Source organism: Candidatus Hodarchaeum mangrovi, from assembly GCF_975850365.1.
On sequence record NZ_CDLCQJ010000059.1, the window covers coordinates 1 to 57671 of the forward strand.

Here is a 57671-nt window from a genome sequence, read left to right on the forward strand (position 1 = left end):
AATTTTATTTTTCGCTTCTTTGAGAGTTTCACTTTGATATTAACTATCAAAATTCTTTCATCAAGGTAATAAAGGTAATTTTAGTCATTTCTAATGTTCTGAAGAATTCTAATAAGTCGCTTGAAGTCCACTCGACACAGGTATAGACAATCTTGACGTTTTGGGACTTGAATTCCGTAAAAAGTTTGTTTCCAAGTTTTTTTCCCACTCCTTTTGCTGTATGATCTGGATGTACCCCTAAAATTTCAATCCAACCTCCATTCTCAATACCAAAGAGCCAAGGGTGCACAGTCCCGATCATAAATCCTACTACTTGCCCTTGAATTTCAGCGACAAGGCTAATACTATTATTCTTCAAATAATGCTTAATTTCAGACTTCCACATTGTTGGCCTAAAAACGCCTGTGATTCTTTTATCCATTTGAATAATTGGATCGATATCTGATTCCTTCATTTTTCTAATCTTAATAACATCATTCGTACCCATAATTAACCATCTCAAGATGTCTTTCTTTGATTCATTGATTCAATCAGAATTTTCTTTTAATTTTGATACGCGGATAATTTTAACCTTAGAATCAATCCAATTCTTCGGTAGATAAACACGACCAGTATTGCCACTCTGTTTCACTACTCTATCGATCATTTCAAACCCTTTAACGATAAACTCTGCATATAACTCTTCTACTGGTTCGCTCACGTTTTTCACCATATTTTTTATAGGTTTCAACTGTTTTTCAGGGATTTTAGTGATTATTTAGCCCTCCGAGATCTTATTGCTTTATAATTAGTATTACTATATATATAGATTGTGGCTGATGAGGATATACATTGTGATACCACTTATAAAGAAAATATAATAATTCGCTCAGAAAGAGTTTCAAGCACAAAAAAACTGAAGAATAGGAATATTCATATTTAACATTTTAAGAATGAGATTGAAAAACATGACCTCTGGAAAAATAGAAATAATTTTTCATGCAACCTTTAGTGAAATCACGAAAACCCGAAAAATCATGGAACCTATTAATGATGATTGTACCTTTGGAGAAATTTTAGAAATCTTAACAAGAAAATATGGGAATGACTTTAATAATGTGATAAATCCACAAACAGGAAAAATTGCTAATGATATTTTAGTAATGATAAATGGAAAAGGTATCAGAGAAATTAATGAAAAAATTAGTCATGGAGATGTCTTGATCTTCACACTTCCTGTTGGTGGTGGTTAATTAGGTGGTGTTGTTATGAATGAAGTTAGATGCTTAAATTGTTTGAAAAGATTTCCAATTGAACAAAATACTGAACTGGCTAAATGTCCCCAGTGTAATACCCAGTACCGGATCTCTTGGCCAAAACCAGACCAACCTAAGATTCGTGGGCTCGCAAAATAATCATTAGAGGCGTTTATAATGGTTTGGAATAGAAAGATTGCTCATATTGATTTAACTTCAAAGTCAATTAATATCAAATCTGTCCCTAAATCGCTCCGAACACAATTCCTTGGAGGAAGAGGCATCAATATGTATTATTTATATTCTCTCCTTCCTGCTGGAGTTAACGCATTAGGACCTGATAATGTTTTACTCATTGGTACTGGATTGTTAACTGGAATTCCTGCACTTGGTGCTGGAAGATGCGATATCGCAGCAAAATCTCCTCTAACTGGAGCTATAGGGGATTCAAACATAGGTGGATTCTTTGCTCCAGAATTAAGGTTTGCTGGATTTGACCATTTGATAATTACTGGAAAAGCAACAAATCCTAGTTATATCTGGATAACTAATGGAGTAGTAGAAATCCGAGACGCTATTCACCTATGGGGAAAGGATACTTTTGAAACTCAAAACCTCATTCGATCAGATCATAATGATGAACAAATTAAGAGTTTGGTTATTGGAGAAGCAGGAGAAAATCTTGTTCGTTATGCAAACGTAAGAACAGGAATGAAGAATGCTGCTGGTCGTACTGGAATGGGATGTATTATGGGTTCAAAAAACTTGAAGGCAATAGCGACTCGTGGAACATTGGACTTAGAATTTACTTTTCCTGATCAGCTACTCGATTATTGTTCAGATATGAACAATATGATCACAGGATCTCGCTGGGCTAGGGCACAATCAAAATGGGGGACACTCATCATCTATAGTAATACCAACACCACTGGATTGATACGAACACGGAACTTTCAGCTTAATCGACTTGAAAACGGTGAAAATTTAGAACCTGAAGTGATGGATGAATATACAATTGGGATGTCAGGATGTTACGGATGTAGTGTTCATTGTCGTCATCGATATATGTTAAAAGAAGGACCTTATGCTCCTATTTTTGGGGAAGGACCGGAATATACTTCACTTGGCGCCTTTGGAACAATGGTTGACTGTAAAAAGATGGAAACTATTCTAATTGCTAATCATCTTGTGAACAAATATGGTATTGATACTTTGGAAATTGGGGGAATTATTGCCTGGATTATGGAACTCTATGAAAAAAATATTTTATCTGAAAAGATGATTGATGGATTGGATCTGTCCTGGGGAAACGAAGAAGTAATCTATGAACTTATTAAGAGAATTAGCAGAAGAGAAGGTTTTTTAGGAAATATGCTTGCTGATGGATTCTTACATTCCATTGAAAAAATTGGAAAGCAATCAGAATATTATGCCATGCAAATTAAAGGTATGAGTAATTTGCATTCTGATGAACGTCCTACACCGAGTTTAGCATTAGGAATAGCAACATCAACACGAGGTGCGGATCATTTAAGAAGTAGACCTGCAATTGATCTGTATGGACTCCCAGAGGAACTCTTAGAAGAGATATATGGAGCACCTATGTCTTCAGATTACACCTCATATGAAGGAAAAAGTCATATGGTATGGTGGCAAGAATTATTATATGCAGTAACTGATTCAATTGGAACATGTAAGTTTCAAACAGTTTTTTGTGCAGTACATGCACCCAAATTCGAAGAATTTTCTAAGCTCATTGATCTAGCTACTGGTTTGAAGATTTCAAAACCCTCGCTTTTGGAAATTGGCGAAAGGATAGTAACAATTGAACGAATGTTTAATAATCGAGAAGGGTTTACTAGAAAAGATGATAAATTGCCAGAACGTTTCTTTAAAGAACCAACACCGTTAGGTTTTCCAATAGTTAAAGGGAAAAAGATCGAAAAAGAAAAATTTACTAAAATGCTTGATGAATATTATCACTTGCATGGATGGAATATCAATGGTATTCCTAGCAAGGAAACTCTTAGGAAGCTTGGAATAGAAAATAATCAACAAATAAAGGTATAAATTGGAGAAGTTAGTATGAAGAAATTTCTATTTGTCAATCCTGAGAAGTGTTCTGGATGTCGTATATGTGAAATAGTTTGTTCACTTCATCATGAGAAAGTGTGTAATCCCGTACATGCAAGAATACAAGTTATCAAATGGGAAAGCTCTGGCTTATATATACCCATGGTATGTCAACAGTGCGAAGATCCAATTTGTGAAATAGTTTGTCCGATGAACGCGGTACATAGAGACGAAAAGACTGGAGCAATACTTATTGATCATGAATTATGTGTTGGATGTAAGCTATGTGTAACCCATTGTCCTTTTGGTGGGGTAATATTAGGCATAGACGGACAAATTAAGAAATGTGATCTTTGTGATGGAGATCCAATATGCGTAAAGAATTGCGAACCAAATGCACTCCAATTTATTGATGCAACAACAATTAACTTCTTAAAACGTAAAGCTGCTGCCCAAAAATTTTCAGATCTAATGCAGAAATTGTTATCAGCGACTTAGGATTTTTCAGGACTCATTATCAAAGCAGATTCAATTATTTCTGTAATATCATTAACCTGAAGTGGAACAGCATTTCTTTTTGCAGTGATTCTAAAATTCATTTGACATAATGGACAGGCTGTTGTTAATATGTCGATGTTCAATGGTATAAAATCTTCATTTAGTCTGGTTGAAGCAGAATCTAGACTGATATTATGATTATAATTCCATAATCCTCCTCCACCTCCACAACAACGTGCCTGGGATTTATTGAGACTCATTTCTATTATTTTGAGATTCGGGATCGATTTCAATATATTCCGGGGTGAATCATAAACACCACAGTGCCTACCAAGTGAACATGGATCGTGGTATGTGATTTTATTGTTTATTGGATTAAAATCAAATTGTTTATGGTTTATTTTTTCTTCAATAAACTGGGATGAGTGAAGAATTTCACATGGAAGATGTATGTTCGCTATCTCTGGGTAAAGTTTTGTGAATGTATAATAGCATCCTGAGCATGGAGTGATTAATGTTTTAATACCAATTTTTCTAATTATTTTGGCTACATCTTGAGCCACTTTTTCTGCTTCTTTCCATAATCCTGAAGAAAATAACACATAACCACAACATCCTTCATTCCTTTCTAAATTTGTAAAATCAGCCTTCAATTTTTTTAACAAATTATAAAAGGCTAGAGCTGTTTGAGGGGTACGATAAGATACCATACATCCCGTCCAATAGAGAATTTCAGGTTTATCAGGCAATTTTCGCTTAGGGACATTCTTCAACCAGGCAAAACGTTTTTCAAAGGATGTTCCTGCTGGATCTCCCGTAGCTTTGATATTTTCTGCAATGGTATGAAACACTTCTGGAGCTAATCGCTTTTCAGCAATAATTTGCCTCATACAAGTAATTGCCTTGTGAAGATCTACTTGTTCAAAACACTCGCTAAAACAGTTACCACACTTACTACAGGCATAAATTACGTCAATTATTTTTTGGGAAAGCTCTAGATCTCCTTTAATCAAGCCTCTAATTAAGAGGAACCTTCCTTTTGCAGACCATGTTTCAATTCCCTTGTAAAAAGGAGTAATAGTGCAATATCCTCCACAGATATCATTTTGCATACATTTGGTTAAATTTGATTCTGACAACATCAATTGTAAAGCCAAAGAAATGTTATTGTAGGTACTCTGTATATTCTTATTCATCTTATATATTAGAGAATCTCTAAGAATCCTTAGTTCCTCTGATCTCAGATTAATTTCAGGTTTAATGACATCATCTATGAGGATTTTTACTTTATTATTTTCACTACGAGTTTTAATATTACTTGCATTTCTACTTATCAAGGTAATATTTTGATTTTTGGCCCACTCAGAGAATTTAAGAGAATTTCCTACTTGATCAATCCTCACGACAATGTCAGGTAAAGAGATGGCCCCTCTAGAATATATTTTCTTGAATGAATATACATATCTATCCTCGATATCAGTTAAAACTTGCCAATTTTCAAAAAATTCCCTTAGTTGTGCAGTAGTTTCATTCGTTGATTTCATTATAATTACTCAACATTTATTTACTTTAGATACACATTTAACATGATTTTTTAATGTTAAGGATTAAAGGTTATTGATTTTCTACATTTCTAGCACGGTTATCGAAGCGAAATATTATTCCGTGTTATGCCCACTCAATATGGCTATTTATATGAAATTTTTAGTCGATAAATGTCGTTAACGAAGGATTTGAGGATAGAATTATATATAAACTATACTCAAATTTTAATTGTAGTATTTCAATTAAACTTTTTCATGACACTAGCGTTCTATTTTCAAGTCCATTCAGAATTAAATGAGTCAGAACTAGAGTTTGGTGTCAATGTTAATCATTGATTATGCTAATTATTCAACAGTTAATTTAGCTAATGATATGGTGATGAAAAATTGAGCAATGATTTAATTTTGGTTGAAAAAAAGGATTACATCGGGAAAATAATTTTTAACAACGGTTCGTTAAATATTTTAAATATTGCAATGATGGAAAAGATCAATAAGACCCTAGATGATTTTTTAACAGATACTACTCTCAAAGTGATTGTAATTACTCACCAAGGAAAATCATTTTCAGCAGGAGTAGATGTAGGTGAACATATGGGAGATTTAGCTAAGAAAATGCTAAATGTCTTTCATGGAATATTTAAAAGATTAAATCGAGTTAAAATTCCTACAGTTGCATGTGTTGGAGGAGCTGCTTTAGGTGGGGGTTGTGAAATAGCTGCGTTTTGCGACATTGTATTAGCTTCTGATAGAGCTAAGTTTGGAAATCCTGAAATAAAAGTAGGTGTGTTTCCACCAGTATCCGCAGTTATTTTTCCTATGATCCTTGGTGAAAAAAAGGCATATGAACTTATTTTACAAGGGGAAATTATAAATGCTGAAGAAGCACATAGAATAGGTCTTGTAAATCATGTTTTCCCCTTAGAATCATTTGAAAAAGAAGTATCAGCATTCCTAGAAAGATTTAGTAAATTAAGTAGAGTTGTATTGCAATACACTAAAACAGCTACCAAATTAAATATGGATTTTAATTTTGATGAGAAATTAGATAAAGTTGAAGATCTTTATCTTAATCAGCTAATGAAGACATTTGATGCAAATGAAGGATTAAAAGCCTTTGTTGAAAAACGTCCTCCCAACTGGGAGAATCGATAACAATATTTATAGAAATAAATGTCACAGGAAGTTGTGAATAGATATGAAAGCTGCTGTTTTTGAAAAAATAAAAGAACCATTAAGAATTATAGAAGATTATAGTTCACCAAATATCAATGGGATACTAGGACATGTTATTGTTGACATCACAGCTTGTGGTGTTTGTCACACCGATTTAGGGTTTCTTGACCATGGAGTTCCAACAGGTAAATCTCCACCTTTAATTCTCGGACATGAAATGTCAGGAGTGGTTAAAGAAACAAGTGATGATGTTACATCATTTAAACAAGGAGATCATGTTTTAATTCCTGCCGTAATATCTTGTGGAACTTGCTTTTATTGTCGAACTGGGCGTGAGAATATTTGTTCAAATCAAATTTTCTTTGGAAGTAATGTTGATGGTGGTTTTGCAGAACAGATAATGGTTCCAGCAAAAGATATTTTTCATCTTCCGAAAGAAATCCCTTTAGAGGAAGGTTGTATTATCGCTGATGCTATTTCCACTCCATACCATGCAGTAAAAAATCGTGGACAGGTTAAAGCTGGAGATTGGGTTGTTGTGATTGGATGTGGTGGGATTGGATTGAATATTGTACAAAATATCCGTGTCGCAGGTGGTTTAGCAATAGCTGTAGATATTGTACCGGAAAAACTTGAAATCGCAAAAAAATTAGGTGCGGTTGAAACAATATCTGCAAAAGACTTGGATGATCGTGCTGTAGTTGGAGCCATTAGAAAAATAACAGGTGGAGGAGCAGACATCGCATTTGAGGCAATTGGCAACCCAGCAACTTTTACACAAGCATTCAACAGCTTAAAGACAGGTGGTAGATTAGTTGCTGTTGGATATTCTCCGAAACGATGGGATGGATTTGATATCGGTCGTGTAATGTTTCGTGAAATGGAACTAGTAGGGAGTCTGGGATGTCGAACAGTAGATTACCCACGCATTATTGAACTAGTTAGAAATAAGAACCTCGTGGTTGAACCGCTTGTAACAGCAAAATACCCACTAAAAGAAATAAACAAAGCATTTGATGTTATGCGTCGTGGTGAAGGTGTTCGTACAATAATTCTATGTAATTCTTGAAATTAATCATCAAGGAATTTGGAATGAACTATAATGTCACAAGTTGGGATTATCGGTATTGGTCATAGTAAGTTTGGAAGACGCGATGACGTTACCGTTCAAGAATTAGCTTTTGAACCGTTTAAGGAAGCACTAACTGATGCAGGTATAAATCGCAAGGATATAGAAGCTACAATTATTGGAGGAAGTCCTGTTTATATGACACAACGAAGTATTGCTGGACCTGTTACGGAATATTTGGGTTTAAATCCCCAACCAGTTTGGCTTACTGAAGCTGCATGTAGTAGTTCTGCTGTTGCCCTCCGTACAGCATATGCCTTGATAAAATCGAATATGCATGATATAATTTTAGTACTCGGGGTTCAAAAGATGTTAGAAAACCCAACATCTGAAATTCTTAAAATTATGGGACGTACAGGAGATGTGCAATGGGAAGCTCCTTATGGAACAACTTTTGCTAGCTATTATGGGATGTATGCTCAAAGTCACATGGCTAAGTATGGAACAACTTCAGAGCAGCTTGCTGCTGTTGCTGTAAAAAATCATTATTATGGTTCGATGAACCCGTTGGCAATGTTTCAAAAAGAAATTTCAATAAAACAAGTATTAGAGTCGAGAATTATTGCCTCACCTCTTCATATATTTGACTGTTGTGCCAATGCAGATGGTTCTGCAGCACTTATTATAGCAAATGAAGAAAAAGCTAAACAATTATCTGATACACCAATTTGGGTCACAGGTCTTGGTGCAGCTACTGCTCCCTTCTCATTATTGACACGACCAGAATTAGCTACTTTATCCAGTGCAGTAAACGCCTCTAAACAAGCATATGATCAAGCTAAGGTATCTGCGAAAAAAATAGATGTTGCAGAGGTTCATGATTGCTTTACTATTGCTGAGATTATGGCATATGAGGATTTAGGGTTTACAGAGAGAGGTAAAGGGGGAGAATTCGTAGATGAAGCTTATATAGGTGGTCAAATTCCTGTAAATGTTGATGGAGGTTTGAAAGCTAAAGGCCATCCTGTAGGTGCCACTGGATGTTCACAAGTTGTTGGAATCGTTAAACAACTTCGTGGAGAAGCAGGAAAATGCCAAGTTGATAATGCAGAGATTGGTTTAACACATAATGTTGGTGGTCATGGCCAATATTGCGTTGTACATATTTTTTCGAGGTGAATTCCAAGTTGAAGCAATTTGGTTACAGAGATTACATTTCTCAATCTAAAATGGGTTCCCGCTTTTTATCTGCATTAAGAGAAGGAAGACTTGAAGGGACTCATTGTTCTCAATGTGATATTCGTTATTATCCTCCTAGAGCTAATTGTAAAGAATGTCTATCCGATGAAAACATAAATTATATAGATTATTCAGGTGAGGGAAAGATATTATCATTTTCAGAAGTTCATGTACCACCTGCAGGATTTGAACGATTCGCACCTTATACGGTATGTGTTATTGATTTAAAAGAAGGAGGGCGATTAGTTGCATGGATTAACCAAGAGGGTGAACCTCTTAAAATCGGAGAAGATGTTAGAGTAAAACCAGAGGTTATTGAGGAAGATCGTGTCACTTATCGAGTTATAAGGGCTACCCAATCTAAAGAGATAACTAAAATAACTACAACAGAAATAGAGCCTAAATTTAGATTTAAAAAACTTCAAGGAAAAGTAGCGATTATTACAGGAGGAGGAAAAGGGATTGGTCGGGAAATTGCACTGGAATATGCACGAGAGGGTGCTAAAACTATAGTAGCAGCAAGAACACTCTCAGATATTGAAGCTGTTGTAGCAGAAATAAAAGAATTCGGAGGGGAAGCTTTTGCTGTAACATGTGATGTAGCTGATGCAGAAAATGTTCAACAATTAATAAACATTACAATAGAAAAATTCCAACAGATAGATATCTTAGTTAATAACGCAGGAATTTCTAGAAGTGCTTTAATAAACAAAATGACAGATGATATATGGAATTCGGTTATTAATATCAATTTGACTGGAACTTTTAATTGTATTCGAGCTATTGCTCCATATTTTATGAACAAAAGACCTTTTGGAGGCAAAATTATCAATTTTACATCAACTGCTGCAAAATATGGAAATCTAGGTCAAGCAGCGTATGCAGCTTCGAAATGGGGAATTATTGCTTTATCAAAGACTGCAGCACGAGAACTAGCTCGCTATAAAGTGAATGTAAATTGTATTATGCCAGGATATATCGAAACTGCTATGACTGCAGATACTCCTTTAGTCTATAAGGAAGAAACAATAGCTCAAATCCCACAGATGAGAATTGGATTTCCGATAGACATTGCCAAAGTCGCTCTTTTTTTAGCGAGTTCTGATTCCGATTATATGACAGGATCAGTGGTACAAGTTGATGGTGGCTTGAGGATGTAGAATCAAAGTCATAGAATTTTTATGCATGAGTGATTTGTGTGGGATATATTGTGATTCAGCTTAAAGAAGGATAAAAATTATGAAAAATCATGATCTTTGGAAAGATGAATTATTTGGAACTGAACCTCCTTGTACAACTTATGAACTTCGTCCATTAATTGACCCAACAACTGGGAAGGTGGTCGAGGGACTCTATTCTGCTTGGATAATACTTAACAATCCAGCTCAACTGAATTCATATACTACTCAAATGGTTAAAGGAGTAATTGCCGGTTTTTCGAGAGCTTCTATGGACCGAAGTGTTGTGAGTGTAGTATTCACAGGAGCAGGAGATAGAGCTTTCTGCACAGGTGGAAATACAAAGGAATATGCGGAATATTATGCTGGAAGGCCCAGTGAATACGGCTTTTATATGGATCTTTTTAATGGGATGGTTGATGCTATTTTAAACTGTAAAAAACCAGTAATTTGCCGTTCACAAGGTATAAGAGTAGCAGGAGGACAGGAAATCGGAATGGCTACCGATTTAACTATTTCTGCTGATACAGCTGTTTATGGACAGGCTGGACCTAGACATGGTTCTGCTCCAGATGGAGGGTCAACTGATTTTCTTCCATGGATGCTATCAATAGAAGATGCTATGTGGAATTGTATTTCCTGTGAATTATGGAGTGCTTACAAAATGAAACGATTAGGGATGATATCAAAAGTTGTCCCAGTCCTAAAGAAAGGTGAAGAATTTATCAGAAATCCTACCGTTCACACTGAAAAGTATGTTTTGGATGGAGAGATAATTTATGGGGAATTTCTTGTTGGTCAAGCTTTTAAAGAAGCTCGGGAACTCATGAAAAGTTGCACTACTGATTTTTCACTATTAGATAAATCGATTGATGAAATTATATGGTCATTCACAAACCTTTTCCCAGGGTGTTTGATGAAATCTATTGATGGTATTCGAATGAAAAAGAAATTCTTCTGGGATCAAACAAAACTTGCTAATCGTCATTGGTTATCTGTAAATATGACCACAGAGGCATTACTTGGTTTTAGAGCGTTTAACGAAAGAAAAGAGACTGGAAAAGATGTCATTGATTTTATAAAGTATCGACAACTCTTAGCAGATGCTCATCAATTTGATCAAGATTTAATTGAAGCTGTCCTTCCCAAACCAAAAGAAAGGAGTAACGAATAATTAGAGGAGTTTGTGATTGTTTTGAGATTTAATAATGTTTATGTTCCTTCTGGATGTTACTGGAGTAGTCCTTTTGTACGATGGCAAGGTAGTATGGCACATTTAAACTCTATTCCTTTGGCTGCAGAAACAACTAAACGAGCTTTACAAAAATGTAACATCTTGCCCTCCAGTTTAGATGCAATTCATCTTGGGATAACAATACCACAAAAAAACGGTTTTTATGGCCAAACATGGCTTAGTGGATTAATAGGGGCTCCAAATATTTCTGGACCTATGATTAGCCAAGCATGTGCAACCTCAGCTCGGGTAATGGCAACAGCTGCTTCTGAAATTGAATCAAACCAAGTAAAAAATCATACGATATTAGCTGTGACTTGTGATCGAACTAGTAACGGCCCTCATCTCTTATATCCTAATCCATATGCACCTGGTGGAAAAGCTGATTTTGAAAATTGGGTTTGGGATAATTTCAACTATGATCCTTATGCAAAAAATGCTATGATTCAAACTGCTGAAAATGTCGCTAAAGAAGAAGCTATCACTAGAGAAATGCAAGAAGAGGCTACATTATTACGATATACTCAATATAATAAAGCTTTAGAGAATAATGCAGAATTTCTTCGAAGGTTCATGGATATACCAATGGAGATTAAAATTGGAAAGAAAACAGCAATTCTTGAGGGCGATGAAGGAGTTTATACAACTTCTGCAGAAGGTCTGGCAAATTTAAGCCCTGTGATTAAAGATGGTACAGTTACATTTGGTACTCAAACTCATCCCGCTGATGGAAACTGTGGTATGATATTAACTACACAGGAAAATGCTCAAACATTAAGTCTTGACAAAGATTTTGAAATTCAAGTTCTATCTTTTGGCCAAGCTCGTAGTGAGAAGGGATTCATGCCTACAGCACCTGTTCCAGCTGCGAATAGAGCATTGGAATCAGCTCACCTATCTATATCTGATATTACCTCATTTAAGCTTCATAATCCATTTGCAGTGAACGACATTTATTTCAGTCAAAAAATGGATATTTCAATAGAATCTGTAAATAATTATGGTTCAAGTCTTGTCTGGGGCCATCCTCAAGCCCCTACAGGTATGCGCCTTTTAATTGAACTAATTGAAGAACTTAAATTGAAGAATGGAGGCAATGGCCTATTTGCAGGATGTTCTGCAGGTGATTCTGCAGCTTCTATTGTGATCAAAGTCAGTAAGAATTAAAAAAATTACTAATCAGAACTCTAATTAGTTTTTTTCATTTGAAATTTGTTAAATTCAACTATCATTTATTGATCTGTTGAATTTAAGAAGTAAGAATCGCTATTCTATCTAAACAATCGGGGCTCTGGAGGAGTTTTTGAATAATCATAGAACCCAATACCCGATTTTCGTCCAAAATGCTTTGCTCGAACCATTTTTCTTAATAATGTAGGCGCCCGATATTTAGAATCCTGAAATTCGGAATGCATATAATCAGCAATGAACAGTGTTGTATCCAGCCCAACGAAATCCAAAAGGGTTAATGGACCCATTGGATGGTTAAGTCCTAAAGTAATAGCTTTGTCAAGGTCTTCCACAGAAGCTACACCTTCTTGTATAGTGAAAACTGCCTCTAAAAGGAAGGGTAATAATAGTCTATTGACTGCAAATCCGGGAGCTTCATTTACTAAAACTGTTTCCTTTCCTAATTTTTTAGATAGCTGATCAATGAGCCGATAAGTTTCATCTGAAGTTTCATAACCCTTGATAATTTCTACAAGACGCATTATTGGAACAGGATTAAAGAAGTGCATACCAATAAATTTATCTGGACGTTTTGTTGCAGAAGCCATGTCAGTAATGGAAATTGAAGAAGTATTTGAGGCAAAAATGACATTAGGATCACAAATCTGATCGATTTCGCTATAAACTTTGCATTTCAAATCCCGATTTTCTATGATCGCTTCGATAATGACATCAACACCGTTAAGTGCCTCCTTCATATCAGTAGTGCCGTGAATCCTCCCTAGAATTTCATTCATTTGGTCTTGAGTTATTTTCCCTTTTTTTACTTCACGTGATAGATTTTTATTAATCATAGCCATTCCGTTGTCTACAAAACGGTCTTCAATATCTCGCATGGAGACTTGAAATCCAGCTTGAGCACATACATGAGCAATTCCATTCCCCATAAGCCCAGCTCCGAGCACACATATTTTTTTTACATCTTCAATTTTCATTTTGTAACAACTTCCTCTTAATCTAAATACTTTGCTTGAAAACTCAACGAAAAAAGATATTCTGTGTTTCAGTTATTAATTTTGATTAAGTATTAAACCTTTCTCGCAATAGCCGATGTATTATTTTTCCTGAACCTGTTCGTGGCATTTCGTCATATTTAATGAATAGTACCTTTTTAGGCACCTTGAAACCTGGCATATTATTTTTACAATAGCTTCGGATTTCTTCTGCCAAACCATCAGAAGGTGCCCTATCTGCAGTCAAAATACAGATTGCAGTTACCGCTTCACCCCATTTATAATCCTTAAGTCCGACAACAGCACTCTCAATCACAGCTGGATGAGTTGTAATAACCTTTTCGACTTCAGAGGGAAAAACATGTTCACCACCTGTTATAATCATATTTGCTTTACGATCAACTAAGTAGTAGAATCCATCTTTATCGATTTTGGCCATATCTCCAGCACTAAAAAATCCATTATCCATACTTTCAACAGTTTTTTCTGGTAGTTGATGATAATCTGTAAATTGCATTGGACTACGAGAAAATAGTTCTCCAATTTCACCATTAGCTACAGGTTTACGTGTATTTGGATCTAATATTCTAATAATATCCGAACCAATACATTCTTTACCAATAGATCCAGCCTTGGTAAATTGATCCTCTGGCCGTAAAATTGTAACTAAACCGGCTTCAGTTGATCCATATGCCTCAAAGAGTCGGACACCCTTGAAAAGATTCATCACACCTTTTTTCATTTCAATAGTGGCTGGAGCAGAAGAAGTTAATAATGTTTGAATAGAACTAAGGTCATATTTTGATTTAATTTCTTCAGAGAGTCCTAAAATTAGATTATAATGAGTTGGTATCATAGAGGTAAATGTGATTTTTTCACGATCAAATATTCCAAGAAGTTCTTCGGGATCAAACCTAATCTCAAGATGTACATAAACACTAGCTCCAATGTAAGTAAAAACAAATGCATAGAAAGTTGAATTCACATGTGATAATGGCATAAGGACAAGACCATAGTCTAGAGGAGAAAAAGAAAACTCAGCAGCATTAATTAAAAAGAAAGAAATATAAGATTGGTGCGATCTTACAACTCCTTTAGGTTTACCAGTTGTTCCGCTTGTATAAAGCAATATCCAAGTATCTTCAGGATCTACCTCAATTGAGGGATAATCGTTCTCTCCTTGGCTGATAATTTCTTCAAAATACCTCCAATTATCCTTAATACTAATATCACCAATTAAAACATGATGTAGTTTATCAAGCCCATAATTAACAATAAGATCCCAACTTTCGATTGTAATGTCATAATAGGTCTGTTCAACCATTACCATCTTTGCTTCGGCATTACGGACAATCCAGTAAAGATCTTCAGGGAGAAGTCGAAAATTCAAAGGTACTACTATAAATCCAGCTTTTGCTGCAGCTCCATAAATTTCCATGAATTCTATACAATTATTCAATAAAACAGCAATTTTATCTCCTTTTTTCAAACCCATTTTAAGTAGTCCGTTAGCAAGCTTGTTAGTTCTAATATCATATTCGCTATTTGTTAAAGAGCGATTTCTATCCTTAATAGCTAGTTTGTCAGGATATTTAATTGCATTTGCCCGAATAATTTCTCCTAAATGTAACCACGACATTCAAATCAATCCTAATATCTATAATTTACCGTAAGAGCTAAAATAAGCATTTTAACTCTGATTGATATCAAATTTACATTCCATTCAGTGTCTAGCTTTCATAATGTAAATATCAGATGATGATAACAAGTCGATTTCATTTATAATGAAAACTGATATACTCCGATTTTTGTCCTGCAAAACCTTAAAAAATTAATGGTAAATACTCACTATCTTTTTATAGATAATAAAATTTATTTTTGTACCAAATTTTTAATGTTAACAATATAAGCTGGAGTTTATGACAATTTACTTCCCATTCCTTTTTGTTTTAGAAAAGATGAATTTTTGAAATTCTCATAGGGTTCGAAAATTAATCCAAAATAAAATTTATCTGCCAAATCAAGTCATGGAATAGAAATGATTAATAATTTCAAATCTCATTGCTCAAAAATATATGGCAGTTTATATCCAAAGTTTTTAACTTAATATACAGGAGGATTTTGATTGAAATATAGAAAGCTAGGAAAATCAGGGTTAAAAATCTCTGAGCTTAGTCTAGGTGCTTGGTTAACATATGGAGGTTCATTAGAACAAGACCAAAGTAAACCTTGTATCTCAAAAGCTATTGAATTAGGTGTAAACTTTATTGATATTGCAGATATTTATGCCAAAGGTAAAGCAGAAGAAGTTGTAGGAAATATATTGATTGATTATAATCGCAAAGATCTCGTTATCAGTAGCAAAGTCTTTTGGCCGATGAGTAATTCACCAAATGATCGTGGTCTTTCTCGGAAACATATTATGGAATCAATTGAAGGAACATTGGATCGATTACAAACTGATTATATTGATATTTATTTTTGTCATCGGTTTGATCGGGAAACACCCCTTGAAGAGACTGTAAAGGCAATGTCAGATTTGGTGGATCAGGGTTTAGTGCACTATTGGGGTACCTCTGTTTGGACAGCAGCTCAACTAGAACGAGCTGTAGGAATCGCAAAGACTAATGGTTACCATCCACCCTCTGTAGAACAACCACGCTATAATATGCTTGATCGATATATTGAATTAGAAGTCATGGAGACTACATCCCAACATGGTATGGGAATTGTTGTTTGGTCACCTCTGGGTGGAGGATTATTAACAGGCAAATATAATAAAACTATTCCTGAAGATAGTCGGGCAGCTACCACCCAATTTGTTAAACGAGAAATAACTCCAGAAAATATTCAGAAAATAACCCAACTTCAATCTATAGCAAATGAACTTAATCTCACGATTGGACAACTAGCTCTTGCATGGATATTAAGACGACCTGAGATTAGCTCAGCAATAACTGGAGCAACTAAAGCTGAACATGTGGAAAGTAATATGCAGGCTTCTGGAATCGTTTTAGAGAATGATATATTAAATAGAATTGAAGAAGTTCTAGGTAATAAACCAGAAATGCATCCTGTTTACCGTCCACCTTGATAGACGTTTTTAAGTGATTTAGCTAAGATAAAAGGAAGAAAAGGAGTGAAAGAAAGAGGGTGAGGATTTCCTTTTTTTCGCAGAATAGTGTTGAAGATTAAGAGGCTTTGTCCTTTGATTTTTCCTTTGGAGAGGTAAATATGGGACCATTATAGTTCAGTAGTTCAATTGCAATCATTAGTTGGACTTGTGGATTATTGTTCTGTAGTTGAGAGAAAGGTTGAATTGGTGGGTGTTGTTTCATAAGATCATCCTCACAATCAATAGTGGGTTCTTTCATTTCAAATACTATGATGTTACGCAGGTATTATCTTAAGTTCATTTTTTTTGTCGGTATATATTAAGTTTTACTTGGATGAGGATCATTTTCGAGAACTTGTGAGATCTTCAATTAATTATCTTTCTAAATTATTGTCGTAACAACAATGGGAGCAGTGCTTTTATTAGATTTATTTTCCTCTACTGGAAGAGCTCGAATAAATAATGGGCCATGATAATTTAGAAATAGTATAACCTTTTGTAACTGTTCATAATTTTGAAACTCTTCTTTCATCATTCTCATCATTTAAAATTAATATAGCTAATTTATATATCAAGAACAAAATTGATCTTTATATCTTAAGGAAGATTTCATAGTTTTTGACTTAAAAACTCATAGGGAGAAAATAAAAACATAAATCCGTTCACACTCTATATATCTCTTGTTAAAATTTAATTATAGAGAATCAAGCCGATATTTTAAACGAGAATGATGAATACTAACAATTTTGTAAAGAAAATTAATCAAGTAAATGTTTCATCAAAATGAGGATCATACTTAGATAGCATATACCGCCCTATTATCATTCGCTGAATTTGGGAGGTTCCCTCATAAATTTGATACAACTTAGCGTCTCTAAAGAGTTTTTCAATGAGATATGTCTTAATGTATCCATAACCACCAAATATTTGTACCGCATCTGATGCAGTTTTCATTCCATAATCAGAGGCAAAAGCTTTCGCAATACTTGCACTAATAGTATTATCTCGTCCTTGATCGGCCTCCCAAGCAGAAAACCATGTTAACAATCTTGCAGCGTCATAGTGCATTTTCATTTCAGCGATCATAAATTGTATGGATTGAAAATCAGATAATTTACTTTCAAAGGCTTCTCTACGTTTTGAATAAGCAATAGCATATTCCATAGCTGCCCTAGCCATTCCCGTTGCAAATGCTCCTATGGTGGGGCGAGTGTGTGCAAAAGTTTTCATTGCGATAGGAAAACCATTTCCTGGCTCTCCTAATATATGGTCCTTGGGAACTCTAACGTTGTCAAGGCTAATTCGCACTGTATTTGAGGCCTTATGTCCCATTTTCGGTATTGGTTTTCCAAGACGTATCCCTTCTAGATCCATGGGTATTACCACACCTGTTATCCCTTTATGTCGCTTTGTGCCCTCAAGTCGTACAAATGTACTCATAAATGAGGCTACACCACCATTAGTGATCCACATCTTCCTTCCATTCAGTATAATATCATTATTTTCCAACCGAGCGGTTGTTGCAATCCCTGCAACATCTGATCCCATACCAGGTTCAGAAGTAGCAAATGCAATAAACTTTAACTCTTCAGTTAGAGGTTTTAAAAATCTTTCTTTTTGTTCTGCTGTTCCTCCAATTATAATAGGTTCAGCTCCTAGACAGTTATCAAATAATGAAGTTGTTATACCTGGATCAGCTGCAGCTGTCTCTTCTACTATTAAACAGTTTTCTAGGATTCCTAAACCAGGCCCTCCTACTTCTCGAGGAAAAATAGTATTCATTAATCCCTGTTCAAAAGCTTTTTGATAAATTTCGTATGGAAACTCCCCAGATTCATCATATTTACGTGAGACGGGAATGATCTCTTGAATAGCAAATTCCCTTGCTTTTTTCTGTAATGCTTTTTGTTCATCTGTTAGATTAAAGTCAACCATAGATCTTACTTCCTTAATAGTAATAGATATCAAATTTCTTATATAAAAGATTATCAGAGCTCTTTTATCTATCTAAGAATTCAAATAAAACTTTTTCCTGTTTTAGTCATTATACTCTTTTCATTAATTGCTTAAAATTTCTTCATTTCTCTTTTCGGAAGAATTGAGCTGTTTTTTTTTGATTAATCTCTATATTACTTAATTATGGCTAAATGTTTTTTCGACACTTATGATTTTTTGTAACTGAATCATGCCTCATACCGATATCTTGAAGAGAAAGGAAGCTATTTAATATATTAATAAATGAGAGCAAAATATCATTCTGTGTGAATATTAGGGCGAAATGAATTGAAACGTCTTTTCCGTGGGGTTTTAATTGTCTTCGAAGGTATAGATGGATCTGGTAAGACCACTCAGATTCAAAAACTTGTTAAATTTCTGGAGAAAAAGAATTACCCTGTAATAGTGACTCATGAACCAAACCATAACTCACCCTATTATCAATTAATTAAAGATAAAGTAAAGAAGCATCGTGAGGGAACTGCTCCCGAACAAGAGCTAGAATGGTATATATTAGATCGTAAATGGGATTTGGAGAATATAATTCTTCCTGCATTAAAAAGAAAACAGATTGTTTTGGTTGATCGCTACTTTCTTAGTAATGTTGCTTATCAAGGAGCTCTTAAAACACTGAGCTTAGAATATGTGCTTAAACAAAATGATTTTGCCATAAAGCCAGATTTATGGGTAATATTAGATGTTCCAGTCTCCTTAGGACAACAAAGACTTCGTTTACGGGAGAAAAAGAAGAATAACGATCAGTTAGAACTGGCCGAATATCAAGAAAAAGTCCGTGAAAATTATAAAAAATTGATTACAATGAACATTGGAGGAGAGGTTCTTTGGATTGATGCAAGTATTAACGAAGAAGAATTAACCAAAATATTAGGAGAAAAGTTGATAATTTTTATTGATAAGTTTATTCATAATTAATAACTTGAATAAAGCTTATTTTCTCACTAAATTACGTGCTGATAATAAATATTTTTGCAAGTGTTTAACTGTTTGCTCTTTAAACTCTTCAACTTTTTCCCTTCCTTCTGCGGCGTCGTAGATTAAACTAGCTTGTTGCTGAATTTTAATATCTTTGATGATATTTTCGATATCCTTTGCGACATCCTCGTCCATTTCAAATTCCATTTTTCTGATTCTGACTAGTAGAGCTAGCGCATCAGTGAAATTTAATTCGTAAATCATTATTAAAGCTCGAATTACTAATGATTGGGTAATCACTAGGTTTGCATTGTGTGTGGCATTCTCAATTTTCTTCAAAAAGGCCAGAGCAGTATGTACTTGCCCTTCTTCGAGATAACTTTTCGCCAACATGAAATTCCTAAAGTCTCTTAACTCCATCACGTTTTGAAGCGCATTTTCAATTCTAGATAGAGTTAATTTTATATCTGAATCTAGAACCATTAATGATCAGATTCTTTCTTTTATTAATGAATAATAAGGTTTTGGATAAGAAAAAAAAATTATTTGAATTGATTAGAAAAGGGACTAAAAATCCATTGGATATTCAATATTAATAAAAAGGGAAGATTTACTTTACCCGTTTAATAATATGATACCCAAACTTAGTTTTAACTGGAACTTGAGTCATCTGTCCCTTCTGCAGCTTAAATGCTTCTATTTCGAATTCTTTTACCATTTGACCTCGACCGAATTCCCCCAGATTTCCCCCTTTTTTCTTTGAAGGACAAGTACTATATTCACGGGCCATTTCTTCAAATAAAGCTCCACCATTAATTTTTTCGATTATTTCTTCCGCTAGACTCTTTTTTTCTACTAGTATATGTTTGGCTGTTATTTTATTTGACATTATTACACCACAATATCTGAATTTATTCACAACTTTATAATTTATTAAACTGTCATTCTGAATAAACAGGTAATAAGATTGCATAATTTTCAAAGTTCTTTGCTAGGATAGAAAATATTACTTTATTTGTCCTGTTAGTGTTGACCAATCATAACCTTGTTCTGTGATCCATGTATGATTCACAAATAAATGTATCTTATACCAACTAGTGATACCAATAATATCGTCTACACATACGAAATGTGTATTATTTGTTAACCAACTGTAAGATAGGGGATAATCTAGTGCATAGGCAGGTACATCCCAATGAGTTGAATCATTAATAACTACCCAGAATTTTATTGAAGAATGGGTCTGATAATAACTCTGCATCATGCTAGAGGAATTGTAAGAAAACGGTACATTCCCAGTAGTTACGATCTCCTTTCCCAGATAATATCGCATAGCAAAATTAGATCCTGCTTCTGGTATAACCCAAGTGGAGTGGTTATAGTCTCCTCCATGATTTTTAATGTAAATTGACATCTCTTGAAAATGAAGGTCAAAAATCTGATTGTAGTGAGCAAGAGTAGTGACATTTATGAGCATTGCAGAGAGCATTAGAGACAGAATTAGTAAAGCCTGAGGTTTTACATGAGGCTTCAACCAATAAAGTGCTATTAGAAGCAGTATGATTCCTATAAAAGTGATTAATGGAGCTCCTAGTTCAATTGTATCTGAAATCCAAGAGAAATCGAAGCTTAATATGCTATCAAAAAAATCATGAACAACAAAATTATACAAAGGTGTCAAACTTTTAACCCATGCATCAATAAAATATCTATAGGCAAGACCAAAAGTTACAATGCCTGGAAAAGTTTTCAACCAGTTATTATTCATTGAAACATAGATAAAAGGGCCCAGTAGAACAAAGGCATATAGTAAAAAGAAGAAAATAGTATCAACTTGAGTTAGATTGATCTCGAATATAGCCATAAGAAGTCCTGAATAACCAAAGGCAAGTGCAACGATTACAGCTAGAATCCTGTCTATTCGATCCTCAACTATAAATCGCCAACGATCACCGGAATATAAGTATTCAATCCCTTTGGCAGAAATAGCAAGATATGGGATTGCTAATGGAATGTAGTAGTAATTTAACTGAAATTGAGCTGGAAAAAATACAAACGGAATGGTTATTAACCAAGCGATTAATGCTGAACCTAATGCTGGATTTCTTTTGTCAGAAAAAAAGAATGCGTAAATACCTATAACAAATAATCCTCCAAAAAGAAGGATAACAAGAAGATAATCATTAAGCGCACTCCCAATGCTTTCAGGGAGTTCATAACTTGTAGCATGAGTGTATCGCCAACCAATATAATATTCAAAAAATAAAAATGTATATGTGACTGGATTAGGTTTTTCAGGATCCCCTGCAAGTTCTCCTGGCACGCGAATACTCCAAGGGTAAGTACCATCAGCAATTTTTGCGTCCAAAGTTTGTACCCAAGAAACGAATGGAAAGAAGCTGATAATAATCAAAGTAATAGCTAAACCTAAAAACATTAAATCATGTTCAAAGCCCATAAGTTCAGTTTTTTCCCTAATACGGGTTTTCAGATGCAAATTTTTTGTAAGAGAATTTTTAACTTTAGGAAAATATGTTATTCCTACAGTAAGAAGTAATGTTACTCCAACGCCAAATACAGTAATTTGCATGGCATCTCTGCTGAAAAAAGCCCCAGATATCAAAATTATGGCAAACCAAAAAGCGAACCATAATCCATAAATTCCTAAAGGAATTAAATCTAAACACTCAATTATGAATTTGAAAAATCTCCTTCTACCAATAGAAATTTCTAGTCCTAATCCCATTATGAAAAAAAATACTATAAATGCTCCAATTAGACCAAACAATCCAGAGAGTAGATCAAGTAATAATAAAAATAATGAAGTATTTGAAAAAAAATCTTCTAAAAATGTTAATGAGCTTAATAATCCTCCTCCTTCTGGTATATGTTCTTCAGTCAAAGCTAGAGCAATCGCTATAAAGGGTTCTTCTAATCGATCATAGAAAACCTTTGCGATCATTCCTCCTCCAAAACTAGCTAGCGTACTAGCAATAACTACTGAAATTAACCCAAATTTTTTTAATTTGGTTTTTAGTTCTAAATTTAACCCAAGAGTGGAGTGGCAAATGCCAATTATAATTATGTAACATGTAATACCTACTATTAAACCTATGAGTAAGCTACTCAATGGTAAAAAAGTAATTAAATAAGTAATGATAGATGTTAAGCAAAATGCGCTTATAGAAAGAATATTTTGGACACGAAAACCTTTTCCAACGTTATACTTAAATTCTGAATCATCATGTTTATAAAAACTTTTAACGTGTGGTTTTATTTCTTGGAAGAGAGTACGAAGATCATATAAGTCTACATGTCTTTCAATATAACGTATAAGTAAATAGATAACAATAGCAGGTGCAATAAGAATCCCCTGCCATGCTTTAGTAAGTAAATTTAATATATTTACAGCTGCTGCAACTATAAGCAATATATAGCCTTTTTTAGAACGTCTTTCAATGAAAACTGCATCTACAGCTCTTATACTAAGAAGCATGACTAAGGCACCCATAAAAATTACAAAAGGATCAATGTAAGCAGTTCTACTATAAAAAGTCAAAAAGTAAGCCAGAGCAACTAATAATCCTGCAATTATATGGGCAGAGCGATTTTCAGCTTGATGACTGAAGAGTAAATAGATTATGATCGCTAAACCAGCACCTCCAATAATCACAATGCCCTTAGCAGCGAATGTGGTTCGACCAAATAAAGACATAAGGAATGCTCCACACCAAAATGCAAATGGAGGTTTATCAAAAAATTTAATTACCCCGCCTTCTGCAGGATAATAAAGGGGAAGAAATAGATCAGATGGAGAAGGACCAAATGCCAACCGACTTGCAATTGCACTAAACCAGCCTTCATCCCACATATCGATACTAGAGATATATCCGATCTTTACCCAAAACGCAAGGAAACCAATCAAAAGAATAAATTTAAAAGAAGTAATTATGTGCCATAATTGCGATAAATACTTGTTTGTATTACCTGGTTCATCTTTCAGATCAGATTCTGACATAGTTGATCATTATTAATGTTCTATACTTAAGTTTAAGTCTGTTTAGTTAACTTCTATTATATCTACAAAAAATACATCTAATTGTGAAGACTATGTCATACTGGGTATATTTTCTTTTTGTCGGAGATTGGAAAAGTGGAAATAACCGAAAAATCTATATAGGTTATACAAAGCATTTAATAGGTCGACTAAGCCAGCATATCGGACTGAGTTCCATCAAGGGAGCAAAATTCACAAGAAAACAACCAATTGAACTTGCTAGAGTCGAAATATATGATATACAGAAAGAAGCTTTACAAAGAGAATGGCAACTAAAGCATAAAAGTCCTATGAACCAAAAATTCAATAAATTAAGATTGATTAATAAATTTAAAGAGAAGTACCCAAGTGAGCTGCTCAAAATTAACAATTATCTTAAAGATTATTATGAATACCTTAATCTGATAAGCAGGAATTTGTTAAATGAAGAAGCAAACCTTTTAGCAACATTAAAAAGGAATTAACTTTGATTTTATCCTATCCCTATGATTATATTGCCTATTAAATCTAATCTCAAAGCTGATAAATATTCAAATAAAATTGATCTATTATTTGCATATCAAATAATTAAATTAAAAGGGGTATAAATTGGATGTGAAACAATCTTTTGGTTAATATTAATATTATTCTTTTAATAATTACAATAATTTTTTTCCTTATCCTTATATCAAGATATTTTGAAATTATTCCTAGCCTTTTAACACAATTTATGATACGCAATCAAACTTTTGAAAATTTAACTCCCCAAGATCTAGGATTAAATGCAGTAAATGTTTCTATCCCATTATCAGAGGCAGAAACGCAAGGATGGTTTTTCCCAGGTCCTGAAGAACAGGATGCTGTTATTCTTATGGTTCCTAGCTGGGTAGAGGCAGATAACTTTTCCAAATATTTTAGAACTGCTAATTTACTCCAAAAAATCGGATTTAATGTTCTTATACCTCTTTATTATAAAATGGATGCTAATAACACTCAATCTATCAAACTCAATACCTCCACTAAGTATTTAAATCATGTTATTGAAAAAACATATGAATTTCTTATAACTTATCCTGGAATTAATAGAAGAAAGATTGGAATATATACGAACTCGTTCGGAAGCACCTTTGCTTGTTCGCTTGTCTATGATTATCCAATTAAATCCATAGTTATTGAAGATGGTCCTATATCCTTTAACGATATGTTTACGGTGAACGCTTTTGGAAAAAATAAGGCCTTATATTTTATATTTCGTGTTTTTTTCGGATTTTTTACCTTTCCTTTCTTTTGGTTGACTAAATGGCAATCAAACCATTCTCTCCGAAAAATTCGAGCAACACCTTCATTCCTCATAGCAAGTCGAGAAAATCAATTACAACCCCATAAATCAGTTTGGAAGAGTTATCAACGTCTATATAAACCAAAACAATTTTGGTTTGAGCATAGTATCTTACCGAACACCATAAAAGATGTCTGGAAAGAAGAGTACCTCCAAAAAATCAAACATTTTTATGATCGAAATCTAGCTGGATTAATACAACCTGAATTTCATTTTGATTTCGTTGGAGGAAGGAAAGATAAAGGAAAATATCCTAATGAGATCACAATCACAGTAATGCCACCTCAATTAGCTGAAATTCCGCTTCAAATCTTACTAGCTGATAATTCCAATCTTGAAGAACTTCGCATATATTTTACAGGTGCATCGAAAACTATACCAATCTCTCTTGACTTTAAACCAAAATATATGACATTACTCCCTTTTTATGCCGTGGATAAAACTGAGTTATCATCATTCAAACAGTGGAAAAAAAGAGGTTTAGAATTTGGCTTACTAGCAACAATTGATGAACTATTACGGCAGCCATTATCTCAATTAAATCCATTATTAAATCGTTATTACTATTTAAAGAGTATCTTATTATTTGAACAAGGAGAAAAGAATTTAGCTAAACAAATATTAATTACCAAGATAGATGATGATTACTGGAAACAAAAATGCTTGAACGATTCAGATAGTAGACAAATTCTTGACAAATCTAATACTCTTTTTTAATACCTATTTTTGTCATTTCATTCTCTTAAAGTTTAGGAAGACCAGAATAGCAGGAAAACTGACAAAAATCACAATAAGGGGACTCTAACATCATTAATTTACAAAAATAAATAGGAAATTTAGAATTTTTTTGATTGTTGCGATAAAAATACAAGCACTCAATATTGAAATTTCTTGCTACAGCCTCCTCAATCACTCCATCCCCAAAATATTGATAATAAGGACAAGTATCTGGGCAATGTTCTATCCATGAATGGTATTCGAGACATAAAATCAGATTTTTCCTTTTTGAAATAAGTCGTTTAAGACAAGATTTATTCATGAATAAATTCCTCAATGGATTCTATAAAGATATACAGAAGATCCCTTTAATACTCACAAAATTGCTTACCTAAATTTCGAATATATAAACTTCTAACACTATGTTCATTAGACATAAAAGAGCGTAACAATAGGTTAAAAGAATGCAGAATCTTATACAAAACCCACAGAATCTTATCTTTGAAAATCTATTTTTTTTTCTATCTTTAGGTAAATTTGACACAATTCTTACAAAAGAATATCCAAACTATGTTTATGAAGAATTTTTAATTGTTTCAGAACCATGGAAAGATCATTTATCTTATTTTGAGGAAATTATCCCAATTTTATTGGATAAAGAGCAAGAAAAACCCTTGCAAAAAGTAGAACTCTTTACAGAAATCAATTTTGTTATATATACTTCCCCTATGACGGGTTATTTAATTGGTTTAGGAATTAGATTTTTTATGGTAATAAGTAATCCCTTCTCGCTTTTAAATTTGGACCAAGAGCACAGATTACAAAAAACGATGTATCTTCTTTCCCGAGGTATATTGAATTCAAATTTTCATCAAATCTCACAACTTGAAATACATATTCCAGTGTGATAACCTGTGTTCTTCGTCACTCCTTCTTTTTTAAAAGAATTTAATAGATGTCCTCATGCTTTTTATTTACGAAGAATACAACACTTTGAATTAGGCTTCTCAAAGGAAGTTGAAATGGAAATAATAGCATATCGAAAGATAGAAGAATATACGAAAGCATTTTTCACCATCCTATTTAATCCACCTTTAAGTTACTCAGTTATCACTCATAGAGAAGAGATATCATATCTCTTAAAGGCAAGATTAACTTACAATTACTCATTAGAATCTTTGAACGAATTACTTGTTAGAAAATGTTTTAGCTTTCTCGGATGGTTAATACAAGAACTTTGGGTTATGTTACCAAAAAATAAAAGACACCAAAAATATATTCATCCAAATAAAATTTATGAACTAATATTATCAGATCGATTGAAATTAAAAGGATGCCCTTCTCTAGTATTTTTACATCCAAATAATACTTATTTGCTTGTAATTCAATCTTTTAACTCGAATCCAATCTCAAATCGTCTTATAATTTCACAAGCTGCCATCTATTCCCAAATCTTATGGCAAAATGACAAAATAAAATCGAATGATTTTCTATATATCGATTATCAGAGCAATCTAATCATTTATAGGAAATTTGTGCAAAAAGACTATCAAATTCTTTCAGATTTCCTTCAAGAATTTCATGATACCATTGAAGATGAATTATTTGATTCTCCAAACACTAATAATTGTAAAACATGTGAATTCAGGCTAATATGTGAATTAACTGGTGATAAAAATCTCAACAATAATAGACTTAATTTTAGAAGGTTTTCTTGATTTTCTTGTCTGGTACGCAGGAGAATTAAGTGGACCAGATATTATACTTATAGTATCTCATCAAGTATCTTACTATATAATTCTACAATTAATATTAATCCTATTCCCTTTCATAAAACGACTATTAAATTATTTATTTTTTCCATTTAGATGGATTCATGTCTATTTCCATATAACTGCTGCTAAAGAAATTTTAAATGAATTAGAGAAGAAAAAAGAACAAGAAGATTTGGACCCGCTTCTTGATTCAGCCAATCTACGAGCTAGCTTAATTTCGGGATTAGATATCCCTGATGAGAACCCTGGATTGCTATTATCATTAAATAGATTGGAGCATGCAAAACGTGTAGTTTTTGCTCCTAGTCGCTTTGCATTAATAGCTTTTATCGCATATCTCTTAGTTTCACCTATTCTATTATCTAACCAAATTGTTTCTACCCAGCTTGGGGCACTAATTCATTTATATTTTTTCATTGGAATTTTTAGCGTTTTGATGCCTTCTATTAATGATTATTACTTTCTCTTCCATACTCTTCTTTTAGAGATGAATATTCCTTCAAAATATTTTTATATGTCAATTATTGTCTATATAATAGTCATTTTCGATACAGTTTGGCGAACTACTGACTTTTTTCTCTCTGTTTTAATAGGAACTATCTTTTTTATTGCCTATTTAATAGGATTATTTATAATAGGGTATTTGGGTCAAATCAGGAAAGGAAAGAATTCAGCTATCTATTGGCTTCCTCTAAAAAGCTTACGAGAACTTATCTCGAAAGAATCAGAAATAGATTTCCTTTCAATCGAAGATTTGGATCTATAAATTTTCTTTTATGGAAGCAGAGAGCTTTGAGATGATCCTATCGATATGTTAAACAATTTTAATGTAACTCTAAAGGTGGTATTTACTTTTTCAATAAAAAAATGAATAGGTGAGAAATCATGCAATAAGGTTCCATAAATATTCGAATTTTCGGATTTATTTTCAATATCTGTTTTGTAGACAGTTGTTAAGATTGGTACTTTAGAATTTTCAGCAAGATATTTGAGATCAAGAAGATGTTCGAATATTCTTCTACTCCAGAATATTTTTTCTTTGTGAAAATACTTTAGAAAATTAAGTGGAGATCCAAATAACGTATCAATAATGATCAAATTAAACAAACAATTTGATTCTGTGAGTTCACGAAAATAAATTAGCTGTTCTAAAAGTGTTTCAGGACTGATAAAGGTTATGCTTTCTAACTTATCAGATGATAAGAATCTGGAAAAAATAGAGTAGCGAAGATTCCCAGAATGATCACAATAAAGAATTTTGATTTTTCTATCTTTTTTAAATGCCTGTAAAATACCTTGAAGACAAAAGCGCGACTTTCCACCCCCTGAATCTCCCCAAATAGTATGAATAAATCCAGGAATTAAACCTCCAATCTTCATATCAATAATATCAATCTCGAGAGGTATCGCATTTGTAGGATTCCAAAGTGATATTAGATTGTCAAATGACTGTAAATGTAAAGTGACCAGCTCATTCACCTATTAAATCAATAGTTGTTGAATTAAGAATTTGAATTGACTTATTTCGGGTCAATAACAGAATATTAAAAGTTTCGGATAATTTTGAAAGATAAAATTCAATTTCAGGAAGAATATGATAGTAATGGAACATATTAATACAAATCGTAAAAAAATTATACTTTTTAGAACTTTGTAAATTTCCAGATTTAATTATTTCATTCAATAATTCTTCTGAATGTACATTGAGAAAGAAAAAATGAGAGGGACTAAAATCTTGCGTTTCAAAGAGTGTATAAAATTCAGGAAGTTGAATGATTTGATAATCTATCCACAAGATTTTAGGAATTAGTAAATTTGACAGTTTAGTAAATAAATGTTTAAGAGAATCCTTATATTCTCCAATCAGTAAATAAATATGTTTTTGGGGTAATGCTTCATCCATTCAAACTATCTCAATAATTATTATCTTGATTTACTGGATTTAGAATTTCCTTTTCCTGTTGAACCACCATTTCTTGGTAAGCATAATAATAAGGAAATACAAACAAAATAAAAATTAAAACGGGCAACATGATCCATCCTGGGATTGGGTGGTTAATAGGAAGAAAATTAGAGTGAGAATCTTTCTGAAATACTCCAGATAGTTTTAATTCTATCCTAACTGCTTTGGCACTATCAAATCCATTATAATCTGGCTTAATTAAAATAAGAACTTCATTTATTGGATTAATTTCGGAACTAGATAAGGAATAATTGATAATAAGGGTATGGTCACCGATTCCATAATACCTTTGCTGATTAACTGTCACTGAATCAATTTCCAATTGGGTAAGTGTGATACGTAATGTACATAGCAATGAAAAATCAGTGGGAGGAGGTACTACAAATAAATATGAATGAATCGCTAGACTTTTCTCAAGAAATGTATATTTTTCTGGTTCAACAATAAAATATTGACTTGCTGGAAATATATCCAGAGAACTTAATTCCAACGGATTATAATAATCCATAGTAATAAGCTCAGCATTTATAATTTGAAAATTAATATTGGAAGTTCTCCAATTTATAGTAGGGTCTAATATTAAAGTTATAGAAAGCTTTAAGGAGTTTTCTGTTACACTCCCGAGAGGAAGATACAGTTGTTGAGCTAAAGAAAATTGATAGGATTCACTTTCAGATAGAGAGATTTTCTCCATCAAATAAAATGTTCTTGTTTTGAATTGACCATTAATCTTTGCTTGAAGGGTTACACTACTTATAGGTTCACCATGGTTCTGAACAGTAAAATTTAATAAAACTATTTCTCTAGATCTAGTTAAAAGTACACTACGAATATATTCTTGATCCACTGTCGAAATTTGTTCATTAATATAAAGATTATATCGATCTATTACATTCAGATTAGTTTGTTCATTCCCTAGAACAACTTGGATACCAGAACTTACTAAAAAACTAATAACAAGAAAAAAAGTAAAAATTTCGATTCTTTTCATTAAATAATTCCCTCTAAAGTTATTAATATTAAACTAGAAAGATTTAGTGCTATTAAGAATAATCCTCCCCTAAAGAAAAAGGAGTTTGTTCTTTTTTCATTCTTATTCCACTTTGATAATGAGAAATACCGCCCATTCGAGAATTCTTTCCATACATAGTGCTTGACAGGATGGTTTGAAAATATCGATGTTTTTCCAAGAGGGATACCTGGAGCTGAAAAAGCGTCTAAAATCAAGTGGGAAATCCAGCTGATGAGAGCTAACCAAATTAGAACAGAAAAATCGGATCCCTCAGTTATATAGATTAATGGAAGAAAATATAGGACTGTTAGAGGTGAATGGGAGAGAGGATGACGATATTGAGTTAATGTAAATCGTTGGCTAAGATTAATTCTCTCAAATTTTGGACTAAAACCCAGATTCATATCAAGATAATTAGGAACGAGACTAAGAAAACCCAAAGGATATGATAGTAGAAAATAGAACCATAATTCAATAGTATCATGAATAAACGTTGACAGAAAGATGTTCATTAGCGCAACAGCGAAGGTTAGATGAGTTTGGTTTTTCATGGGATTAATCTCGCCTCCTTCGTTTAAATAATCTTCCCCCTATAACTGTAATTGCGAAAATAATCCCTGAAAGACCTATTTCAAATAATGGATTGTTTGTAAAATTATTAATGAAGGATTTAAGATTTGAGGAACTTTCCTTGATATAAGAAGAACTCATTGATTCAGTTGTAGATATAAAAATAGTTAAAGAGTCTAAAACCAACTCACACTCCTGATTTATATCATCAAATACTCTAATAATAACAGAATAATACCCCTGAGCTAAATATATACCAAAAAAGTAATGAGTTCCATTGTAGGATGGATTATTAAATCTTAATTCATTAATATCAATAGTAATAGACTTAACTGCATAATCATCAATAATTTCAAACGCAAAATACCAGTACTGCTCAAAATATCTATCATTTTCTGGAATATGATTGATGGAATATGATTTGATTTGAGGAGGATAATCAGAGTTATTGAACAATCCGTGATATGCATTAACACATCCAGTTATGTCCTCAATGAAAATAGAATAGTTCCAAACTCCTGGATAAAGATCAGGGGTTTCAATCTTCCAATCAAAGTATAATCCAGAAAGCGATGAATACGTTAAAACTCCTCTGCCCTGTATTTCTGAAGTTGAATTAGATAATATTATCTTAACAGATTCAGTATTAATAGATGAATTTTGTTTAAAACCCCTTAGTTCTAATATAAATGAATTTCTACTAACAATAAAACTATCAATTTCAATGTTGGGAGCATACCAAGTTGATTTGTAAAAGAATTTTCCAGATGGTTGAGAATTATCCCATGGATACCAAACTAGAATTTCAAAGGTATAATTATTTGGAGATAAAGGCAAGTTTGATACCCAACGATTCCAAAAAGGTTCAAAAGTTAATGGATAGATTGAATCATCAATAATTAGCTTAACCTGATCCACAGGAAGTGAATAAGAGTTGATTCTTAAAAAAAATTCATAAAACGATCCTTGGTAATTTATACTAATAGTATCTAGGATAGGATCAAGTGGATTCCATTCAAGATTGTATAACCGAAGGTCATATTTGTTATTCACTGTACAGGCAAAAATGGTAATTTCCCAAATTCCTGGAGTGGGTAAGACAATTGAAGCACGATAATTTTGGTAAAAAGAACTCCAGTGAAGAATCGATATCATGCTTCCATTGATAAGAACACCAGCTTGAGCAAAGTCAGGATTAGCAACAACCTCTGCTTGGATTAAATAACCCCCAGTTTCATTTATTTTTGTTAGTGTGGGATTAAGTAGTAATTCAATTGCTTCAACAATGGAAAAAATAATTTTTTTTGTTTTGAAGTTTCTTGCTTCATCAAATGCCCAAACTTGTAATTCATAGGAACCAAAACTGAGAACTAGCGAAATTGGCTGATTATAGGTCTGATTATAGGTATGAACTCCTATAATATTCCATAGAATTGTTGTACCATTCGTAGAAAATGAAATCAAGATTTCCCCTGTATAGGATTGATTATGGGGGGAATAGACTTTAAGACTTGGAGGGATAGTATCAATACTGAAATATGCACGCTTTATCACATAATTCCCAGCAGGGTCAGATACTTTCACTGTGAGATTGTATGAGCCATCATCCAAGGTGAGTTCCATTTCGTTATAACCAATAATTTCTCCATCTAGGAACAATTCTACTATATTTTCGTCTGTTAGATATTTAATATGTACATTTTTCTCTCCATAGGTACAATTTGTTGGAGAAAGAAGAGCTAATGAAGGAGAAGTTGTATCCACTGAAAAAGAAACAAACTCGTAAGTGATCATACCATCTTGATTAAAACCAAACACATGTAGGGTATAATCACCTTGACCTAATGATCGATAAGTCGTTTTCATCCAAGTAGAATTCAAACTATCAATAGGTTCAATAAAATAAGAATAATTATTCGCATTTCCCGAGAGAGCGATCTCAATTATTGAACCATAAATTTGGTTTAGAGGGGATAAAATTATCACATTTGATGGGACTGAATGGATTATAATAATAAAAACACTACTAGTTGATTGTGAATAATAATTGGTAGAACTTAAGTTAGTTTTAACCCTAATATAATAAATTCCTGGAGTAGAAAATAGTACGGAAAAATAAAAAGCTCCACTGTCTGAAGAAGAATCAACTTGGGTATTTGTTCCATTAATTTCAAGAATAATATCCTGATTTGGAATAGGACCCGATACTTCACCAATTACTATCCCATCTATATTAGTGGATAAGTTAACATAAGTTTCACTTGGAACAGAAAGAGAAAGAAAGAGTTCTTCAAAAACTGTTATAGAAAGAGTCTTTTCATGATCATAAACGAAAGGGGCGGTAGAAATTACTTTAAGAGTCTTAATTCCGCGAGAAGAAAAGGTATAAGAATAATTATACACACCTGCAGGTTGCCAGTCTTTCCATAACTGATTTGTAATCCAAATCTGAAATTGTTCATTACAGGTTACTTTAAAATAAAAAGGGTTGTTGACATTTCCATTAGTACTTGCTTGAATTGTAATCTGAGGGATCATCCATATCTCTGAATAGTCATATTTTGTATTAAATGGACCAACAGCTCGTATGGTAATAGGTCCTTTATATAAAGTAGGTACAGACCAATTATAAGATCCAAATCCAGTTGCATTAAGTTTGATGGAACTGATTGGAGTCCATACAGATTCTCCACTTATTTGCCAAGAAAGATTCACAAGATCACTCAATCCACCAGCTAGTAAAATCACCGTCCATTTTCCTCCTACAATCTCTGAATCTATAAAGATCGATAATGGAGGTCTTACGGTGAAGCTAAGAATAGGTTTATTTATAGATGAATAGAATAATTTGACTGGATTACCATTGTACTTGAACTCAATTAAATGTAACCCAATTTGAGCAGAACCTGTTATCACATAATCAAATAAAAAAATTCCTTCTTCATTGGTAATATTTGATCCTAAGGTACTTCCTGAAGTAGTATCAGTTATGGTTATTATCTCATTGATTAGTTTTGTACCCAATTCATCAACTAATTGTCCCCATAATCGGATTGTCTGTCCCTTGACGACTTCAGATGTATTACATCCGATATTTTCAAAGTGAGGATTAGAAAAAATAGTTAGATAAAAATATTCGATATGAGAGTCATATCGTTGTGAACCTGAATATAAAACAACATAAGGAGAGATACCAAGGGGATGAGACAAGGGAATTTGATATTCGATTTCAACTCCGGGTGTACAGTTTTTCGTTTGAATAATTGATCCGTTTAAGAAAGTAAGAGAAATTTGTCCTTCACTAAGAGCCATAGCCCCAGAAAGAACAGTAACTTGAATAATAGTTAATGAATTTCTTGCTATACTAGTTTCATACGTTAAATCAAAAATTGTATTTCCTTTTACGATAAGAATGAAACTCTTTGTTGTATTCATCAAATAAGGAATTAACGAATGTGTGTGAAAAGCAAAGTGATGACTCCCAACTGTTGCATTTTGAGGAATTACGTATTCAATAGTTACAAAACCATCCTGATTGGTAGATTTATTAACAATTGAATAATCATCAGTAATATCAAATAATTCAATTCTACATTCGACAGGATGTGTGTGTATATCATCTTCAGTTGCATATATAGAAAAACGTACAGTCTCTCCTTGTCGAAATTCAGAGCTATTAGTTACATATTCAATTCGAATTTGATCCACAATATCGATATATGAAGAGACATTGGCATAAACATGATTATTACTTGGATCCAACAGCTCTGTCATAATTTGAAGATTCCCAATGGGAACAGAGCTATTTGGGTTGAAGAGATTCGTTATTGTACGTGAAGACACTAGATTCCGAGCAAATTCAAAAACTTGTGAAGTTTGATAGAAAGACCGTAATACTAACCCAAAAGGATGATCACCAAGAATAATCGTGGTAAGCTCAAGCTGATCAATATTTCGTTGAAGCATCGAGGAGTTTAACGTTTGACTCAATGTAAATCCATTACTCATTACTGTAACAGGAATTAATGGAGAAGTGGAGGGTTGTGTCATACTTTGATCGCTTCCTGTATATTCAGCTAGGATGAAATTAATCCCCAGTGGAGTAAATATAGGAAATATATAATCAAAAGAAAAATTATAAGTTGTTGGATCAGAACCCGCTATATAAGGGAGTGGTCCATAGGTATGAATGACAGGATTACCAGAGAGGTTCAAATTTCGAACAAACACATAACCATCTTTAAAGAACCAACTATAAGGAATAATAACTTCAATGGTTATAGTAAGTGATGCATTTTTATAAACAACAGAGGAATTAAGAGAAAGAGAAGTGGAAGTGGAACGATAATCACCTGGTAGATATTCCTCAAAAATAACTTCACAGTAATTCACAGAAGATAAATAATCCCCTGAACTAAAAAATTCCCCTTGAAAAAAATGAGTACCTAAAGGATTGGTAGAGTTAACCAACCATGTTAATTGCAACTCACCATCCAGTAAAATCCCCGATATGTATTCAGAAGTATTCAAATCAGTTACTCTAACTATTCCCGTTGAGACAGGATCATATTCATGATAAACCCAAATAAAAAAGATTATGACATCATTTTCTTTCACTATCCCTTGAGAAGCACTAATTGTTAATTCAGTACTAATTGATAATCCAAAAACCGAAGTAAGAGAAAAATTGGGAGTGAAGAGTGATAAGAGAAAACATCCCAATATTAAAACTCGAGATAAAATTCTCTGATTCAATCCATGCATAATATTTTTCCTCATTAGTAATCTGGATTTTAATTTAAATATTAATAATCTAAAAACTATATTAATATATAAATACTATAAATATAAATCAATAATCAAGTAAAATATCCAATTGTCAACTAGTTTGAATATTTAAAACCCCCCACTATCCTAAATCTTAAATTGAGAATAAAAAATATCAATCTTTCACAGAGATTAGTAATTATAGATTTAATAGGACATAGGAATTGAATTAATCCTTTTTACAATTTTTTTGATATATAAAGCAAGTGCTTAATCTAGTATGAATTATAATTTTAATTCAGATGTGGAAAAAAATGGCAAAAGCACAGACAATAATAGATGAAGAAGTCTTAGATGAAATTGAAGAACCAAAGAAAAGGAAAAAGACTAAAGAAGTAACGAATGAGACATTAACTTTCTTAGAATCTCTAAATGGAATTGGACCAACAACTCGAAAGCGTCTTGAAGATGCAGGTTTTGGATCCAAAGAATCGATCGCACTAGCTACTAGAGCGCAATTGACTGAGATTTCGGGGATTGCAGAGAAAACTGCAACTTTACTAATTCGAGAAGCTCGTGCTCAATTTGATCTTGGTCTAAAGAAAGGAATTAGTTATCAAGAAGCAGCAAAAAAACGAATCAAATTACATTCGGGTTCATCTGTGTTTGATGAATTGTTAGGCGGAGGATTTGAGTCTGGATCTATAACAGAATTAGCAGGGGAAAATGGTTGTGGAAAGACTCAAATTGTTCATCAGTTAGCAGTCAATTGCATTAATCAACTCAAAAAAGATGTAGTATGGATAGATACAGAAGGAACATTCCGTTTTAATCGTATTAAAGAGATGGCAGAGGATTTGGGACTAGATCATGAACATGTTTTAGAACGAATAACGATTGGACGAGCATATAATTCTGAACATCAAATGGCGCTTACTGAAGAAGCCATTACTATGACCCCGAATATTGGTTTGGTAATTGTAGACAGTTTAATGTCAAACTTCAGGAATGAATTCGCTGGAAGAGGAACATTAGCAGAACGTCAACAATTAATTGGGAAACACCTCGCATTTATCACAAAACAAGCTGAAATAATGAACTTTGTAGCTGTTGTTACTAATCAAGTTGCAGCTAAACCGGATGCTATGTTCTTTGGTGACCCCAATAGACCTGTCGGAGGCAATGTTGTTGGTCATACAGTTACAACAAGGATAATGATCCGTAAAGGGAAGGGGGAAAAGCGAACAGCAACTTTAACTAAAAATCCTGAATTACCAGATGGGAAAATTGAATTCGCAGTCATTGCTGAAGGCATCAGAGATTATAAAGGATAATTTGGAATGTGGAATGCGATCTATACAACTAGTAACAAAGATTTTAGAGGATAACTCTACCCTTTTACAAGTTGAAGTTCCTGATTCAATTGAGAAGTCTTTTATAGCTCCACAAGCTAATTTAATTTCTATTATTGCCATCCAACCCTCTGTTGACTTTAATGACGCATCAAATCATCTACTCTATATATCGAGTCTTTCAGGGGTAGAAGTAATTCGACAAGTCTTTCCTATCTTAACAAAAAAACAGAAAGAAAATGGATTGAATGGATTAATGTTACTAGTAAAGATAAAAAAACCATTTACCATTCATTCAGATAAAGCACTTCATTATTTTATAAAAGAAGCCCGCAAAGACTTCCTACGCAATAGATCTACCACATTTTCACTCTTAGAAGCATCAGGTTACAAAGCTACTCTCATAACAGGAAAAAATTTGATAGAGGTTCACTATCATGGGAAAAGAATAGCTAAAGGGGTAACAGTATTTCAAGGACATAAAGGATTTCATTCGAAATTGATTGAACCCTTTCTAAAATTGGATCGTGTGCCCTCACGGTTTATTCAAGATTATCCAGTTCAGGATCTTCCAGTTCATCATGCCATTGGAACAAGAATCGATAATGATACTATCCCCGTGGGCTTTCCAAGATTATCAAGAGGTTCAATTTTGATAAATGGTTCTTCAAATACCGAGTTAATCCTTGTTCTTCAACAATTAATCTTTTCATTATCTCAGGATCGTTTATTAGGTCAAATTTTTGTCATTGACACTAAGAATGAACTTAATGGATTGATTAACCATATTCAAGGTACACCAAACAAACCAAAACGATTACAGATTTTTAGTTTAGGTACAAATTTTTATTTGAATTTATGTGACGTAATTATTCCTATAGGACCCCATGAAAAGATTTCACAAGATAAAGCTGTTGGAAAAGCATGGAAAGCTCACTTGATATCGCAATTTATTCTCTCTTCATTAGATACATCCGAGTACTTAATTTCTCGATACTCTGTACCGCTTGAATCTCAAATCCGTAAATCAGCAAACCAAACAACTTTTACACTCAATGAAGTAAAACTTTCATTTACCAATGATAGTAATAATGAAGCAACAGAAACCATTTATACTGATATGATGTCAATTGAGGCTTTAGAGGGGATATTAGAACAATTTAGATCCTTTAAAGAGATTAATTATAGTTTTTTTAAAGATCACTACCAAAAAAAATTAACTACCTCAAAAACAATCTCGTTTTTCCAATTTGGTAGTCAACCTCAGTTAATAAAAAGAGCTACTATTTTTTTCTTACTAGATTTCCTATCAAAGACATTAGAAAACTCATGTATTGTATTAACTCACGCAGATGAATTTCTGAGTCGTCGAACATCCTATCAGCGATCACGTGAGATAGTAACATCTAACTTAATGAGAGCATGTGAAGAGATTATTTCAAAAAATATTTTGTTAATCTCGAGTTCAAGTCTCCAATCAATTAGCAGTTCCTTGGACTCATTTGAGGAGATAAATAATTTAGTCTACTTACGAATGATAAATTCACAAGATCGAGAAATGCTTATGAAAAATCATCAGTTTCTCTTCAGGACATCAACATCCATAAACACTCAACAACAATGGCTAGGGGTTATGGAAGGGGAAGGATTATTATTTCGGTTCGATGCTCCTCAAAATAACGCGTATCATTTTAAGTTACAAAGTGATATTCCTATTAACACATCACCATTTAAAATTAATCCAATTAAGCCCTGGGGATCATCAACGCTTGGTCTGCCTTCAACAAAATTCGAAAGTCTAATGAATTTATTAAATGCATTAATTCAAAGTCCGATGCCTCAAAGCCAAGTATTGAACTATCTAGGAAATTTAGGGGATCCCGAAGATGTATTAAAAACCTTTCAGGATAATGGTCTCTTTTCACGTAATTATCAAACTGGAAATCAGTTCCTTGCTATCTCAAATTATGGTCATGATTATTACAATGAACAATTAACTAAAATTGCAGAACTTCCTCCTCCTTTATCACAGAATGACATCCTTTCAGTTTCGCAAATGTTTAAACAGTTAGAAAATGAATATAATTTTCTGGAATCAGCTGCTAAAACAGAGAAGACATTGTTTAAACTTAAAGAACTAAATATAAAGGTAAAAAACCTTATTGGGAGTACCCTAAACTACTTAAGATGCCTTAAACAGCAAGCAATTCCATGGAGAAGCTTTGCAGATTACACTGACTTATGTACAATTACTGGGATTGAATATATGGACTTTCAGAGTCTTTTTGAGTTAGCAAACACCATTCTCAATAATCTGATGGTACAAATTGACAGAGAAAGGAAAAAGCTCACGGAAATAGAAATTAAAGAATCTCTAAGAACCTCTTCTCTTCAATTTCCAATGAGAAGCTTAGCAGATCATCTACCTTCAAATGAATTTATACATCTAAAAAATATCTCCAAAGAATTGAATTTGCCTGAGTACCCTACAACCGGTATTCTAGATATTTTCTATGAATTACATTTACAAAATCGATCATTATTTGATGAAGTAGAGAAGAAGGGATATTAATGGTATTAAAAGAGAGTATTTTACCCCCTTCTCTCCAATTGTTTCCTTATCAATCATTAAGAAATTACCAATCACAATTCCTTCGATTTGTAGAAAACAATCAAAAAGTAATAATTCATGCACCAGTGGGATTTGGAAAGACTATTATGGCTTTAATTTCAAGTCTTCCCCTAGTGAAGCAAGAAAATTATCAATTAATCATATTTGTCAGAACAAAAGCCCAGGTCTTTCGTGTTTTCTTAAATGAGATTTATAAAATTGCCAATTCACGGAAATATGGTTATTTAACTGCAGTTCCTCTAATCTTAAAATCGGATCTATGCCTAAAAATTGAAGAAATTCCTCAATTCCATAAAGGGATCTGTTCATCCATTCGTTGTCCACATCTTGAGCAAGCACGTTCAATTCCTGAAGAAGATTTACCAACAATAGTTGAACAAGTGACTATAACATCCCATGAAAATGATAAAATTTCTATTGAAACTTTTCAAAATGCTTTTCGTGAATTTGGTTGTCCTTATTATGTGATTAAAAGATGTATTCCTTATGCAAATATTATTGTAACTACTCAGACTTATATCCGATCTAAAAACCTTCAACCAATGTTTTCTGAGTTGTTAAATAAAAGTACATTCTCTGCTAAAATAGCAATTATAGATGAGGGTCATAATTTTTCTGCTGATATTGAAGCTGAAATTTCACTAAGTGATCTTCAACGAGCTTCTTCAATTATACCACTGAAGATTTTCGATACTCTTCAAGATCTAATATATTTTCATAAAGGAATGGTTGAAAGACCATTCGGATTGTCTGTTGCAGCAATCGATGCTTTTCTTGACCATGAAAAAAAAATAACTCTAATAGAAAAGACCCAACTATTAAAAATAAAAGATTTTATCCAATCTCGAGGAGATATATGGATTTCTGAAGAATCCAAGATAATACAATTAAACCCTTTTCCCCAATCAGTATTTGAGTTTATTAACCCTTTTTTCCAACGAATAATCCTTATGTCAGGGACCTTCCAACCAATCAAATCCTATAAACTATTATATGGAATCAATCATTATGCAAATTTATCTATTCCCTCTGATTTTCAATTTAGTTTTAATAGCATAATGTACAACAGACGATTCACCTCAAGATTTACTCAACGTTCCGCTAAAACATACGAAAATATGGTAAATGTTATTCAAAGGCTACATGAATCAAATCCATTTCATACAATAGTGTTTACAACCTCACATGAATTCAAACATAAATTAATTACTCATCTTCAACTCCCTAATTATTATGTAGAAAAGATTGATTCACCACCCCATTTCTTAGATGAACTATCAGATAAAAAACACGAATTAATACTTGGAGTGCTTGGCGGACGCTTATCTGAAGGAGTAGAAATTCTGAATCACGACAATCGAAGTCTATTAACTTTAATTATCATAGCAGGGATGCCCTATCCACGTCCTGATGCTACAAATAAATTACTACGTAACCTTTATACAAGAAAATGGGGAATTAAAATGGCGCAACACATTACTACACTACCATTGACACGGACTATATCACAAGCAATTGGTCGAGGGATCCGTTCTGAATCAGATTTTGCTGCTAGTTTAATTCTTGATTATAGAGCAATTCGTCTCCGTCCTATGCTCCCACCAACTAAGATTTTCAAAGATCTTTCTTCCTTGTACAATGCCTATGATCTTTTTTATGCTAAAATGCGCAAAATTTTCTCACTAAAGGATTAATATTAATTAATGTTTTAATAATATCTTAAGAACTGGAAGAATTTCATCTATTGTCATGATAGGAATACTGCAAAGATTGAATTTCCCAATAAGATTAAATAGAGTATATCGGACATCTAAACTATAATCTTTTAATACGCTTGGAATATATAAGACCTTAATCTCTTTATATTTTTCTTTTAAATCATTAAGAATATTAGAGGCTTCAGGTAATATTGAACTGATTGTTTCGGAGGTCAGAATAAGAATAAAATCTTTTTTTTGGTAATCAATCCTGGATACTTAGTCTTGTCTGATTTTACAATATTATAATTTTCTGAAAGGATATAGGGAATTTTTGATTCATATAAAATTGGTGATAATCTTAATTCTATTTGATCGGATTTTTGCTTTTTTCCCATGATTTGAGACTTTAGTCTTTTATTCAAGATTTCAGGGTCAAAATTAGATTTATTCTTATTTTGAATAGAAAAAAACCGCTTTTGTTCATTTGTTCCTTTTCCAATTAAGAAAAATCGTGGAATCTCAACATTTAATGTATTTAATGTTTCTATTGTGTTAGTTGCGACATCAAAGGCAATAATAATAAGGGAATGTGATGCTAAATAGTTATTAACAGTATTTGCTATACATATAGTTACTTTTCTTTCTGTAAAGGGTAATAAGTACCGTTTCAAATCTATTTCATTAAACGAGCTTATTGGATGTTCAACATATAGAACTCGTAATCCGATTTCTTGAAAAGTCTTCTGAAGAAATCTTGCATTGTAATAATTATGTGTTAAAACTAAAATACCCTCAGAATATTGGGAAATTAGTTTAAATAACACTTGGATCTTAGGATGGGGAATCTCCCTGTTTAAATGGATATATTCTCTCAATTTTTGAATTTTTAGATCATTTAAAAACACTGAAATCGCTTTTTGACCTAATTGATCATCTATTTGCTTTGACTTCAAACGAGATTCTAAATTATCAAAATAGTCTATAACACCTTTAAAACCCTGAGAGATTACCAAGTGTAGTAATGAATAGATTCGATAGAGATTTCCTGTTTGAATCATTATTTTTGTATTTCCTTCCCTCTTTAAACTTTCATGAATAGCTTTAATTTGTCTAATAGGGGCTTTTAAAGTAAGATTAATCCCACTATACTTAAGATGGTCTATCTCGAATTCCCTGAGCTGATTAAGCAGATCTAATATGAAAAAATACTCTTTCGGATAAGGAATGTAATAGGGGTGAATATTTACCTTTGATTCTCCAGTTTCATTCTGAAGTCTTTTTACTTCTTGTAACCCCAAAGCATTACACACTTGGAAAAGTCGCTCATAATTGTTAATTCGGGTACACCCAATAAGTCGAGATTTTGATAATTTTTTAGTTATATAACGTATAGAACTTGAACCAACACATCTTTCTGCAGACAAAATAAAGATAAGGGTAAATTTATCACAATTTTCTAGATTTTTTTCTTTTAAATCATTTTTCAATGTTTTAGGAGTTGTTAATATTATCGAATAATTTTGATAATCTTTTTTACGAGCATTTGGTAAAATTGATCCGTTCACTGCTGTAATACGATGGTCAATTAAGCCAGAAGTTTTCAATCCATTTAGGATATAATTCTGAAAATTAGGTTTTAGGATAACTAATATCTTTTGATTTTGCTTGTTTTTCTGTTTTAACATAAAAAGAGATACTAAGCTCATCATTCGTAACAAATTAGAATTTTCGCGATAAATAACTAATATATTATGGTCAAGAAGACTTGGTAAGAGTAATTGCTCTTCAAGTGAAGGAATAAATCCTAGATTATTTATCAAATTCACGCTTTCATCCATACTCATGCTTTGACTCTTCCCTGGTTTTTAACCTGTTATCAATTGGTCTATTAAGAAACTGGTGAAAGTCTTCTATTTCAGATGACTGGTCTAGATTTTTAATACAGCTTTTATGTGCACTACAGGTGATTACTTTAGCATTTCTGATGACTAAATCGGGAACCCGACGATTTAACAGAAAATAACATACGCCCCCTACTCCATAATTACCAAACTCACAAATTAAACACAATGGTGAATTAAGAAAGATTTCATCAATATATGGTTGAAGATGTAATTGATAGGTCATGAACTCTCACCTAGATTTTTTCATCTAGGTATAGAACTTCTAGTTAATATATCAAAAATCAAAATTATTATTATTTAAGCTAATTTTCCAATACTAACTTGGAGAACTTAAATGTTAACTGAAACTTATCTGATAAAAGTTCTTGACACAATTCTAAAGGAACAGGTGGAATTTCTTTCTTTTCCAGAGCTGCAGATTACCTCAAAGAACCTTGATTTAAAGAAAATTGTTGAAAAAGATCAAATCCGAATTGATCTAGCAGCATTAAATAATTTTGATGGATCTATCTATTTCTTTGAAGCAGAGACTACACTTTATAGTTTTCATCCAATATCCTATCGACATTTTTGTGACTTTTGTTATCTAGTTTGTCCAGCAGAAAGCTTTGACCTCCTTGATTCTGAATCAAAACAGCAGCAAATTAACTGGGCAGATGAAATGGGTGTAGGAATCATCACAATAACCTCAGATCGGAATGTTAACATCCGATTACGAGCGAAACGTCAAGAATTAACACCAGTGATTCGAAAAGAAGTTATAAGAATGATGGATCAACGCACTCGTATTAATTTTTCAACAATTCCTCTGTGGGAGAGAACTTTTGCCAAAAATTCTGAAGGAATGGGAGAGTAGAAAGTACGCCACGAAAAGCCAAGATGTCGGTTGGAAACACAACTGATAGAAAAAAAGCAGATTTATTCAATTCTATTGAAGATTTAATTAAAAAAGGGTATATCCAAGATGCTATCGACCATCTCGAATATCTTTATCGAACAACACCATCTATCAAACAAACTATCCTTCTGAAATTCGCAAAGCTTTATACTCAAATCGCACAACCTGAAAAAGCACTTCTATATCTTCAGAAAATAATTCCCACTTCTGATTTACAGACAAATGAATTAATATTTGAAAATTTAATCAAACTCGACAAGGAACGTCAAGCAATAATGTTTATCGCACGATCAGACCTTTCTATAAACCAAAAAACCATTCTCCTTAAAAATAATGGTCTTTTAAAAGAGCCTTCAGTCTTAATACAACCCGTAATCCTTCAATGTTTGAAATGTAATTCCTTCCTGTTCTTCTTGAACAATAAATTAACCTGTCTAACCTGTAGATGCTAGCTTCCCTCAAATACTCCATTAATAGTTCTCATTAATTATTGATTTTTCTTTTTGGATCATTTCACAGAGGTTTTCATCTTTTTTTTTGTTAATCTCTTCTATTAACCTATTAATAAAACTTTCATCAAATTTCTCATCTTTTTCATCCGATGATTTTAAATACTGAACCTTAGAAAAATCTATTACAACATTCGGTTCAGACGCAGTAGATGATTCACCTGATAGGTTAGAGGGAGCCTGTTTGGCAATAAGATCTTCAGAAAGAATTGAGGTTGTTAGAGGCAGGGGTAGGTTCCCCTCTTTCTCTAAATAAGTATTAAAATATGTATTATTATGATTTTTAATATTTTGTACTTCTTCAATTGGGATGTTTACCTCTGGATCAATCAATCCAGAATTAGCTTTCTCATTAGATTGATTTAGATCTTCTAATATGAATTCTTCCTCTGAATCAGGAAAAAGGTCAAAATTTTTTTCAATTTCAGATTTATTATCTTTAGTGTTAAAATTATCAGTTTCAGAGTCTAAAATTTTATTATTTGTGATATTGGGCTCATTTGGAATTATAATTTCATGAGGGGATTTTGGGGGAGAAGGTGGATCCTGATTATCAATTGCTAAAATACGTGAATTAAATTTGAATTCTGATAATCCTGGTTTAGATACGGCTGAAATCACTAATCCAGGGATAACTTTTAGTAGAGTTGTCTTAAAATCTTCAAGACGTTCTTTTAGGGATAGATGAAATTCACCTAATTGTCTAGGATTTTTTATTAATTGCAGATAATTCAGATTAGGAAAATCAAGTGTCAGGTTAAAAATTGTTTTAAACGCGTCCTCTGAAACTCGGAATTCAAAGTTCGTAAGATTTTTTACTACAGATAGTCGAAAATTCTGTGGTTTTGCATCTACTCGAAAATCTATTATTACTGTTGTTCGGTTCTCTTTAAAAGAATAGATTATCATAGCTCCAGGAATTTCTTCAGGATAGAAAATTTTTTCACTCATTTCAAGATTAGAAAAAGAAAAAAACTGATGTTGCTGTTTTAACTCAATCTCCTCTAATATAAGCCCTATAAAGTACGCTACACCTCCTGTTAAAAAGACAATTATAATTCCAGTTTCACTAGATAAATAAATGACTACTCCGAAGAGAAATCCAATTATTGTAGTTAATGTACTTCGACTGATCATCTCAAATAATATTGATCTTTTTCCTTATATATTCAGAAAAATCAATGTAAAGCCTGTAAAATATCATTATAATCATCCCCAATACTTGAAACACCACCTGAAACGATCTCATCTGCCAAGAGTTTTGCGCTCTGTTTATCTAATTGTGAATTATTATTACTACACCGTGGTAAGAAAACACATCGGGGACAACCTTCTTTACAAGAACAATCAAGGATAGAAATAATTCGATTAAACAATTCTTCTAAGTGTTGAAGTAGCATTGCACACACCCCTGATCCAGATCCTTGATCAAAAAGTAAAATATAACCAGAAGGTAACAATGTTAAACCTCCAATCTCTGTTAATTGTCCCCCAATAAAAGGAAGACTAGCATGAAGAAGAACATGAACCAATGTGTGCAAACCGGAAGCTAAACTGGATTGATCTTGGATATGAAGCTGTGGTACTTTAAATAATATTCCTTTAGATCGTGATGAATAAAAAAGGGGATCCTGTAGCTTTTGGACACTGGTACCAGAGGGAATTTCCAAGGTATAACCATAAACAGTCCATAATATTTTGACTTCAACATAACCAGCTTCGATTCCTAAAACGACCTGTTTCTTCAAAATAGAGAGGATCTCTGGTTTCATAGAAGAGAGGGGAAAAGTGGATCCCCAAACATTTTTTGGTTTAATTAATTCAGCACTTCCTCTTAAACCACTAAAATAAAAACTAGAAACTTTATAGCGGATTCCTCCTGCGTAATAGAATGCTCCAGGGTGTAGTTCAAACATCGCAAGTGGCATGGCTCTTCGACCAATAGTTTTTCCTCCCTTCAATCGGATAAAAACTTCATGATTTTTTCCACGAATTGAATATCTCTGAGCTTTTTCTCTACCAGCTTCTGTTGGAGTGAGCCATATCTCATCTTTCACCATTAAGTAGTTCTCTTTGACCAATCTATTCAATACAGTATAAAAAGGAGGAAATTCTAAGGGACTAATTGATATATCGCGATCTAACGCCGTACAAAGGAGCTGATGTTCTGCAACAAATGGATTTGAAGGATCGAAGTACACATCCTCAACATCAGTATAATATGTTGCTGGGTTTTCCAGATAAAATTGACTTATTGGATCATCAGCATTCAGGAGAATAATAGCAATAGCTTCTTGACCTGATCGTCCAGCACGACCAATTCGCTGCATAGCACGATTAACAGCAATTGGAGGAGTTATTACAACATTGATATCTCCAATATCTATCCCTAATTCAAGGGTTGGTGTTGCTAAAAGTACATTCAATAACCCTTCACGAAAATTATGTTCGACCTCCTCTCTCATGCTTTTTGATAATCCTGCACGGTGTATAGCAACCTTTCGATCTTTTCCTCCAAGTTTTTGATAAAGGAATTCAACCTTACGATGGCTATCTTGAAAGATTAACATCTTACCATAAGATTTGATACTATTAACTAAAGACACTAAGCTATCGGTTGTAGATATAGATGGGTAAGGAGAAAGTATCAAAAAATGCAATTTACCTCTTTTTCCATTTTCGCATTCTATTACCTTAATTGGTCTCTCAAGCAACATTGATACGAAGTTTGATGCATTTGCTACAGTAGCTGAGGAACCAATGAATTGAATTTTGGTTTGAATGACTCTTTCTAACCTTTTCAAGATAAAATACATATTGCTTCCTAAAGTTCCCGAGTAAGAATGTATTTCGTCTAGTACGACTAGTTTCACTGATGCTAATAGTTCTTGAAATCTTAAAGCGTTTTTTCCTATTCCTAAATGATAATTTAATATATCTGGGTTCGTGATCAGAATTTCAGGAGGATTAACATAAATTTTTTTTCTTTGATAATGACTAGTATCACCATCAAATACACTAACTGTTAATCCAACCTTTTCTGCGAGATCCACAATCTTTCGATGTTGATCCTTTGCAAGTGCTTTCATTGGATAGATAAGTAGCAACTGAACTCCATAACCTTTGAATCTTTTCACTTTCTCTAAAGCTGGAAGGAGAAATGCTTCTGTTTTTCCATTTCCTGTTGGTGCTACAATACAAACATCTTCACCTCGAATAATAATTTCAAATGCTTCTTTTTGAAACTTAAATAAGTGAGATATACCTTTTTCAATAAAAAATCGTTTTATCTCTGGATCTAGATCTGCCTTATCAATTGAAATCCCATTTTCTCCTGACTGTTCTGGGAAAAGACGGTAATCGACAATTTGATGTTGATTATGATTTATAATTTTTCTAATTGGGAATGGAATCTGTTCCATAGGAATATTATAGATAACAGCAAATGAATTTAAATTTAAAACTGTGGAAGGTGCAGTCTTTTTCAGTTGTAATCCATCTTGAAGTCCCAATTCTTGAACTTGTGGAATAGGCTTCAATTTTCCTGAACTTTTCAAACGTAGTTTTGTTGCTTTTTGTAATTGTGGACTTCCTCCTCCGAAAGAATAGTATTTTCTAAGACAAATTTCACCTTTCTGTATATCTTTTAACTTGAAATACAATTTACTTAATTCTTTCCAAGTTTGGCTATGAGTTCTATCAATTTCTAGAATGCGTGCATAAAATTTCTTAGCTAATCCAACCTGTTTTAATTTAATTAATAATTGAGCGCATTCACTTAGAAGATCAAGAGGTATGCTATCTACTTTGAGAAATCGTTGAACTCGTTCTAAAAAATCTCTAACATTCTTTGTTTCTTGATATTCGGTATACCATTCGTAATATTGGGTCCAATAAGGGTGCTCCTTTACTTTTAGTGTTGACATAACTACTTCAGTAGCTATTGACCTTTTAGCTTAAGTATTCAAAACCAATGTTGTTACTTTTCCAAGGGATTTTGTCTTCCCATTCTAAAAATCATTTTTTCGAATATATAAACTAAATGAGTATTATTGTCTACTGAATAGAAATATTCAAGATATAGGAGTATGAAGATTGTGATAATAAGCCAAAAAATCCTCAGAGATGAGACTTATTCTCATTTTTTGAATGATCCATCCAATTTTGTAAAGGCATCTAATGAGGACCTGTGGTCTCTCGACCCAACTATTATTATTCAAATCCAACTTGAACATCTTAAAAAACGCTTTAATTATTTTTTCTCCCGAATTCAGGCTTTAAAGATATTAGCTTCAGAACAGGGAATTTCAAAAATTGAAACATTGGAAGATATAATACCTATACTCTTTAGTCATACGGTTTATAAGTCTTATCCACTCTCTTTAATTGAAAAAAAACGATTTCATTCCCTTACTCAGTGGTTAGATAAATTGACTATCCACAACCTGTCCATAATAGATACATCAAACTGTAATACTATTGATGAATGGCTAGAACGTTTAGAACAGCAATCAGATCTACAAGTAGTTCATTCCTCCGGTACATCTGGGAAATTATCTTTTCTTCCCCGAAGTGAATCAGAAATGGAGAATTTTAAAAATGCATTTTACTTATTTGTTGAAGTTTTAACAGGGGTAGATGCTCATGTCACGAATCTTCCAGTTTTCTTTCCAAGTTATCAGAATGGTCGTCAATTAGCTCAACGTGTTCTAGGAAGATATGGCCCTTTACTTGCTGGATCTCTAGATGAATATCATACTGCATTTCCAGGTTTTATGTCTGCAGACTTCATGTCATTAGCAGGAAGGGTGCAAGCAGCTAAATCAAAAGGAGAACTTGGGAAGCTTCAAATGATTAAGGCTGTAACCTATAATAAAGGAGAATTACTGAAATTGAAAAGAAATAGATCTAAATTTCTAGATGAGTTTTTTCAAAATATGATAGAAAATTATCATGGAAAACAGGTATTTTTGATGGGTACGTTCCCTACTCTTATTGAAGCAGCATTTGAAGGTGAGAAACGAGGATTACGATCTATCTTTGCCCCCAATAGTGCTATTGTAACTGGAGGAGGCATGAAAGGAAAAAAATATCCTGAAGATTGGTACAAAAGGACATGTGCTTTTTATGGCGTAAAAGCTATTAGAGATGGATATGGGATGACTGAAACAACTGGATATATGCCAAGTTGTGAGCTTAACCATTATCATATTTATCCCTTCTTAATCCCCTTTGTATTAGATCCACAAACAGGTACATCTCTTCCTCGAATTGGTAGTCAAACTGGTCGTTTTGCCTTCTATGATCTGCTCACCGAGAGCTATTGGGGTGGTTTTATTACTGGTGATGAAGTTACCCTTAATTTCACGGATCAATGTAATTGTGGACGAAAAGGTCCTTGGCTTGAAAAAAAAATCCAACGTTATAGTGAAAAACAAAATGGCGATGATAAGATAAGTTGTGCTGGTGTCCAAGACGCTTATGATAATTTCATTGATTATCTTTTAGAATCCTTAGAGGAATAATCCACCCTATTCATCTTCTTGGTGAGTATATGCAGTTAATCTATCCCTTTAAATCTTCTGTTGAAACAATAAAATTAGATGAATCATATCAGATTCCTATTATTGCTAGAGGACGTGTAATTACAGAATATTCGCAATCTTTTGGGGGAAGATATGGAGCTACGACTTTTATCACCCCAGATTGTAAAAAATATTTACAATCAATTGTTCAATCTAATCCTTCTGCTTTAAAAGGACTTTACAATCTGTCAATTGATGAAATTCTTGATTTTTTACATGATTTTGGCCAACATTTGACTTTAGGAGAGAATGAATATTTGAATCAAGCATTTGAGCATAGTTGTGAAGCATCAGGTCTCACAGCTCCAGTTTTAAGAAATATATATGATTCTCTTTCTCTTTTCCTTAATAAAAATGTTCTTCGTGAGATGCTTGAAAAAAGAATTGGTATTCGTTATCTTGAAGAATGGGTTCCAACTGAGTTAATTGACGGACGCACTGTTTATATCAGAGCTTTTGGATCAAGGACAGTTCATATTATCGCAGGCAATGTTCCTCTTGTTGCAGTAGGAACTATTGCACGTAGCTGTGCTACTCGATGTGATACTATCATTAAACTTCCGTCTAATGACCCTTTTACAGCAATTGCACTGGTTCGTACAATGATTGACATGGAACCAAATCACCCTATCACTAAATCCATTTCAGTAGCTTATTGGAAAGGTGGAGATGTTAATTTTGAGCAGAAATTATATAGACCTGAAAATATTGAGAAAATTATTGCATGGGGGGGATTTGCTTCCATAAAGCATATTACGCGCTATTTACAGCCAGGAATTGATCTTATTACATTAGATCCAAAATTAAGTACCTCAATTATAGGTATGGAAGCTTTTTCTGATGAAAATACTCTCCGTACTGTAGCCCAGCGTGCTGCAATTGATGTTGGAGCTTTTAATCAGGAAGCTTGTGTGAATAGTAGAATAATTTACGTCCAATCAGGTACCGATCCTGAAGGTATCAAAAAATTGAATATATTGGCCGCTTACCTTTACTATTCTCTACTAAAACTTCCTAGCAATGTTTCTACCCCCAGTAAGGCGATAAATCCTGAAGTGAATGCATTAATTGATGGATTACGTCTTAATAACGATTTTTACAGAATTTTCGGTGGCGAAAATAATGAAGGATGTGTCATTGCCTCTCAGTTTGATGAACCAGTTGATTTTTCAACCAAGCTTTGTGGTCGTATTGTAAATTTAGTACCCATCGATGATTTACAAACTGCGATTAAATCAGTAAATAGTTATACACAAACTGTTGGAGTTTATCCTGAACAGCTGAAAAAGGAAATTCGTGACGATTTAATATTACACGGTGTCCAACGAATTGTTAGTTTAGGTTTTGCTACCATGGGTTCATTTGGTACTCCTCAAGATGGTATTGAACCTCTACGTCGTATATGCAAATGGATTATGGATGAATCAAGTATACCTTCTTAAATGATTTCCAGTTTTTTTCTCTGTTTGCAGTAAACAAATCCTTTTTTATATGATAATATTTTTGTATTTTAAAAGAGGTTTTATTATATGAATCAGGAGTCTCCTTCTCCTCCTTCTCTTCGCAATATCTTGAATGAAATAAACTCTTTATCAGGATATCGTCGTGCAGAAATAATAAAACAATTAGGTCAAATGGATCTTCAAATTCAAGATATACCACTAGAAATCCATACAGCTTTAGAAAAAGCGCTTTTAGATCCAATGCCCGAGGTCCGAAAGGAAACAATTATGGCTTTAACTTTTTTAGAGGGAAATATTGCCTTTCCTTTAATAGAACCGCTTTTAGAAGATCCAGAAATTTCAGTTGTAGGTACAGTGATAGCTGCTATTGGCTTTCTGAAATTTAATCCTTCTCCTGAACTTATTAATAAATTAATTGCATTCTTGAGCTCACCTAATCCAGAGATCCGAGATAGAACAGCAAGAGCCATTGGACGATTAAAGATCCAAAGCGCATCAGAGTCACTTATTAACTTAGCTAGTAATGATCCTTCTCCTGTAGTCCGTGCAGGAGCATTAGTTGGTCTTGGAATGCTTGGGAAGAATAGTGATCCAAGCGATCAAACACTATACTATAAACTTCTTCAATTGTTAGAATCTGAGACTTCACATCTAGTTATATCAGCAATTAAAGAGACTTTGACCATTATTAAGAATCCATTGGACACTGATCGCTAATAGAACGTCTAAATTAGCTAAGTTCAACCCATTGCTCTGGAGAAAACCATCCATGGGTTCTCTTTTCTTCAAGTATTTCATCACGAAAATCAGGGAAAAAATAGGTTACACCTCCCATTATACTCTCAATACTCTTTAACCCTGCTAGATCAGACAGGAAATTATGGACTTTGTCAATTTCTGAATAAGAGGAACACAAGAAGCCAATAATTAACACCTGATAATCTATTACTCTCCATGATTTCCAAAAGCTTCCTTTAAACTTTTCTCTAAGTTCCCATTCAAGCTCTTCTTGTAAAAGCTGAGTTAATAGGTCTAAAGTCAAACAAAAAACTGTAAATGATTCTTTTTTGGATTGTGCAGGATTGATGTAAATAGTTTCGTCGATTAATCCAGCCTGTCGAAGGAAATATAATCTATCAGCGATGACTTCAACATCAATTTTAGTTCTAATTGAAAGTTCTTGAATGGAAAGACGCCCTTGTTCTCTGAGATGTGATAAAATAAGCCAATCCACCTTCTCAAAGACATGTGTACCACGCATTTCAGGATAAGGATGAATAGCTGAGGGGGATCGTTGCAACCGAAAGATCCGTAGATCAATGAAATTTTTGTGAAATTGGCCAAAATGGTTCAGTAGGTCAGAAAGATCATCTTCATTGCGGTAATGGATCATAGCAAAACCTTCAGTATGATCTTTTGACATTGAAATATATTCTACACACGATTGAACTCCGAGAAGGGTCACTCTTTCAGTCACAAGAGGGATATTTGACCTGAAAAATAGGAAAGCATCATTTCCGAATATTAAAGGAGAAGGGACAACAGTAAACTTCAAAATTAATCGATCATTAACCATCTGTCTGATACGAGATCCCACTTCATTAGTTGATATTTTAAGTTTCGTTGCTAAATCAGTAAAAGAAATTCTACAGTTCTTTGACAGCTCGAATATCAAAGTTCGGTCAATTATGTCCATGATTTCACCTATCTGTTAAAATCTGTTAAAATTCTTCAATTATTATTATTCCTTCCATTCCTTCATAAATAAAACATTTGAATAATTGTATTATATTATTTAAATTCTATCGAATTTGTATTACTTATCAGACTTCAAAAGGTTTTTCTGATTAGTAACAAAACAACTAATTTTATTGTAATTAAATCTTTTTTAATATAAGTTCAGACTTTAATATGAATATTTATTTGTTGACGATCATATTGATATGTTTGTAGTTAATCATCTAGGATATTTTTTCTAGGTACTCTTATTTAATAATTGCAGTAGGGATAACATTTTTATACTTGTTGATTGTTGATTGTTGATGATCATCAACAAATATTTTATCTCAACTAGATGGCTAATATGCCTCAATGAGAATAGATGAGTATTATCTACCTTAAAAGAGAGAAAAATAACCCTTAAGTGATTAAAATGGCAATTACTGAACAAAGTAATCAAATCGGAACTGAAGAATTCGAGCATGTAGTAAATCATCTTCCTAAATCAGCCCGTGAGATCTTTCGCGTTTTGAAACAAAATGGTGCCCTGAAACCGCAAGAAATCGGGTCATATACCACACTTTCACATCGGACGATCCGATATGCTTTAAAAATTTTGGTAGATCATGAATATATTCAAAGAGTTCCTGATCTACACGATTTACGCTCTCACTTCTACACTATAAACTAGGAAAATTGAAATTATTCCTCCTTTAAGATATATTTTCAAAACAAGGCTATCAGATACTTCATGGGATTTGATTGATCTCTGGTTTATATGAAACTATTGATCAATAAGAACAGAGAATTCACCTTTAATCTAATATAATATCAATTTACTATTCAAAAAAGTAATAAGTCAGTGTCTCTATCAGATTATGTAGGGTTTATGCATGAATACTTCAGGAGATCCTCGCTCTAGTAACAAAAAACCAATTAAAAATTCTCCTGAAATCGATTCTGGAACAACAAACAAAGATAATATTGATCAAATTTTTACTGATGTTGTTACAGAAATTCAAAAAACGAATGAGAACCTTCAACTCATGATAAGGGGTCTTCACTCTGAGATTAAAGAACTAAAAGATGAAATTGAGTCAATTAGTAAGACAGTAGATGATTATATCCAGAAAGATATTAAAAGAAGTATAGATTCTCGCATTAAAGATATTTCTACCGGCCTAGATCTTCTTACAAACATTCCTACACATCTTCGAAGAACATTTGAAATGATATATACACAAGGAGGAAAGAAAGGATTATCTGCCAAGGAAGTTGCTGATAGGACCCAAAAAAGCCGTTCTCTTGAGAGTGATTATTTAAACCAATTAGTTGATCTTGGTTATATATTAAAAGAAAAGGATGGAAAAAGTGTATTTTTCTTTTATGATTTTTCTGATCAAGAAGAAGATGAAAATGGAGTATCTCAATCAAATATTTTATCTGATGTCAACGGAGCAAAGACAACAGTTTCATCAGTAAAAAAAAATAATAATTAAGGTAAAATAATAAATTAAAGAAGAATAAAAATTATATAGTTGGGATTTCAATGAAGATAATAGCATTTCATTCTTATAAGGGAGGAACTGGAAAAACGCACTTAAGCGCTAATCTAGCAACTATACTAGCTCGAAAGGGTTATAAAACTGTGATATTAGATCTAGACTTTCGTGGACCAAATCTTCAGACACTATGTGCCATTGATGGTAATATAACAACAATAAATGATTTGTTATTTGATCCTGACTTAACAGGACAAGATATTCTTGTTTCTTTTGAAGATAAGTTTAAGATTCCTCTTTATGCTGCTTTTGCTTCAACAGATTTTCGAAAAATGGGCGATATCGTTAGAGCAGATAAAAAACAACGTCAACGTTCTTTAAAAAGAATTTTACGTCTTCGTGATGAGCTATCAGAAGCTGGTTTTGATTTTGCAATAATTGATACCTCTCCTGGTGTTCAAATGGAATCTATTGATGGATTAGTTATATCCGATGTTACTTGCTTAGTCCTTAAAGCTGATGATTTTGATATTACAGGAACCAAAAGCATGGTGACACAACTATATTCCTTATTGGATAGTAAAAATTACGTTGTTTTAAATAGAGTTGTAGCAGAAACCTGCCCACCTGAACATGGAGAATGGAGCCCTTCAGACCTCAAATTAGTTGAATCTTTTGAAAATAAGATCAATGAAGAAATGAGAATGAAGGTTATCACTTCAATCCCTTGTTTCTGTGAAGTGGCTCGTGAGGGGTCACGAAATATATTTAGTCAAATACATCCAGATCATCCATTCACTGCACACATTGAAAAATTAGCTGATAGAATCCTAGAAGGACTTTGATTGGGAAGATAAAAAAGGGGAAAAGAGTTAAACAAACCTCCCATTGGAAAGACGATACGTTTGATCAGCATATTTATTTAATTCTTCATTGTGGGTGACAACAAGAATCGATGTATCTCTTTTTGTAAAACTCTTGAGTAGACGCAATATGGAAGCAGCATTATCAACATCAAGATTCCCAGTGGGTTCATCGGCAAATATAATTCGAGGTTTTCCTACTAAAGCTCTTGCAATCCCAATTCGCTGTTGTTCTCCACCACTTAACTCATCTGGATAGTTATCAGCTTTATCCCATAATCCTACCTGTTTGAGAAGAGAAATTGCTCGTGTTCGGATTTCTTTTCCTTTTAGTTTCAAGGGGTACAAAGGTGATTCAATGTTTTCTAATGCAGTCAGAATACGAACTAATTCCCAATTCTGGAAGATAAACCCAACGTTTCCCTGTCTAAACCTCGAAAGTTTTTCCTCATCCCATTCTGCAATGTTTTCGTCCTCGTATAATATTTTTCCAGCTGAAGGTTTATCTAATCCTGATAGAACGTTTAAAAGTGTAGATTTGCCTGAACCAGAGGGTCCCGTAACCATAATTAATTTTCCTTTAGGAATTTTTAGATCCACATCATTTAGTGCCATAACTACTTCTCTTTTACCTCTAATATACTCTTTTGTTATTTCTTTTGCTTCAATTAACGTCTCACTCATTTTTTTCTCACCTTATTTCTGACGGAAAAGTTCAATAGGACGTACTGCAAGTGTACGGGTTGTTATTATTACGAATCCAGGAACACACGAAATTACTACGGCTAAAAAGGAAAAAAATGCTGTTGGTGACAATATTATCCAGTAGAACCATGATCCAACTCGTCCTAAATAGATAGAGAGCTGAATGGCAAGTAATCCAATGATAAATCCAGTTACAGCAACAACTAATATTTCTGTTAAAACGACAGTCCTTACATTCCATTTAGAATAGCCCATTGCTTTAAGTACAGCTACTTCTCTTCTTCTGAATCGAGTTATTAAATAAGAATAAAGGGTGCTTACCATAAACGTTCCAAACAATCCAAAAATCAAAGATAAAATAGTAAAATTCCTTTCTCCATCCTTATCAGTTTTCTCTTTAAATATTGGAAAACCGTAAGGACTACCTAGACTATCATAATTATCCGCTAATTGGTCTACGAAATTATAAGTTTGTCCAGAAAATGCAGATAAGATGTCCCCTTGTGCTACAAATGTAATTGAATGAACATAAATTTCATTATCTGAAAGTGCTAAATTTTGAGGACCTCTCAAGCGCTCAAAAGCTTCCTCTGGCATTATTATCCAATGTCTTCCTCCAGTAACCTCGGTATTAGGTATTTTTACAACACCAGATACCTTAATATCAAATTCTGACGCATTGGAAATACCGAGCTTAAAGGTCATACCGACAACGGGTTTTATAAAAGCAAAAACTCCTCCTTCAGAATCTCCCATTGGTAGAATTGAATCACTTGACACTAAAATCTCTGTGGGACTATTAGGAAATCGCCCACTGACTAAATTTGTTGGATTTATAGCCACAAATGCCCATGGATAGTTTTTATTCATACTAAATATTCTAATATTGGTTCCAAAGTCCACAAATTTGTAATATATTACAGCAGAGGCTCCAGACGTAGTCCTTCCATCCTCTATAGCGAGAGTAGACTCTGCAGATGCTAAATCTAAATATGAACCCGAGTTAATACGAATTACAACTCCACGATGATCAAGCATTCCTTCACGAGAAAAATTATCAAATGTACCAAGTAAAAGAACTGTTGCTCCACTCAAAATGCTGAAAACAATGACGAATGTAAAAAAACGCCTTCGAGAACGGGTACTGAATACAATTGATTTCGTGAGTAAGCGATATAATCCCATAGT

General features: G+C 33.2%; 52 protein-coding genes. 28 read left to right on the forward strand and 24 right to left on the reverse strand.

The window, feature by feature from the left end; genetic code table 11:
* Positions 1-46 precede the first annotated feature (46 nt).
* Positions 47-487 carry a GNAT family N-acetyltransferase gene (locus ACWVCY_RS05955; RefSeq protein ID WP_455141121.1) on the reverse strand — a complete coding sequence of 147 codons (441 nt, stop codon included), beginning with the start codon at positions 485-487 and terminating at the stop codon, positions 47-49.
* Between the two features lie 39 nt (positions 488-526).
* Complete coding sequence (locus ACWVCY_RS05960) at positions 527-700, reverse strand: DUF2080 family transposase-associated protein (protein ID WP_455141123.1); 174 nt, start codon at positions 698-700, stop codon at positions 527-529.
* Between the two features lie 247 nt (positions 701-947).
* On the opposite strand from ACWVCY_RS05960, the gene ACWVCY_RS05965 reads away from it, so the two are divergent.
* From ACWVCY_RS05965 to ACWVCY_RS05980, 4 genes are read left to right on the forward strand one after another with little or no spacing between them, the layout of a single operon-like run.
* Entirely contained in the window at positions 948-1232 is a 285-nt protein-coding gene (locus ACWVCY_RS05965; protein WP_455141124.1) for a MoaD/ThiS family protein, read from the forward strand.
* A gap of 15 nt (positions 1233-1247) precedes the next feature.
* Entirely contained in the window at positions 1248-1394 is a 147-nt protein-coding gene (locus ACWVCY_RS05970; RefSeq protein WP_455141126.1) for a hypothetical protein, read from the forward strand.
* Positions 1395-1412: 18 nt separating this feature from the next.
* The gene (locus tag ACWVCY_RS05975) at positions 1413-3305 is read left to right on the forward strand and encodes an aldehyde ferredoxin oxidoreductase family protein (protein WP_455141127.1); all 1893 of its coding nucleotides are present in this window, start codon (positions 1413-1415) and stop codon (positions 3303-3305) included.
* Between the two features lie 15 nt (positions 3306-3320).
* Positions 3321-3806, forward strand: a complete 486-nt coding sequence (locus tag ACWVCY_RS05980) for a 4Fe-4S dicluster domain-containing protein (RefSeq protein ID WP_455141129.1) — start codon at positions 3321-3323, stop codon at positions 3804-3806.
* Here the strand turns inward: ACWVCY_RS05980 and ACWVCY_RS05985 are convergent.
* Positions 3803-5350: a (Fe-S)-binding protein gene (locus tag ACWVCY_RS05985; protein ID WP_455141131.1), complete on the reverse strand. Its 1548-nt coding sequence runs from the start codon at positions 5348-5350 to the stop codon at positions 3803-3805. The genes ACWVCY_RS05980 and ACWVCY_RS05985 overlap by 4 nt on opposite strands.
* A gap of 387 nt (positions 5351-5737) precedes the next feature.
* Here ACWVCY_RS05985 and ACWVCY_RS05990 point away from each other — a divergent pair, with 387 nt between their 5' ends.
* From ACWVCY_RS05990 to ACWVCY_RS06015, 6 genes are all read left to right on the forward strand, one after another.
* A complete protein-coding gene (locus tag ACWVCY_RS05990) occupies positions 5738-6505 on the forward strand; it encodes an enoyl-CoA hydratase/isomerase family protein (RefSeq protein WP_455141133.1) in 768 nt (255 codons plus the stop codon).
* A gap of 43 nt (positions 6506-6548) precedes the next feature.
* Positions 6549-7595 carry a zinc-binding dehydrogenase gene (locus ACWVCY_RS05995; protein ID WP_455141134.1) on the forward strand — a complete coding sequence of 349 codons (1047 nt, stop codon included), beginning with the start codon at positions 6549-6551 and terminating at the stop codon, positions 7593-7595.
* Positions 7596-7628: 33 nt separating this feature from the next.
* Positions 7629-8774 (forward strand): thiolase domain-containing protein, encoded by a 1146-nt coding sequence (locus ACWVCY_RS06000; protein ID WP_455141136.1) that lies wholly within the window; start codon positions 7629-7631, stop codon positions 8772-8774.
* 8 nt (positions 8775-8782) lie between these two features.
* Positions 8783-9994, forward strand: a complete 1212-nt coding sequence (gene fabG, locus ACWVCY_RS06005; RefSeq protein WP_455141138.1) for a 3-oxoacyl-ACP reductase FabG — start codon at positions 8783-8785, stop codon at positions 9992-9994.
* A 79-nt stretch (positions 9995-10073) separates the two neighbouring features.
* On the forward strand, positions 10074-11186 hold the full coding sequence (gene oah, locus ACWVCY_RS06010) for a 6-oxocyclohex-1-ene-1-carbonyl-CoA hydratase (RefSeq protein ID WP_455141139.1): 1113 nt from the start codon (positions 10074-10076) through the stop codon (positions 11184-11186).
* Between the two features lie 12 nt (positions 11187-11198).
* On the forward strand, positions 11199-12413 hold the full coding sequence (locus ACWVCY_RS06015; RefSeq protein WP_455141140.1) for a thiolase family protein: 1215 nt from the start codon (positions 11199-11201) through the stop codon (positions 12411-12413).
* Positions 12414-12517: 104 nt separating this feature from the next.
* Here ACWVCY_RS06015 and ACWVCY_RS06020 read toward each other — a convergent pair whose 3' ends face one another.
* Both ACWVCY_RS06020 and ACWVCY_RS06025 read right to left on the reverse strand, forming a co-directional pair.
* Entirely contained in the window at positions 12518-13411 is an 894-nt protein-coding gene (locus tag ACWVCY_RS06020; RefSeq protein WP_455141142.1) for a 3-hydroxyacyl-CoA dehydrogenase family protein, read from the reverse strand.
* Positions 13412-13496: 85 nt separating this feature from the next.
* The gene (locus tag ACWVCY_RS06025; RefSeq protein WP_455141144.1) at positions 13497-15068 is read right to left on the reverse strand and encodes a class I adenylate-forming enzyme family protein; all 1572 of its coding nucleotides are present in this window, start codon (positions 15066-15068) and stop codon (positions 13497-13499) included.
* Between the two features lie 486 nt (positions 15069-15554).
* Here ACWVCY_RS06025 and ACWVCY_RS06030 point away from each other — a divergent pair, with 486 nt between their 5' ends.
* Positions 15555-16523 carry an aldo/keto reductase family protein gene (locus ACWVCY_RS06030; RefSeq protein ID WP_455141146.1) on the forward strand — a complete coding sequence of 323 codons (969 nt, stop codon included), beginning with the start codon at positions 15555-15557 and terminating at the stop codon, positions 16521-16523.
* A 97-nt stretch (positions 16524-16620) separates the two neighbouring features.
* Here the strand turns inward: ACWVCY_RS06030 and ACWVCY_RS06035 are convergent, their stop codons facing one another.
* The 3 genes from ACWVCY_RS06035 to ACWVCY_RS06045 all read right to left on the reverse strand — a co-directional run bounded on the left by ACWVCY_RS06035 (position 16621) and on the right by ACWVCY_RS06045 (position 18479).
* A complete protein-coding gene (locus tag ACWVCY_RS06035) occupies positions 16621-16803 on the reverse strand; it encodes a hypothetical protein (RefSeq protein ID WP_455141147.1) in 183 nt (60 codons plus the stop codon).
* Positions 16804-16926: 123 nt separating this feature from the next.
* Complete coding sequence (locus tag ACWVCY_RS06040; RefSeq protein WP_455141149.1) at positions 16927-17076, reverse strand: hypothetical protein; 150 nt, start codon at positions 17074-17076, stop codon at positions 16927-16929.
* Between the two features lie 230 nt (positions 17077-17306).
* Positions 17307-18479 carry an acyl-CoA dehydrogenase family protein gene (locus ACWVCY_RS06045; protein WP_455141151.1) on the reverse strand — a complete coding sequence of 391 codons (1173 nt, stop codon included), beginning with the start codon at positions 18477-18479 and terminating at the stop codon, positions 17307-17309.
* Positions 18480-18827: 348 nt separating this feature from the next.
* Here ACWVCY_RS06045 and tmk point away from each other — a divergent pair, with 348 nt between their 5' ends.
* Positions 18828-19472 carry a dTMP kinase gene (gene tmk, locus ACWVCY_RS06050; protein ID WP_455141153.1) on the forward strand — a complete coding sequence of 215 codons (645 nt, stop codon included), beginning with the start codon at positions 18828-18830 and terminating at the stop codon, positions 19470-19472.
* Positions 19473-19487: 15 nt separating this feature from the next.
* On the opposite strand, the gene ACWVCY_RS06055 is transcribed toward tmk, so the two are convergent.
* The 3 genes from ACWVCY_RS06055 to ACWVCY_RS06065 all read right to left on the reverse strand — a co-directional run bounded on the left by ACWVCY_RS06055 (position 19488) and on the right by ACWVCY_RS06065 (position 23490).
* Positions 19488-19955 (reverse strand): hypothetical protein, encoded by a 468-nt coding sequence (locus ACWVCY_RS06055; RefSeq protein WP_455141155.1) that lies wholly within the window; start codon positions 19953-19955, stop codon positions 19488-19490.
* Between the two features lie 127 nt (positions 19956-20082).
* Positions 20083-20361 (reverse strand): peptidylprolyl isomerase, encoded by a 279-nt coding sequence (locus ACWVCY_RS06060; RefSeq protein WP_455141157.1) that lies wholly within the window; start codon positions 20359-20361, stop codon positions 20083-20085.
* Positions 20362-20478: 117 nt separating this feature from the next.
* Positions 20479-23490, reverse strand: coding sequence for an ArnT family glycosyltransferase (locus ACWVCY_RS06065; RefSeq protein WP_455141159.1), 3012 nt, complete (start codon positions 23488-23490; stop codon positions 20479-20481).
* Between the two features lie 92 nt (positions 23491-23582).
* Between ACWVCY_RS06065 and ACWVCY_RS06070 the strand changes: the two genes are divergently transcribed.
* Both ACWVCY_RS06070 and ACWVCY_RS06075 read left to right on the forward strand, forming a co-directional pair.
* The gene (locus tag ACWVCY_RS06070; RefSeq protein WP_455141161.1) at positions 23583-23993 is read left to right on the forward strand and encodes a GIY-YIG nuclease family protein; all 411 of its coding nucleotides are present in this window, start codon (positions 23583-23585) and stop codon (positions 23991-23993) included.
* A gap of 143 nt (positions 23994-24136) precedes the next feature.
* On the forward strand, positions 24137-25564 hold the full coding sequence (locus tag ACWVCY_RS06075) for a hypothetical protein (RefSeq protein WP_455141163.1): 1428 nt from the start codon (positions 24137-24139) through the stop codon (positions 25562-25564).
* Between the two features lie 25 nt (positions 25565-25589).
* Here the strand turns inward: ACWVCY_RS06075 and ACWVCY_RS06080 are convergent, their stop codons facing one another.
* Positions 25590-25886, reverse strand: coding sequence for a hypothetical protein (locus tag ACWVCY_RS06080; RefSeq protein ID WP_455141165.1), 297 nt, complete (start codon positions 25884-25886; stop codon positions 25590-25592).
* A gap of 142 nt (positions 25887-26028) precedes the next feature.
* Between ACWVCY_RS06080 and ACWVCY_RS06085 the strand changes: the two genes are divergently transcribed.
* The 3 genes from ACWVCY_RS06085 to ACWVCY_RS06095 are packed head-to-tail and all read left to right on the forward strand — an operon-like array spanning position 26029 to position 28105.
* On the forward strand, positions 26029-26472 hold the full coding sequence (locus ACWVCY_RS06085; protein ID WP_455141167.1) for a hypothetical protein: 444 nt from the start codon (positions 26029-26031) through the stop codon (positions 26470-26472).
* Between the two features lie 6 nt (positions 26473-26478).
* Positions 26479-27282, forward strand: a complete 804-nt coding sequence (locus ACWVCY_RS06090; RefSeq protein ID WP_455141169.1) for a hypothetical protein — start codon at positions 26479-26481, stop codon at positions 27280-27282.
* Positions 27233-28105: a hypothetical protein gene (locus ACWVCY_RS06095; protein ID WP_455141170.1), complete on the forward strand. Its 873-nt coding sequence runs from the start codon at positions 27233-27235 to the stop codon at positions 28103-28105. The genes ACWVCY_RS06090 and ACWVCY_RS06095 overlap by 50 nt, the downstream gene beginning before the upstream one ends.
* A gap of 8 nt (positions 28106-28113) precedes the next feature.
* Here the strand turns inward: ACWVCY_RS06095 and ACWVCY_RS06100 are convergent, their stop codons facing one another.
* Genes ACWVCY_RS06100 through ACWVCY_RS06120 form a run of 5 tightly spaced genes read right to left on the reverse strand, consistent with a single transcriptional unit; the run spans position 28114 to position 35648 of the window.
* Positions 28114-28818 (reverse strand): hypothetical protein, encoded by a 705-nt coding sequence (locus ACWVCY_RS06100; protein WP_455141171.1) that lies wholly within the window; start codon positions 28816-28818, stop codon positions 28114-28116.
* Complete coding sequence (locus ACWVCY_RS06105; RefSeq protein WP_455141173.1) at positions 28811-29242, reverse strand: hypothetical protein; 432 nt, start codon at positions 29240-29242, stop codon at positions 28811-28813. Before ACWVCY_RS06105 ends, ACWVCY_RS06100 begins: the two co-directional genes overlap by 8 nt.
* A 10-nt stretch (positions 29243-29252) precedes the next feature.
* Positions 29253-30293 carry a hypothetical protein gene (locus ACWVCY_RS06110; RefSeq protein WP_455141174.1) on the reverse strand — a complete coding sequence of 347 codons (1041 nt, stop codon included), beginning with the start codon at positions 30291-30293 and terminating at the stop codon, positions 29253-29255.
* Positions 30293-30865 (reverse strand): hypothetical protein, encoded by a 573-nt coding sequence (locus tag ACWVCY_RS06115; RefSeq protein ID WP_455141175.1) that lies wholly within the window; start codon positions 30863-30865, stop codon positions 30293-30295. Before ACWVCY_RS06115 ends, ACWVCY_RS06110 begins: the two co-directional genes overlap by 1 nt.
* A gap of 4 nt (positions 30866-30869) precedes the next feature.
* The gene (locus tag ACWVCY_RS06120) at positions 30870-35648 is read right to left on the reverse strand and encodes a hypothetical protein (protein WP_455141177.1); all 4779 of its coding nucleotides are present in this window, start codon (positions 35646-35648) and stop codon (positions 30870-30872) included.
* 317 nt (positions 35649-35965) lie between these two features.
* Here ACWVCY_RS06120 and radA point away from each other — a divergent pair, with 317 nt between their 5' ends.
* From radA to ACWVCY_RS06135, 3 genes are read left to right on the forward strand one after another with little or no spacing between them, the layout of a single operon-like run.
* Positions 35966-36985, forward strand: coding sequence for a DNA repair and recombination protein RadA (radA, locus tag ACWVCY_RS06125; RefSeq protein WP_455141179.1), 1020 nt, complete (start codon positions 35966-35968; stop codon positions 36983-36985).
* Complete coding sequence (locus ACWVCY_RS06130) at positions 36939-39575, forward strand: hypothetical protein (protein ID WP_455141181.1); 2637 nt, start codon at positions 36939-36941, stop codon at positions 39573-39575. Before radA ends, ACWVCY_RS06130 begins: the two co-directional genes overlap by 47 nt.
* Positions 39575-41329 carry a helicase C-terminal domain-containing protein gene (locus tag ACWVCY_RS06135; RefSeq protein WP_455141183.1) on the forward strand — a complete coding sequence of 585 codons (1755 nt, stop codon included), beginning with the start codon at positions 39575-39577 and terminating at the stop codon, positions 41327-41329. The genes ACWVCY_RS06130 and ACWVCY_RS06135 overlap by 1 nt, the downstream gene beginning before the upstream one ends.
* 236 nt (positions 41330-41565) lie before the next feature.
* Here ACWVCY_RS06135 and ACWVCY_RS06140 read toward each other — a convergent pair whose 3' ends face one another.
* Together ACWVCY_RS06140 and ACWVCY_RS06145 are read right to left on the reverse strand one after the other, a co-directional pair.
* Positions 41566-43179 carry a hypothetical protein gene (locus ACWVCY_RS06140; protein WP_455141184.1) on the reverse strand — a complete coding sequence of 538 codons (1614 nt, stop codon included), beginning with the start codon at positions 43177-43179 and terminating at the stop codon, positions 41566-41568.
* On the reverse strand, positions 43166-43462 hold the full coding sequence (locus tag ACWVCY_RS06145; RefSeq protein ID WP_455141186.1) for a hypothetical protein: 297 nt from the start codon (positions 43460-43462) through the stop codon (positions 43166-43168). The genes ACWVCY_RS06140 and ACWVCY_RS06145 overlap by 14 nt, the downstream gene beginning before the upstream one ends.
* A gap of 111 nt (positions 43463-43573) precedes the next feature.
* On the opposite strand from ACWVCY_RS06145, the gene ACWVCY_RS06150 reads away from it, so the two are divergent.
* Together ACWVCY_RS06150 and ACWVCY_RS06155 are read left to right on the forward strand one after the other, a co-directional pair.
* Complete coding sequence (locus ACWVCY_RS06150) at positions 43574-44095, forward strand: hypothetical protein (RefSeq protein WP_455141188.1); 522 nt, start codon at positions 43574-43576, stop codon at positions 44093-44095.
* A 23-nt stretch (positions 44096-44118) separates the two neighbouring features.
* Positions 44119-44589, forward strand: coding sequence for a hypothetical protein (locus ACWVCY_RS06155; RefSeq protein ID WP_455141190.1), 471 nt, complete (start codon positions 44119-44121; stop codon positions 44587-44589).
* 18 nt (positions 44590-44607) lie between these two features.
* Here the strand turns inward: ACWVCY_RS06155 and ACWVCY_RS06160 are convergent, their stop codons facing one another.
* A complete protein-coding gene (locus ACWVCY_RS06160) occupies positions 44608-45783 on the reverse strand; it encodes a hypothetical protein (protein ID WP_455141192.1) in 1176 nt (391 codons plus the stop codon).
* 41 nt (positions 45784-45824) lie between these two features.
* Positions 45825-48572: a DEAD/DEAH box helicase gene (locus ACWVCY_RS06165; protein ID WP_455141193.1), complete on the reverse strand. Its 2748-nt coding sequence runs from the start codon at positions 48570-48572 to the stop codon at positions 45825-45827.
* Positions 48573-48743: 171 nt separating this feature from the next.
* Here ACWVCY_RS06165 and ACWVCY_RS06170 point away from each other — a divergent pair, with 171 nt between their 5' ends.
* The 3 genes from ACWVCY_RS06170 (at position 48744) to ACWVCY_RS06180 (ending at position 52411) form a co-directional block, all read left to right on the forward strand.
* A complete protein-coding gene (locus tag ACWVCY_RS06170; RefSeq protein ID WP_455141195.1) occupies positions 48744-50171 on the forward strand; it encodes a hypothetical protein in 1428 nt (475 codons plus the stop codon).
* Positions 50172-50200: 29 nt separating this feature from the next.
* Positions 50201-51673, forward strand: coding sequence for an acyl-CoA reductase (locus ACWVCY_RS06175; protein WP_455141197.1), 1473 nt, complete (start codon positions 50201-50203; stop codon positions 51671-51673).
* Between the two features lie 87 nt (positions 51674-51760).
* Positions 51761-52411: a HEAT repeat domain-containing protein gene (locus tag ACWVCY_RS06180; RefSeq protein ID WP_455141198.1), complete on the forward strand. Its 651-nt coding sequence runs from the start codon at positions 51761-51763 to the stop codon at positions 52409-52411.
* Between the two features lie 13 nt (positions 52412-52424).
* Here the strand turns inward: ACWVCY_RS06180 and ACWVCY_RS06185 are convergent, their stop codons facing one another.
* Positions 52425-53390, reverse strand: coding sequence for an AsnC family transcriptional regulator (locus ACWVCY_RS06185; RefSeq protein ID WP_455141200.1), 966 nt, complete (start codon positions 53388-53390; stop codon positions 52425-52427).
* Positions 53391-53846: 456 nt separating this feature from the next.
* Here ACWVCY_RS06185 and ACWVCY_RS06190 point away from each other — a divergent pair, with 456 nt between their 5' ends.
* The 3 genes from ACWVCY_RS06190 (at position 53847) to ACWVCY_RS06200 (ending at position 55760) form a co-directional block, all read left to right on the forward strand.
* A complete protein-coding gene (locus ACWVCY_RS06190) occupies positions 53847-54104 on the forward strand; it encodes a MarR family transcriptional regulator (RefSeq protein WP_455141202.1) in 258 nt (85 codons plus the stop codon).
* 202 nt (positions 54105-54306) lie between these two features.
* The gene (locus ACWVCY_RS06195; RefSeq protein ID WP_455141204.1) at positions 54307-54912 is read left to right on the forward strand and encodes a winged helix-turn-helix domain-containing protein; all 606 of its coding nucleotides are present in this window, start codon (positions 54307-54309) and stop codon (positions 54910-54912) included.
* Between the two features lie 50 nt (positions 54913-54962).
* The gene (locus ACWVCY_RS06200; RefSeq protein WP_455141206.1) at positions 54963-55760 is read left to right on the forward strand and encodes a MinD/ParA family ATP-binding protein; all 798 of its coding nucleotides are present in this window, start codon (positions 54963-54965) and stop codon (positions 55758-55760) included.
* A 27-nt stretch (positions 55761-55787) separates the two neighbouring features.
* Here the strand turns inward: ACWVCY_RS06200 and ACWVCY_RS06205 are convergent, their stop codons facing one another.
* Together ACWVCY_RS06205 and ACWVCY_RS06210 are read right to left on the reverse strand one after the other, a co-directional pair.
* The gene (locus ACWVCY_RS06205; protein WP_455141208.1) at positions 55788-56462 is read right to left on the reverse strand and encodes an ABC transporter ATP-binding protein; all 675 of its coding nucleotides are present in this window, start codon (positions 56460-56462) and stop codon (positions 55788-55790) included.
* A gap of 12 nt (positions 56463-56474) precedes the next feature.
* Positions 56475-57668 carry an ABC transporter permease gene (locus ACWVCY_RS06210; protein ID WP_455141210.1) on the reverse strand — a complete coding sequence of 398 codons (1194 nt, stop codon included), beginning with the start codon at positions 57666-57668 and terminating at the stop codon, positions 56475-56477.
* Positions 57669-57671 lie beyond the last annotated feature (3 nt).

What these genes read in the sequence shown, in the direction of transcription:
- ACWVCY_RS06065 (WP_455141159.1), bottom strand. Translation starts at nt 23,490, where the DNA reads ATGTCAGAATCTGATCTGAAAGATGAACCAGGTAATACAAACAAGTAT.
- ACWVCY_RS06040 (WP_455141149.1), bottom strand. Translation starts at nt 17,076, where the DNA reads ATGAAAGAAGAGTTTCAAAATTATGAACAGTTACAAAAGGTTATACTA.
- ACWVCY_RS06190 (WP_455141202.1), top strand. Translation starts at nt 53,847, where the DNA reads ATGGCAATTACTGAACAAAGTAATCAAATCGGAACTGAAGAATTCGAG.
- ACWVCY_RS05970 (WP_455141126.1), top strand. Translation starts at nt 1,248, where the DNA reads ATGAATGAAGTTAGATGCTTAAATTGTTTGAAAAGATTTCCAATTGAA.
- ACWVCY_RS06060 (WP_455141157.1), bottom strand. Translation starts at nt 20,361, where the DNA reads ATGTCAAATAAAATAACAGCCAAACATATACTAGTAGAAAAAAAGAGT.
- ACWVCY_RS06070 (WP_455141161.1), top strand. Translation starts at nt 23,583, where the DNA reads ATGTCATACTGGGTATATTTTCTTTTTGTCGGAGATTGGAAAAGTGGA.
- ACWVCY_RS05980 (WP_455141129.1), top strand. Translation starts at nt 3,321, where the DNA reads ATGAAGAAATTTCTATTTGTCAATCCTGAGAAGTGTTCTGGATGTCGT.
- ACWVCY_RS05965 (WP_455141124.1), top strand. Translation starts at nt 948, where the DNA reads ATGACCTCTGGAAAAATAGAAATAATTTTTCATGCAACCTTTAGTGAA.
- ACWVCY_RS06115 (WP_455141175.1), bottom strand. Translation starts at nt 30,865, where the DNA reads ATGAAAAACCAAACTCATCTAACCTTCGCTGTTGCGCTAATGAACATC.
- ACWVCY_RS06045 (WP_455141151.1), bottom strand. Translation starts at nt 18,479, where the DNA reads ATGGTTGACTTTAATCTAACAGATGAACAAAAAGCATTACAGAAAAAA.
- ACWVCY_RS06085 (WP_455141167.1), top strand. Translation starts at nt 26,029, where the DNA reads ATGCAGAATCTTATACAAAACCCACAGAATCTTATCTTTGAAAATCTA.
- ACWVCY_RS06120 (WP_455141177.1), bottom strand. Translation starts at nt 35,648, where the DNA reads ATGCATGGATTGAATCAGAGAATTTTATCTCGAGTTTTAATATTGGGA.
- ACWVCY_RS06145 (WP_455141186.1), bottom strand. Translation starts at nt 43,462, where the DNA reads ATGACCTATCAATTACATCTTCAACCATATATTGATGAAATCTTTCTT.
- ACWVCY_RS05995 (WP_455141134.1), top strand. Translation starts at nt 6,549, where the DNA reads ATGAAAGCTGCTGTTTTTGAAAAAATAAAAGAACCATTAAGAATTATA.
- ACWVCY_RS06000 (WP_455141136.1), top strand. Translation starts at nt 7,629, where the DNA reads ATGTCACAAGTTGGGATTATCGGTATTGGTCATAGTAAGTTTGGAAGA.
- ACWVCY_RS05985 (WP_455141131.1), bottom strand. Translation starts at nt 5,350, where the DNA reads ATGAAATCAACGAATGAAACTACTGCACAACTAAGGGAATTTTTTGAA.
- ACWVCY_RS06155 (WP_455141190.1), top strand. Translation starts at nt 44,119, where the DNA reads ATGTCGGTTGGAAACACAACTGATAGAAAAAAAGCAGATTTATTCAAT.
- ACWVCY_RS06055 (WP_455141155.1), bottom strand. Translation starts at nt 19,955, where the DNA reads ATGGTTCTAGATTCAGATATAAAATTAACTCTATCTAGAATTGAAAAT.
- ACWVCY_RS06205 (WP_455141208.1), bottom strand. Translation starts at nt 56,462, where the DNA reads ATGAGTGAGACGTTAATTGAAGCAAAAGAAATAACAAAAGAGTATATT.
- ACWVCY_RS06025 (WP_455141144.1), bottom strand. Translation starts at nt 15,068, where the DNA reads ATGTCGTGGTTACATTTAGGAGAAATTATTCGGGCAAATGCAATTAAA.
- ACWVCY_RS06200 (WP_455141206.1), top strand. Translation starts at nt 54,963, where the DNA reads ATGAAGATAATAGCATTTCATTCTTATAAGGGAGGAACTGGAAAAACG.
- ACWVCY_RS06175 (WP_455141197.1), top strand. Translation starts at nt 50,201, where the DNA reads ATGCAGTTAATCTATCCCTTTAAATCTTCTGTTGAAACAATAAAATTA.
- ACWVCY_RS06110 (WP_455141174.1), bottom strand. Translation starts at nt 30,293, where the DNA reads ATGAAAAGAATCGAAATTTTTACTTTTTTTCTTGTTATTAGTTTTTTA.
- ACWVCY_RS06105 (WP_455141173.1), bottom strand. Translation starts at nt 29,242, where the DNA reads ATGGATGAAGCATTACCCCAAAAACATATTTATTTACTGATTGGAGAA.
- ACWVCY_RS06020 (WP_455141142.1), bottom strand. Translation starts at nt 13,411, where the DNA reads ATGAAAATTGAAGATGTAAAAAAAATATGTGTGCTCGGAGCTGGGCTT.
- ACWVCY_RS06185 (WP_455141200.1), bottom strand. Translation starts at nt 53,390, where the DNA reads ATGGACATAATTGACCGAACTTTGATATTCGAGCTGTCAAAGAACTGT.
- ACWVCY_RS06150 (WP_455141188.1), top strand. Translation starts at nt 43,574, where the DNA reads ATGTTAACTGAAACTTATCTGATAAAAGTTCTTGACACAATTCTAAAG.
- ACWVCY_RS06035 (WP_455141147.1), bottom strand. Translation starts at nt 16,803, where the DNA reads ATGAAAGAACCCACTATTGATTGTGAGGATGATCTTATGAAACAACAC.
- ACWVCY_RS06210 (WP_455141210.1), bottom strand. Translation starts at nt 57,668, where the DNA reads ATGGGATTATATCGCTTACTCACGAAATCAATTGTATTCAGTACCCGT.
- ACWVCY_RS05975 (WP_455141127.1), top strand. Translation starts at nt 1,413, where the DNA reads ATGGTTTGGAATAGAAAGATTGCTCATATTGATTTAACTTCAAAGTCA.
- ACWVCY_RS06180 (WP_455141198.1), top strand. Translation starts at nt 51,761, where the DNA reads ATGAATCAGGAGTCTCCTTCTCCTCCTTCTCTTCGCAATATCTTGAAT.
- ACWVCY_RS06135 (WP_455141183.1), top strand. Translation starts at nt 39,575, where the DNA reads ATGGTATTAAAAGAGAGTATTTTACCCCCTTCTCTCCAATTGTTTCCT.
- ACWVCY_RS06140 (WP_455141184.1), bottom strand. Translation starts at nt 43,179, where the DNA reads ATGAGTATGGATGAAAGCGTGAATTTGATAAATAATCTAGGATTTATT.
- ACWVCY_RS05955 (WP_455141121.1), bottom strand. Translation starts at nt 487, where the DNA reads ATGGGTACGAATGATGTTATTAAGATTAGAAAAATGAAGGAATCAGAT.
- ACWVCY_RS06080 (WP_455141165.1), bottom strand. Translation starts at nt 25,886, where the DNA reads ATGAATAAATCTTGTCTTAAACGACTTATTTCAAAAAGGAAAAATCTG.
- radA (WP_455141179.1), top strand. Translation starts at nt 35,966, where the DNA reads ATGGCAAAAGCACAGACAATAATAGATGAAGAAGTCTTAGATGAAATT.
- ACWVCY_RS06160 (WP_455141192.1), bottom strand. Translation starts at nt 45,783, where the DNA reads ATGATCAGTCGAAGTACATTAACTACAATAATTGGATTTCTCTTCGGA.
- oah (WP_455141139.1), top strand. Translation starts at nt 10,074, where the DNA reads ATGAAAAATCATGATCTTTGGAAAGATGAATTATTTGGAACTGAACCT.
- ACWVCY_RS06195 (WP_455141204.1), top strand. Translation starts at nt 54,307, where the DNA reads ATGAATACTTCAGGAGATCCTCGCTCTAGTAACAAAAAACCAATTAAA.
- ACWVCY_RS06165 (WP_455141193.1), bottom strand. Translation starts at nt 48,572, where the DNA reads ATGTCAACACTAAAAGTAAAGGAGCACCCTTATTGGACCCAATATTAC.